This is a genomic window from Macrococcus capreoli (genome assembly GCF_025628935.1).
In the GTDB taxonomy this organism is placed as follows: Bacteria; Bacillota; Bacilli; order Staphylococcales; family Staphylococcaceae; genus Macrococcoides; species Macrococcoides capreoli.
In genome coordinates this window covers 1-55,362 of record NZ_JAOTIS010000015.1, presented here as the reverse complement: position 1 = coordinate 55,362, position 55,362 = coordinate 1, and the positions used below count along the sequence as shown (strand labels likewise).

Here is a 55,362-nt window from a genome sequence, read left to right as displayed (position 1 = left end):
CCAATGAGTACTAAAGTTAAAATCCATGAAATAATGATATAACTTGTATAACAAATCGCAAAGTTTAAATAGTTCTTACCCTGTTGATTAATATATGCTGATTCATCTTTTTTCATTATCCATATGATTAGGGGCCCAATGAAACCTGTTAATAAGTTTAAGATCCAAATTAGCATAGCCATATTTTTTTCTTCACTTGTTACGTTTGGAAAAGCATTAGGATTGTTTGAGTTGTTTAGGAAATTCATAATTTACCACCTTAATATAATTTTATTTTTTCTTACCATTTTCCTTGTTCTTTTAAAATACGTTCGCAAACTTCGAAGCATTCATCAACATGACTTTTACCTAGTTGATACATTGCACCATAACTAATAGATCCGGCGATAATTGCTCCGGCGAATGGGATATATTTCGCTACCTGTTTTGTAGTGACCTTAACACCCATCTTTTTCAAAACTTGTACCACTAACTCTTTTGTTAAGACTTTACCGATAAAGTTACTACCAATTGATGTAACAATAATGACGATTTTTTGTTTCTCATCTGCATCCAAATCCTCAATTTCTTCTGGTGTAAGTCCGAAACGACGATTAATTTTAGCTACTAGTTCCATAATTAACCCAATATCAGTTGCTACATCTACACCTGGAATAGGAACAGCCGCAACTGCACCACTAGTAGCTGAGCGTTGTTGAACAACTTTCATCGCTGCTTTTTTAGCTCTTAACAGTTCTTCTTTACTTTGAATTTTCATTTATATTCTCCTTTTTACTTTGAATGATAGATTGCGTGAAGTAGGTTTGATTAAGACGAAGTAGATGATTGAAAAAATCACTGGAAAATGGACTATGGATTAAACGAATATATGGACTAAATCGATAGAGTGCGTCAATCATTTCACCTTTTGTCACGTTAAATGTAGCCACCATTCTTTCATCAGTAGAGGACTCAATTATTGTCACATCAAACACATCTTTTAATTTATGCCAAACATCTTTTGTCATTTCGAATGTCGAAGTCATATCACGTTTTGAATTGGAAATATGAACTTCCTGAATTGAAGTGATGTGTGATACTGGCATCGATTTTTCTTCATCTTGATGCATGAATATCAAATGAAACTCTCTAAATCTATAAATTATCTTTAGAGGTATCACATTATTGATTAAACGATTATTTAAAATGATGTTAATGTCTTTGTTCTCCCTTATTGCGTCTAGTAACTGAATGACTAGATGGTATTCAGTTTTACTCTCAACAATATTAAAATCATTTAATAAGGTAGAAAGATAGGTAATATCATGACTATAGTTCTCACTGATGATAGATTTAAGAGTGTCGTATAATCTCTTATGCATAATAGGTGATAGTGAGTGCAATTGTAATAAAAGCATTCTTAAAGGTAAACTGTCTTTCAATTCATTATGTTTTGAGATAGTATAAGCATTTTTTGAATGATCATATATAATCTCCTGACGATAAAAATGTTCATTTGAATCACTTAAATATTCTCTTATATCTTCTATATCCCGCTGAATCGTTCGTGGATGTACATTAAATTCATGAGCGATTTGTTCTTTATTCACATACTGATTCTTTGTTAACCTACTAAATAGGATAAGTAGACGCTGAGCGCGGTTCATCTATCTTAATCTCACCACCTTTCATCCAATAAGTTCATTATAGAAAATAGCATGGACAAAATATGTCATATCATCAGAAAAATTTTCATTTATTTACATTTAATAATTGTTGTTTTTAGCGGCAATTTATTGTTTGAAACAATAAAAAATAATGGCATAGACAATATATGTCTACACCATTATTTTTCGTGATATTAAGTTGTATCGATTTAATAGAAAATATCTTTTCTATGGCCTACATGGAGATGAGTGATTACAAATATATGATCATCGAGTCTTAATGAAATAGGTGATGACATTTTGATGTCTCCTGTGTAGTTATTATTAACTACAACTTATCATTTACATTCTTTATATGCAATAATATAGATAACAGTAATAAAATATTAAACAAAAGAGGTTCTATAATGTATAAATATATATTGATGGATTTGGATAATACACTCCTTGACTTTAATGCGGGTGAGCGAGATGCTTTTAATAAAGTGCTTGAGAGTGAGCGTATGCACTATAGTGATGAATTAATACAGCGCTATCAACAGATTAATGGTAAGTTATGGCAGGATTTAGAAGCGGGCAACATAACGAGACAGCAATTGTTGGATACGCGATTCCAAAAATTCTTTGGTAGTATAGGACGAACGGTAGATGGTGTTGAGAAAGAGCGCATATTCAGAGCAACATTAAATGATAGTCACGTATTGATTGAAGGTGCTCTGGCATTGTTGCAGTATTTAAAATCAAAAGATATGATCATATGCTCAGCAACGAATGGTGTGTATCATACTCAAATACAACGTATGCAAGCATCTGGTATTTATGAATATTTTAATCATCATTTTATCTCTGAAGAGATTGGTTATGAAAAACCGGATATCAGATTTTTTGAGCATTGCTTTAATACGTTACAACTGGATAATCAACAAGAAGTATTAATGATTGGTGATACACTGACGTCAGATATTTTAGGCGCCAAAAATGCTGGCATCGATAGTTGTTATTTTGGATTTAAAGCATCTGATGCGACGTACACAGTTCGTACATTAAAAGAAATAGAGGATATTATTTGATTTAAGTAAGATATAATAAAAAACGAAATTCGATTAGGAATTTCGTTTTTTATTATGGTGAATATGACTATGATCGAAGTGTAATCGTTTCAAAATATTTAACGTCGTAAACGACGTTACTGGAATCGCGAGTGTTACAGCAATACCTGCGCATAGTAATGTCATTAATTCACTGGACAGCACTTTAGAGTTGATAATATCGCCAAAAGAATAATTTAATTTACTAAACCAGATTAATAACGTTAAATAACTTCCTAAATACGCGAAGAATAGTGTGTTGATTGTTGTACCTAATATATCTCGCGCAACATTCATACCCGACTTAAATAGTTGTTTATTCGATATTGTCGGCTGATTAATATATATTTCTTCCATTGAGGAACTCACAGAGATTGTTAAATCAATGATTGCACCTAATGTACTGACAAGAATAATGAATAAAGACAGATGCACAAAGTTAATACCGATATTCAAGTGATACGTTGCGATTTCATCGCCTTCTTCCATCGCAAATCCTTGTATACCGCTAAATATGACTGCACCATATACAATAATAAGTGACAGAATAAAAGTTATAGATGTAGCGATAATTGTTATGATACTCACACGTGTATATCCATTCATCACAAATATATTAAAGAGCGCCATAATAATACAGAATAATATAGCGAGCAATATAATATTGATTTTTAAGATGATTAGAATTACAAAGAGCCCTAGCAATAATATATTAACGAATAATCCAGAGAAAGCTTTAATGCCTTGTTTGCGTCCAACATATACCATCAAAAAGCATAAAATAATGGCGAGTAATGCTAATGTACTCATGACAACTTCTCCTTTGATAGCATGTAAGAGGCTATAAATATAGTGATTGGGATTGTCAGAATAATACCAATACCACTTGCTAAAAATCTTGTGATTTCAATTGACCAGTGTAACTGGAAAGATTGAACGATAGGCGAGTAATTGCGTAAATAAAGTACAATCATCGGAATAGCACCTGTTAAATAAGCAAATAATAATATATTACTCATCGGTGCTAAAATGTCATCGCTAATATTTCGACCGGCTTTTAGAAATGCACTAAATGAAGTTTGTGGATTGTTTTGTTTAATTTCATATAGCGCAGATGTTAGCGTAATTGTAATATCCATAATGGCACCTAATGTTCCGATGATAATAGACGCCATAAATATACTTTTTGGTGAAACCGTTAAAAATGTAATCGTTTCATAACGAATCCCATTTCCGTTCGTAATTGTAATAGCCATTTTAATTAGTAATGCTGTTGCTAATAAAGAAATAATCGTACTTATCGTCGCGATGAACGTCTTTTGGTTAATGCCACTAACGAGTAAAAGTGTCACGATAGATGAAATTATCACCATCATAAATGCTAATAAGAATAGGGGGATAGTAGGATAGTGTTGTTTTATCAGTAACATTCCAAGTGATATCAATAAGTTAATAATGAGACTGATGATGGAAGTAGCACCCTGCATACCACCGATTAGCGTTATGAGCGTAATAAAGATTAAGCCATATACTGCAATGATAGTATCCCTTTTCATACCGTCAATGGATTTTAAATCTTGAGATAAGAATACTTTGTCACCTTTATGATATTTTTCAGAATAGGCTTGGCTTTTGAAATACGGATGGTTGATTGTGATTATTTTATCTTTATTGTGATTATTTGTTATTTTCAAAGTTAGCTGTTGATTTAATTGTTTGTCATCCTTTGATGGTTGCACTTCTTCTTTGACTGAGGTTATTTTAGCAATCGTGTTGTGATAATAAGCGTCGTTCATTAATGTAAAAATGACAACACATAGCATCAATAATGGTAATATACTAAGGAGTATATATTTAATATTACGGCTCAATTTTATCCCTCTTTTTATCAGTATAATGCTCATCATACAATATGACGAATTGTGTTTACAAGTCATATTAATCATTATGAAATAAGGGGGTAAAATATATAAAAAGAATATAAAAAAATACAAAAAAAAACATAACAATTATGGAGGCATTTAATATGGAAAATAGAGTTCATCCTTCTTTACTCAATACATTTAAGAAGTTATCACCAATGACGTTAACAGAAGACAAGTTACCAATGATTAGAGCAGCGAGTAAGATGTTAATGAAACCTTATGTTGATGATATGATTACGCAGCAAGAATATTATGCGATGCATGACGACGGGACGCAAATTCGACTTAAAGTATATGCACCGGTAACACAACAAGAAACATTACCTGCTATATTATTCATTCACGGAGGTGGGTATGTATTTGGCTCAATAGAAGGTAATGATGCGAAATGCGCAGATTATGTGAAAGGTGTAAATAGTGTTGTCGTTTCTGTTGAGTATCGTCTTGCGCCTGAATATCCATATCCAGCAGCGATTGAAGATTGTTATTTAGCACTTAATTGGATTGTTGAGAATAAAGCGATGCTTAACATCGATGAAACGAGAATTGCTGTAACTGGCGGTAGTACGGGTGGAGGGCTTGCTGCAGCATTAACTTTATTAACGAGAGACCGACAAGGTCCGAAGATTAAATTTCAAATGCCATTATTTCCAATGTTGGATGATACATGCAGTTCGTATTCAAGCAATGCATTTACAGAAAAGCGTGTCTGGAGTAAAGAACATAATGCATTTGCATGGCAAATGTATTTGAAAGGTGTAGAAGGAGAACCATCTAAATATGCAGCGCCTATGCGTGAAACAGACTTTACGAACTTACCGCCGATGTATACGATGGTAGGCGCATTAGATCCGTTTAGAGATGAGACGATGGACTATGTCAAAGCATTAACAGAAGCGGATATTCCTGTTGAATTTCATTTATATCCAAGAGGGTTTCACGAGTTTGAATCACTTGTTCCAGATGCTGAGATGAGTCAACGTGCTGTCGCAGAGACGATAAGCGCATTACGTGAAGGATTAGATGTAGAATAAGGATGATATAGAAATATGTCCTGGGTAATAGAAAAACTCAACCTAAATCAAATCATGATTTATGGTTGAGTTTTTTGTTGTTCATAATCGCATTTCAGACTGCCTCTACTCAAACGGCGTCTTCAATGCAGAACCTCGTCAAACTTCACCCATTCCATCGAAATCAAAAAGCGATTTCTTGGAATGGGTTCCAGTTTGTTCGGTTCTAACCGCATTTCAGACTGCCTCTACTCAAACGGCGTCTTCAATGCAGAACCTCGTCAAACTTCACCCATTCCATCGAAATCAAAGAGCGATTTCTTGGAACGGGTTCCAGTTTGTTCGGTTCTAACCGCATTTCAGACTGCCTCTTTCTACGTCCCGCAATACGTTTGATATATTCTTTCACTTGGTGGAGCAGGGTTTAAGTATGGTGTATCGTGGTTATCTGAGAATGGATTATGAATTGCATCAATTAATTGATGGAGTTTAGTATAATCATTTGCCATTGATGCATCACTCAATGCTTCTTCCACGAGATGATTTCTTGGAATCACGGCTGGATTAACAGATTGCATTAAAGTATAAGCATCATGTTCGTTTGATGTTGATTGTATGAATGCAAGCCAGCGTTGATACCACTCCTGCACATCTTCATTATTGTATATACCTAATTGTGTGAATTGTTGTGTCGCAAGCTTTCGGAATGAGCTAGTAAAGTCAGTTTCATATTTCTCAAGTAAAGCAAGGAAATCAATAACAATTTGGAAGTCGTCCTGCGTAATCTGGTCAATACCAATCTTTTGTCCGAAAATATGCATATAATGTTGAATGTATTGATCCCTGTAAGTGTTAAGCGCTGTTTCTGCATATTGTATCGCAGTACTTTCATCATCATCAATTAATGGAATAAGCGTTTCTGCAAAGCGTGTTAAGTTCCATAAAGCAATAGAGGGTTGATTGTGATAAGCATATCTTCCGTATTGATCAATAGAACTAAATACTGTCGATGGGTTGTACGTATCCATAAACGCGCATGGTCCATAATCAATCGTTTCTCCACTGATGGTCATATTATCAGTATTCATGACACCGTGAATGAAGCCGACAGATTGCCACTGTGCGATAAGTTTAGCTTGTTTCTCTATAACTTTATTGAGTAAAGATAAGTATCGATTTTGGTCATCCTGGATTTCTGGATAGTGACGTTCAATTGCATAATCTGCTAATTGTTTAATATTATCTTTATCCTCTGTGCGTACTGCATACTCAAATGTGCCCACACGTAAGTTACTTTGTGCAATACGAACGAGCATTGCACCTGGTAAAGATGTTTCACGGTAAACATTATCACCTGTAAGAGATACTGCAAGACTTCTAGTTGTAGGGATACCTAGATGGTACATTGCTTCGCTGATAATGTATTCTCGTAACATGGGCCCAATTGCTGCACGACCATCTCCAGAACGCGAGAATATTGTTCTGCCTGAGCCTTTTAGCTGAATATCATATCGTTCATTGTGCTCTGTTACATGTTCACCAAGCACATGAGCGCGACCATCACCCAGCATTGTGAAATGACCGAATTGATGTCCAGCATACGCATGGGCTGACGGTTTGCTGCCGGGTAAGATTGCATTCCCTGTTAAGTATTCAGGATTATATTGAAGCGCTGTATCTATATTAAGTTCGTTAGCTAAATCTGAATTGAATATGGCAAGTTTAGGATCTATTGATTTTTCAGGATTACATAACTCATAAAAATCATCGGATAAATTATGGAATGAATTATTGAAATTAAAGTTAAACATGATTACCTCCTGTATATAGGTTAGTTTCATCATAACATTAGAGTAGGATGAAATAATCTTACTTTGCTTATCATCAAATGTTTAGTGTGTTGTTCAATAGGAGTTTCGATTTTACTACTGAGACAGCAATGAATTATAAACCAGTTTATTTTATTAATTTAATAAAATGTTGGAGTGAGTATAAATAACACTTCTACGATGCTGTTTGAAGTATTAATAAAGCGATGGCGTGTGTTTTTAGGTATTCTAACGACATCACCTGTATTCAAAGGATATACTTCGTCAGATAGTTGTACGTTAATTTCCCCACGCATTACGATGGCAAGTTCTTCTTTATCGTCATGTTCATAATATGATTCGGTTGTTTTAGAATGTGGTTTAATTTCCATCAATAGTACACGTATATTTGTTTTCATAAAGTCAGGGGTTAAAAGATCATAAACGATATGAACATTATCTTCGCGATAAATCTTTTGACGCTCATCTTTTCTTGAAATAAGTGAATTCGTATCAATATCGTTAATGAATAGTGTAAATAAAGGAACACCTAAAGCTTGTGCTAACAACTCGAGTACATTTAATGATGGATTACCCAATCCTCTTTCAATTTGACTAATAAGAGAGGTACTAACGCCTGAGTGATTTGCAAAATCACGGATTGTCATATTGTTTTGTTTGCGATATGCCATTATTGTTTTACCTAATTGTTTCATCGAAGCTCCTTTTATTATGTTTATTATATTGTGTTTTTTTATCACTGTGTATTAACATACTGAATTTTCCATTTGTAAATGTTCAATACGTTTTGTTTATTATAAAATAAAATCGTTATATATAGTAAACAAAAGAGGGGTGCTCATGAAATTTATTCATATCTTATTATTGATAGTTGGTGTATTGGCTCTATCTTCATCTGCAATATTTGTTAAAGTGGTAGATGCACCAGTTGAAGTAACAGCTTTCTATCGTATGTTTATCGCATTTATCATTATGTTGGTAATGATGATAAGGCGAGACTATCGTTCTGAATTGCGAAGTTTATCCAATAAAGCAAAAATAATTATGAGTGTAAGTGGTATTGTGTTAGCCGTACATTATTTATTGTGGTTTGAGTCGCTACAATATACTTCAGTAGCAAGTTCAACAGTTATTGTAACATTACAACCAATTTTTGCAGTCATAGGGGGATATTATATCTTTAGGGAGAGATACAGTATTCGGGCCTTGAGTGGTGTATTATTAGCAGTGATTGGATGTATCGTCATAGGTTACAACGATTTGAAACTTAGTGGTATCGCACTTTATGGTGATTTACTTGCATTCATAGCTGCGTTAGTTATCACAGTATATTTCTATGTGGGACAATACGTAAGAGTCAGTACGAGTTTAGTGGTATATTCTATATTAAGTTATGGAAGTAGTGCCCTTACTTTGTTGTTAATTAATATATTGCGTGGCAACAATATGCTATCATTTTCAGCAACGACTTGGATGGCGTTTATCGGACTCGCTGTATTTGCAACAATTATGGGTCAAAGTTTATTTAACTATTTAATTAAGTGGTTAAGTACTACAGTAATATCGATGAGTATATTAGGTGAAGTTGTAGGAACAGTTATTTTGAGTTATTTATTTCTCGGGGAATTTATTAGGTTGAGCCAGCTCATTGGTATTGGGATTATATTATTGGGCCAAGTTTTGTTTATTATCGCAACAAATCGAGATAATGAATCTAAATCCTAACATAATGATTATGATTTAGTAGACATAGGGACATAAATTTTTTTAACATCTTTGGTTTCATCTATTTTTATATTATTAATATGTCTTGGTAATTGAGAAATCACCCATTCACATTAAGCAGTGAATAGGTGATTATATTTTTATAATTATTTAATGGACTATATTCATTTAACAATTATTGTTGTACTTTTCTTGGATCATCATTTGGCACTGCATATAATATTGCGATTAATGCGATAACACCCATTGCTACGTTAACCCATAAAGCAATCATTGCACCAGTATAGACGCCCAAAGAAGCAACTGCAGCACCGTAAACTGCACCGCTAATAGCTACGCCAAATGCGCCTCCAAGTGAAGATGCCATTTTGTAAATTCCTGATGCAACACCAACTTTATCTTCAGGTGCGTTTGAGATGGCAGTATCAGTTGATGGTGTAGCGTATAACCCTAACCCAAGACCGAAACATAAGTAACCGATAACACAACTAATGATATAAATTGTTTCTGGTAAGAAGGTTAATGAAATCAACGCAACACCAATTATTACGATAAGTGTACCGAGTAACATCGGTTTTTTCGCACCCATTTTTTGAAGGATTTTCTCACCAACACGAATCATAAGTAATACCATAACTAAATATGTGATGGATAAGTAACCAGCTTGTAATGAAGTATAACCTAATCCTTGTTGTACAAATGTATTCGCTACGATTAATGTCCCAGCCACTCCGTTGAGTAAGAAGTTAGAGATGGTAGCACCGGTATATGGTTTGTTGCTAAATAAGTTAAAGTCAATTAATGGATTATTAACAACACGTTCTACTTTTAAGAATAAGACGAATGCGACTAATACGAGTGCAACTAATCCGAAGAATAATGGTGAAGTATAACCAATTGCTGCTCCTTTAGTAATCACTACATTTAAGCTCAGTAACATCACTACTAAAATGATTAATCCTTTCACATCAAATTTAGATGTATTTGTTACTTCTGATTTTGATTCTGGCGTTCCTTTAATTAATATCATTGCAAGAATCGCTACGATAATTGAGATGATAAAGATCCATCTCCAACCGAATGCTGTTGCCACTGCGCCACCAAATAATGAACAAACACCGCTTCCGCCCCAAGAACCGATTGACCAGTAACTTAACGCACGTTGTCGTTCTGCACCTTCATAGTATGCTTTCATAATTGCAAGTGTAGACGGCATAATACATGCAGCTGAGAATCCTTGAATGACACGTCCTAAAATTAATAACACTGGAAAGTTTGTTGCGATAATTAAAGCAGATCCTACAATACTTAATATAAGACCGATATTCGTCATTTTTACGCGTCCAATTTTGTCAGCTAATCCACCAGCACCAACTACGAACATACCAGAGAATAGTGCAGTAATTGATACAGCGATACTAATAGTACCCATATCTGCGTTAAAGCTTTTTTGTAATGGGGGTACAACGTTAACAAGTGATTGTGCAAACAACCAGAATGTAATAACACCAAGCACAATGCCGAGTATTAATTTATTGCCACCTTTATAGTTTTGAGTAGTTTCCATCTTATTGTTCTCCTTTCAAATAATCTAATACGACTGTTCCAACTGCTTTTGCCGAGATTAATAATGATTTTTCACTAATATTGAATTTTGGATGATGGTGTGGGTAAACTTCGCCATCTTCAGGCATTGCGCCTGTATAAATAAATGCGCTTGGTCTTTCTTTGGCATAATAAGCAAAGTCTTCTGATGGTGGTTGTGCTTCACACATTTCGACACCGAAACCTAAGTCTGCTTTCGTTAAAGTTTCTGCTACGTAATTTGTAAATTCAGGATCATTGTATAACGCTGGGTAATCATCGTTGTATTCTAACTCACAAGTGACACCGAACATTGTTTCTAATCCTGCAGTAATACGTTTAATTTCTTTCTCGATTGTTTGCTTTGTTGCGTCTGTTAGACCACGAACATCACCTTCGATGACAACACTATCTTTAATAACATTGAATTGTCCTTTGCCATCAAAAGATCCGATTGTCACAACCCCCGTTTCAAATGGGTTTAATCGTCTTGATACAACTGTTTGTACAGCAGTTACAAAAGTGCTTCCTGCAACAATTGCATCGTTGGCCATATGTGGTGAAGAACCATGGCCACCTTTACCGTGCACTGTTAATTTGAAGAATGCACGTCCTGTTTGAACAAATCCAGGTCTGTAATAAACTTTGCCAGTTTCCATCGTACTCATCACATGTACACCTAACACATTATCAACGCCTTCAAGTACGCCAGCCTCGATCATACCTTTAGCACCACCTGGAGGTACTTCTTCGGCAGGTTGATGAATGACGATAACTTTACCTGTAAAGCTATCTTTCATTTCTGCTAAAGTTTCAGCGAGGGCTAACATATAAGCTGTATGTGCATCATGTCCACAAGCATGCATCACACCTTTATTTTGGGAAGCGAAGGGTAATCCTGTTGCTTCTTCGATAGGTAACGCATCAAAGTCAGCACGAATGGCTAAAGTTTTACCTGGTTTTTGTGAATCGATAGTTACTTTTATACCGCGTTCACCGATGTTTGTTTCTACCTGTACGTCTTTGTCTTTGTAGAAATCTGCAATGTACTGTGCTGTTTTCTCTTCCTGGAATGATAATTCTGGATGTTGATGTAAGTAACGTCTGATCTCAATCATTTTCTCTTCTTTGTTTGTTAAAGCTTCGATTAATTGTTTATTCATGTTCTTCATCTACTTGTCTTTATTGTAGGTGATATGAATGAATATATATTTTCTATTTATGCTATTTTTGTTGTCAATTCAAGTTTTTTTTATTATAAAATAAGAATAGGACAAAAATAGATAAACTATTTTTGTCCTATTCGATATAGCGTTTCACATCAATTAAGTGTATCGCATTCGTTAACAGTTTAAGATTATATTCAAAATCTTTTTGGACTGTTTGATCACTGACACGTAATTCCGGATACGAAACGCGATTGATATATTCAATTGATTCTGCATCAATACCACTTTGTGTGTTGTATGACTGCCATACTTGATAAAGTGCCCCGTGTTCTTTATCAAGAGTGTAATGTTTAATACGATATGTCCCTGATAATAAGTCATTCACTTTAAGTGTGACTTCCTTATTATCAAGGAAAGGGAGTACTGTATTTAATGTAAGATACGGATTGAAATGTTCTACATCATATACAATGATCTGGAAGTGATGCGGTGCACCCACAACAATACAATTTTCGAAATGGTATAAAATATTGGGTAGTAATTTTTTAAAGAGATGACTCGTAAAGAATGCTGGACGTTTGCCGTTATATTGATGGAACAACTCGATGCTATTCATATATTCTTTCTCATTGATCGCATGATGCGTGTGTAAATCATAATTGAGCCAATAACCGATTGTACCAATCATTTTGTTTAGTTGAAGAAACTGTTCAAATATTATGCCACCTCTGAAGTATTCTCCATTTGTTAAATGTGTATCTCCGGTTAATGTATTCCAGTTCAAGAGTACTAAAGACTTCTGGATGCGATGGTGCGCTAAAAATGCTTGGACTTTCTTCGTCTTGTCTACAATATGATGTTTTGCATGCTCGAATACAGCATCATCTGTAGCTTCGTAATTGATAATATCATTTTGATTGGCATCAAATACTACTTGTTCAATATGTTCATCGTACTGAATCATGTCCATCGTATCTCCAGGCGCATCGACATTTAAATGGATCAATACTTTTATGTTGGGTATAAATATAGAAACACGTTGAATAATTTGCTTGTAGCGTTTCATATTTAAATATTTGACATATAGCTTAATGTTAATATCTTCATGCGCATCCATACGCATTGTGACATGCTTTAAGAAATCTGAAAGATGTTTAATATATGTTTCATCATCTTGAATAGGATTTATCGTAAGTATCAATCCTATATTGTGACGTGTTAAGAAATCAAGACAGGCATCGACTTTATTATATCGCTGTAAATTTGAGATACGTTCATCTGTAGAAACTTCTTCTGAAATTAAATTCGGACTTTCAATCACATCTTTGACCAGCACATGTGTTATTCCGATTTCTTTCTGACACGTTATTAATTGTTGCTGTACTTGTTCGGAGAGAAGGGCATCCATATCTCCAATTTGAATAATATGATTGAATTGATGAATCATATCATGATTATTGGAGAATGTAATATCGATATTTCTTCCGATTTCAGGTGTTTCAATGAATTGTCGCTCATCATTGATGACAAATGGAGATAAGCGAATGATTAATTCACGCTTAGAAATGTTATGAGTTGTTATACGTGTTACTGGCTGTTGATGTTGCTTTCGATATTCACTTGGAGAAATGCCTGTTTGTTTCTTAAATGTTCTAGACAGCAATGCTGCATTGGTGAATCCATTTTGGAGTGCAATGTCAATCATTGTATCATCCGTGTGAATTAAGTCTTGCATGACATGTTCTAAGCGGACGTCGTTAACGAATTGGTTGAAACCCATATTCATCTTTCTCGTAAATAATTTAGATAAGTAAGCAGGTGAAAGTTCAACGAAATCAGCCATGTCTTGTAACGTAATTGGTTGAGCGTAATGCCTTTCAATAAATCGGCATACACGTTCCAGGCGCACATCATGATCAGATGTAAAGCGCATATCTTGTTGTTTTTTCGGTACATACTTAATGAGTAACATTAATAGTGACATGATTTCTTGTTCGATAAATAATTTGTAGTACTGACTTTTTCTTAAATAAACAATTCCTATTTTCGCTAATGCATTTTTAATTATGGGTACGGTATTGTGATTCGGCTGTAAATCAAACGCAGCTGGATTATCGATAACGTTATCTAATAACTGTGGTGAAATATCAAACTGCATATAATTACCACTAATATGATTGATTAATAATGTATCGTCATGATTTAATAAAATGATGTCACCACTGTTGATATGATGATGTTGTTTATTAATACTACATTCTAAAGTGCCATTTAATACAAAAAGAAAAGAGAGACCTTTCGTCTTTGTTAAAGCATTGTCGGTATGTTGGTTAAATCGTATTTGATAATGTTTCATATCATCACTCATTCTTTTTTTAGATTATTATATCAATAAATAACATAAAAGACTCAAGACATAAAAAACGTTGTCTTGAGCCTTCATTTTTAGATTCATATTTTTACAATTTTGCCTGCCATTTATCTGTCCAGACATTCTCATTTGGTACACCTTTGAATTCACTTACTCCAGTAATTTTATCTACTAATGATTTAATCGTCGTTGGATTTGAATGATATGCGTTAATATACGCTTTTACCATCGTTGCATCGTGCAAGTGCGTTGTGAAGTTTAGTGATGCGAATACAGTTGGTACCTCATACACGAACCAAGGAATTTCATTACTCATTGCTGTAGACCACTGAATACGATAGTTGTTTTGAGCTGCATAGCCTACAATATTTGCAATAACAATTGCTGCATCTACGTCTTTACGATAATCTAATGTTTTCCCTTTAACACGTGTAGAGCCATCATTCAATGTCACTTCAAAGCCACGTGATTCTAACTCAGTAATGATATTTTGAGTTACTTTACTATCTGACTGATAAATGCCGTCTTTTTCACTGTTTTCAATCATATATAATCGAATACGTTTGTGCTTTTCTGGCGTGATTGGTAATTCATCTAACGTATTTTTAACGAGCGTAATACCTAAATCAGCCGCTTCTTTTTGCATCTCTAAATGTTCTTGTTGACCGATAATATCTAAAGCTGATTCTGGCATCAGAAGAGTACCTTCTGCTTGTCTTACGTGCAGATTAAGTTGTGCTTTTAATCCTAAAATACGTCTTACTGCATCATTTAAACGTTCTTCAGTAATCACGCCATTTTTATAACCGTTTAACATAAAATTGAAGTCTTCTTCAAGATCATTAAAGAATAAAAACATGTCACAACCTGCGGCAATCGCAAGGGGTACATAATCCTCACGGCGCATTGCTGCAGTCATTCCAAGCATATGAGAGGCATCTGTTACAACTAGACCATTAAAGTTAAGTTGATCTTTTAATAAATCAGTAATGAGTTCTTTCGATAAAGTTGCAGGCAGTATATCTTTATCTTTTAAATTAGGATTGATTTGCTTTTGATATTCAGGTAATGCAATATGACCGGCCATCATCATTTGAACGCCACGTTCAATATGATTCTCATATACTTTACGGAAACTATTATTCCATTCTTCTACACTTAACTCATTCACACCTAGCACTAAGTGTTGGTCGCGTTCTTCTGTGCCATCACCCGGGAAATGTTTAATACATGTAATCATATCGCGTTCTGCGTTAAAGCCATCGATATACGCATTAGTATATTTAATTACTGTTTCTGCGTTTGTACCATATGCACGTGTATTAACGATTGTGTTACGCCAATTCTTTAAGATATCTACACAAGGATCAAAGTTAATATGAACACCAAGTGCACTTGATTCACGTGCAGCGACTAATCCTGCATTATATGCAACGCGTGTATTTTGTGCTGCTTCACATTGCGCTGCACTTGCAATATACGTACCATCTTTACATGCACCATTACCACCAGAGTCACAGTTCGCCGCAACAAGGACAGGCACTTTACTATGTTGTTGTAATTCATTTAATAATTTTTGGACATCTTCTTTAGTCCCGCCTTCATAGCGCGCACCACCGATATGATATTGTTTAAGAATATCTTGATTAGTTAGATTGGTATTGTTGTAATCTTTACCGTTTAACATGAATAAGTTAAAGAATAATTGTCCAATTTTTTCTTCGTCTGTTAAATCAGCTAATGTTTGTTCTACCCACTGGATTTGATTATCGTTTAAATGATATGGTTTTGCTTTTAAGTCTACTAATGCCATGATTATTGTCCTCCATTTAAGTTTGATTTGAATTGGTCAAGTAAGTTTGTTTGATCTTCGTTATTTAAATCGTTATTCATAAATCGCTCGAAATATGTTGTTTGAAATGCATACCATGATTCACCTTCATGATTAGCAAGTATAGGGTAGAAGAAGATATCATTTTGATGTGCTGCTTCATAATCACCGAGTGCATCACCAAGCATGATGATGTGCTTTGTTTCATAATGTTTATTTAAAGTGTTTAAACAATGTACTTTTGTGCCAGCATCTTGAGCAAACATACCTGTTAAATAACGCGTTAAACCATTAATTTCCCATTCATGTTGTACAGCTGCAAGGTTAGCTGATGATACAATTGCTATGTCAGCAAATTTAGAGATATATGCTAGTGTTTCTTTAACGTTGCCAAAGATTGTTGCATCAGGTAAAGCTTTGATACGTGTATTCACTTCATTTGACCAGTTCAGAGCTTTTTGTAATCCGATTGCTTGTGGATACTTGTCAATTTCTCTTATTAAACTTTCATTTGAGAATTCATTTGTTGTGTCCGTCCATTGTTTAATTGCTTCATAACCTTCAATTGTTATGCCGGCTTTTGTAAGTTCAGTTAACATTTTTTCTAAACCTTTGAAGCGGTTGATTCCGCGTGTAATTTCATATAAATTAAATGCATTCCAACGTGAAAGAATATCTGATTCGTTTTGTTCTAATCCCCATTCTTTAACAATCATTGGACCGAATACTTCTATGTGCTTAATATTCATCGTATCAATTGCACAGCCATCAGAATCCACACAAACGAGATAGGGATGTTTAGGCTGATAGTCTTTAAGTTGAGTAATCATATTTACATATCCTTTCAATTTTAAATTCATGTACAATAGATGTGAGGTGAAATCAAATGAAGTACGATGCTGTTTCAATCATGCAGGAAAACGCTATTCATTTGGCAGGTATTCAGCTGAAGGAAATTAAACTGAATCAAATGAATAAGTTAAAGCGCAGTTTATCGACGCCGTTTACCAATACAAGATCAAAGCAGTACCAGGAAAATGTTGAAACATTTGTCCAGGAGATGCGTCCACAAGTGATTTATCATTATAAAAATCATTTTGATGTCCAATATTTAATGTTTAAACATAAATCTGAGCAATCCATCATCATCATCGGGCCTTTTCTTGAAAGTCGTCCAAGCGAAAAAATGTGTCATGAAATGTTGCTAGCATCAAATTTACATATTTCTAAGCTGTTAAGTCTAAAACAATATTTATTACAAATACCGCTTTGCCAGTATAAAAAAGCGTTAACTTTATGCAGATTAGCCACTAAGTTTATAACTGGCAAGAAGCAATTATTTGATATTGAAGCAATTGCGTTTAAATTTCATAGAGTTATTGAAGAAACTTCTCACCAAAAGTATCAATATGAATATGAATTATCTCTTGTAGAGCACCGATATAATATTGAAAATCAGTTATTGATCGCCATTGAAAAGGGAGACATTGAAATGGCTTATCAATTACTCGCTGAAATACAATTATTAGTTTCAGGACTCAAACGTGCAAAAAATGATATTAATAATGCACGCTATAAGACAAATATCTTAAATGTACTTTCGAGAAAAGCACTAGAAAAAGCAGGTGCTAATGTGCTCGTAATAGATGAAATTTCTGCAAGATACGCTAGAAAGATTGATGATACCATCGATGCATCGCAAATGGATGATATTGCAAAAGCGCTTGTCCTGGAATATACAGAACTTGCTAATCGCGCACATGCACTTGATCATTCGCCGATAGTAACGAAAGTCATCCAATACATTGAACTTAACCTTGATAAATCTTTAACATTGCAGGAGTTGGCAGATTACGCAAAAGTATCTAAGACTTATTTATCTAAAGTATTCAATACAGAAACGAAGCAATCTTTAACAGATTACATCAACCATATGCGTATTAAGAAGTCGATTGAACTTTTAGAGCGTACTGCAATGCCTTTATCAGATGTCTATTCATATGTAGGATTCAAAAGTCAGAGCTATTTTTCAAAGTGTTTTAAGACATACACAGGTCAGACGCCACTCCAATTTAAAAAACAAATTGGAAAAATGTAAGCCTTATCACACCTTGATTATAGACAAACAAAATTTTGTAAACAACGAAATATCAAAAATATTTGTTCGTTTTTTCACAAACTCAGCAATTATGTATAATATTTTTCAAAAAAGTTTAATATTTTTATAAAAACTAATGAAAATAAACCGTTTTTTTAATGAATATACTCATTTTATTTCACAAACTAAATAACCATTAAAAATATTAAGGTTAGCTATGAATGGCGTTGTTAAAGCGTTTTCATAACTAATCTTTTTTCTTTTTTATGGGATAAAAAAATCGTATTTCACAAACTTTTTAAAATAGAATTGAAGAATTCTTTGTAAATTTTATAATGAGGTTGAGTTGGGAGACAAAAAACAAAAAGGAGGAACACGAATGAAAAAGATGTCGATATTGAATCAACTTCATCAAAATTATCTTGTAGCGGTCATCAGAGGTAAAAGTGAACAAGATGCGATCGATATGATAGAACAAATCATTAAAGGTGGCATTTATAATATTGAAATTACTTTTACAACACCTAATGCCGCTTCAGTGATTCAATATTTCAATCAAAAAGAAGATCAGCGTTTATTAATTGGCGCTGGTACGGTAATGGATACAACAACAGCAAGTATCGCGATTCAAAGTGGTGCGAAATATATCGTTTCACCTCATTTTGATAAAGAGATTGCAACCATTTGTAACTTAAATGCGATTCCTTATTTACCTGGTTGTGGTTCTGTGACTGAAATTGTACAAGCATTAAAAACAGGAGCAGACGTTGTGAAATTATTCCCAGGTAACTTATTAGGTGCTTCATTTATTAAAGATGTGCACGGACCAATCCCTCAAGTAGAACTGATGCCATCAGGTGGTGTATCTATTGAGAATATGCATGAATGGTACAACAATGGCGCATTTGCTATTGGCATTGGTAGTGCATTACAAAAAGATGCAAAAGACGGAAAAGATGAAATCATTATTGAAAATACAAAACGATTTGTAGCACAATACGAAAAAATAAAAGGGTGATGATATGTTTTTAACCTTCGGAGAAATCATGATGCGCTTAACTGCACCTGATCATCAATTGTTAAGAGAAACCAATCAACTGAATATCAGTTTTGGAGGTGCTGAAGCCAATGTTGCCATCATGCTTTCAGGCTTTGGTTTACAGACATCCTTTATGACCGGTTTACCTAACAATGATTTCGGTGAGAAAGCCATTCGAAAATTAAAAAAATATGATGTCAATACATCAGAAATCATCCAAAAAGAAGGTCGAATTGGTAGTTACTTTGTTGAAGAAGGTTTTGAATACAGACCTTCAAAAGTGATATATGATCGAAATCATTCTGTATTTTCCACATTGACTATAGAAGATTTTGATTTAGAAAAAGCATTCCAAGGCGTTACATGGTTTCACTTTACAGGTATCAGTTGTGCGGTGAATGATCAACTTTATCAATTGATACAAAAAATACTTAAATATGCAAAAAATCGTGGCGTTACAGTGAGTTGTGACTTAAACTATCGTGCAAGTTTATGGGACTTTCATCATGCAAGAATGAAAATGTCAAAACTTTTGCCATATGTTGATGTTCTGTTTGGATATGAACCCGTAACGCTACTCAATGCATATGGTCAAGAAATAAAAGACAATTTATCAAGATTTGAATCACCAGAAACATTGCAACCGATTCTTAAAAAAATTCATGAAACGTATGATGTGAAGTACATTGCTTACACCCAAAGAAAAATTTTTAACAGTTCAAGTAACCGCTTACAAGGATTTATATCAGATGGCAATAAAATATTAGAAACAAAAAGTTACGATACAAAAATATTAGATCGAGTTGGCACTGGAGATGCATTCACAGCTGGTGTGATTTATCAGCTGATTTGTGAAAGTGACCTACAAGCTACCATTGATTTTGGTATCAATAATATGATTTACAAACATACTGTTCGAGGAGATTATCAATTTATTCATCCAGAGACAATTCGATCTATTTCAAACAACAATAAAGAAATTAATCGATGAGAAAGAGGTTTTCATTATGGCAAAAACCCTAGATGCAATTAAAGAAAGAAAAGAAAGTAGTTTTGATCATATTCAAGAACCGAAATTAAAGTTTATGGAGAAGTTATCTTATGGATTTGGTGACTTCGGAAATGGCTTAATGTTCGATTTAGGGATGATCTTCTTATTAAAGTTTTACACTGACGTTTTAGGCATTTCAGCAGCATACGGCGGTATCATCTTCTTAGTCGCAAAAATATTCGATGCCTTCGTAGATACAGGTGTTGGTACATTTGTCGACTCAAGAACGAAAATTGGTAAATTCGGTAAATTTAGACCATTTATTTTATACGGTACAGTACCACTTGCAATATTAACAACGATTTCATTCTTATCACCAGACTTTAGCGATACTGGTAAAGTCATTTGGGCATTTGCAACATATTTAATTTTTAACGTAGCGTATTCATTCGTTAATATTCCTTACGGTTCATTATCTGCATCAATGACATTTAACGCAGATGACCGTACACAATTATCAGTATTCCGTAACTTCGGATCACAGTCAGCACTTTTTGTTACAGGTATATTGTTAATTCCTTTAGTGAAACATTTTGATAATCCTGCAATTGGGTTCCCAGTTGTTGTTGGTGCACTTTCAGCAACAGGTGTCATCTTCCACTTATTATGTGTACGTGGTGTTAAAGAGCGTCACGTCGTCGTCAGACAAAAAGTTGAAGGTGAACATGGCGTTGGTAAGAAAGCATTTATCAACTTAGTGAAAAATGGACCATTCGCAGTACTTGCAACATACACATTATTAACGATTACAGCAATGTTTTTAAAACAATCAACACAATTGTATTACTTCCAATACTTATTAGGTAAAGAAACATTGGTTGGTATCGTAAGTTTAGTGAACTTTGCAGTATTAATTCCAGCATTATTTTTAACAACAAAATTAAGTAAAGTATTCGGTAAGAAAACAACAGCGTTAATCGGTTTAGGTGGTTTCGTTACATTTGAAGTATTGAACTACTTATTCTCAGGTGACAACGTGACATTATTCTTAATCTTAAACGGCTGTTCAGCATTCTTCTTAGTGATTCCAAACACAGTAACTTGGGCATTTATCGCTGACGTTGTTGAATACGGTCAATGGAAATCAGGTGTGAGAACTGAAGGTATTATTTACTCAAGTTACAGCTTTACTCGTAAAGTATCACAAGCGTTAGCTGGATTTATTCCAGGTGTGATGTTAACAATGATCGGATACAAACCGAACGTTGCTCAAGCAGAAGGTACATTACAAGGTTTAAAAACACTGTATTTCTTATTACCAGCAGGTTTAAGCTTAGTCGCATTAGTATTGTTCTTATGCTTATACCGTTTAACAGATAAACGTCATAAACAAATTGTAAGCGAACTTGCACTTCGAGACGAATTACATTAAGGAGGGAATTACATGAGCTTTATTCATAAAGATTTCATGTTACAAAATGAAACAGCAAAGCATTTATATCATGATTATGCAAAAGACATGCCGATTTATGATTACCACTGTCATTTAGATCCAAAGTTAATCCGAGATAATCATCACTTTGATAACATTACAGAACTTTGGTTAGGTGGCGACCATTACAAATGGCGTGCAATGCGTGCACAAGGTATTGATGAACAATTTATCACAGGAAACGCAGCACCGCTTGAAAAGTTTATCAAATGGGCTGAAACATTAGAGAATGCAATCGGTAATCCACTTTACCATTGGTCACAATTAGAATTAAAAATGTACTTCGGCATCGATGAATTACTTACTAAAGAAAATGCGGAAGCCATTTATCATCAAGCAAATCAATATTTAAAAGACAATCATGTGACAACACAATCGTTGATTCAACAATCTAACGTTAAATTAATTTGTACAACAGATGGCCCGTTAGATCATTTAGAAGAACATGATGCAATTAAAGCACAAGCATTATCAGCAGCAGTATTGCCAGCATTTCGTCCAGATGATGCATTTAATATTCAAGAATCATCATTCAAAGTATTTGTTGAAAGTTTAGAAGCAATCACACACCAAATTACAACGGCTGATGCATTCATTGAAGCATTACACAAAAGAATTGACTACTTCCATAGTAAAGGTTCAAAGCTTGCTGACCATGGCATTGGTGAATTGAACTATCAGACTTATTCAGAAGAAGCGATTCAAGCAATTTTCAAAAAAGCACTAAACAACGAAAGTATCTCACATCAAGAAATGGGTCAATTCCAAACTTACTTATTGTTTAATTTAGGAACAAAATATCATGAACTTGACTGGACAATGCAAATTCACTTCGGTGCGATTCGTAACAACAATACACGTCAATTCAAAGCTTTAGGAAGAGATACAGGATATGATTCAATCAACGATCAAAGCAATGTTGCTTATCATTTAAATAACATCTTAAATATGTTAGCAACTGAAGATAAATTACCTAAGACAATATTGTATAACTTAAATCCAATTTATAACGATATCGTCACAACAACGATCGCCAACTTCCAAGCACCTGGTGTGAAAAGTAAAGTTCAGCACGGTGCTGGATGGTGGTTCAACGATACAAAACGCGGCATGTTAAATCAAATGGCATCTTTATCAGATCAAGGAATGCTCATGCATTTTGTCGGTATGTTAACAGATTCAAGAAGTTTCTTATCTTACTCAAGACATGACTATTTCAGACGCATTTTATGTACACATATCGGACAACTCGTTGAATTAGGTGAAGTCCCAAATGACGATGCTTTATTAGAAAGAATGATTAAAAATATAAGTTATAACAATGCGTATAACTACTTTAAATTAATTTAGGAGGAACTCGTTATGAAAATGACATTTAGATGGTACGGGAAAGATGACCCGATCTCATTAGAATACATTCGCCAGATTCCTGGTATGAAAGGTATCGTATCAGCAATTTATGATATTCCAGTTGGAGAAGTTTGGCCATTAGAAAAAATTAACGACTTAAAATCAACAATCGAAGCAGCAGGTTTAGAACTTTCAGTCATTGAATCTGTACCTGTGCATGAAGATATTAAATTAGGTAAACCAACAAGAGACAAATACATCGAGAACTACTGTGAAACATTACGTAACTTAGGTAAAGCAGGGATTAAAGTTGTATGTTATAACTTTATGCCAATTTTTGACTGGACACGTTCAAAATTAGACTATGAATTACCAGATGGTTCAACAGCATTAATTTACGATGAAAATGATATTGCGAAAATGGACCCATTAAGTGGTGAATTAGCATTACCAGGTTGGGATTCAAGTTATACAAAAGAAGATTTACAATCTTTATTCGATGATTACAAACAAGTAGACGAAGAAAAATTATGGGAAAACCTTGAATACTTCATTAAAAAAATTATTCCAGTTGCAGCCGATGAAGATGTTCTGATGGCGATCCATCCGGATGATCCACCTTGGAACATCTTTGGTTTACCACGTATCATTACAAATAAAGAAAACTTAGAACGCTTTATTAACCTATATGATTCAAAATACAACGGTTTAACAATGTGTTCAGGATCATTAGGTGCAGATAGAAACAATAATTTCCCGGAAATGCTTGAATACTTCGGTAAAAAAGGCAGAGTTAACTTCGTACATGCACGTAATGTGAAGTTAGTGGGCGATAAATCATTCCAAGAATCAGCACACTTATCAGAAGCGGGCTCAATCGATATGTATGAAGTTGTAAAAGCAATGCATAGCTTTGGTTACGAGGGACCAATTCGTCCGGACCACGGCCGCATGATTTGGGGTGAAACAGGTAAACCTGGTTACGGCTTATATGATCGTGCATTAGGTGCAACTTATTTAAACGGTTTATACGAAGCAGTGAAGAAAAGTAACGGAGGGGAAAAATAATGTTACCATTTCAAGTGGACTTAAAAGGTAAAACAGCTGTTGTTACTGGTGGTGCAGGTGTGATTGGTTCATATATGTCACGTGCATTAGCTGAATGCGGTGCAAATGTTGTCATTTTAGGCATAAGTGCAGAACCAGCAGAAAAGTTAGCAGAAGAAATTAAAGCAGCAGGCGGAGAGGCATTATCAGTTGTCGCAAGTGTTACAGATAAAGCGCAATTAGAAGCAGCTAGAAAAGAAATCAATGAAAAATATGACAAAGTAGACATTTTAATCAATGGTGCAGGTGGGAATCACCCATCTGCAACAACAGATGATGAATATTACACAGCTGAAAGCACGAAATCAAAAATGAAATCATTCTTTGACCTTGATGAAAAAGGTGTAGGCTTTGTGTTCGACTTAAACTTCTTAGGTACATTCTTACCGTCACAAGTATTTGGTCAAGATATGGTTGGTTTAGAAGATGCAACAATCATTAATATCTCATCAATGAACGCATTTACACCGCTAACTAAAATTCCAGCATACAGTGGTGCGAAATCAGCAGTAAGTAACTTCACTGAATGGTTAAGCGTGTATTTAGCAAACACAAATGTACGTGTAAATGCCATTGCACCTGGATTCTTATTAACAGATCAAAACAGAGCATTACTTAAAAATGAAGATGGAACAAATACACCACGTACTGAAAAAATCTTAGCAGCAACACCTATGAATCGTTTCGGTGAACCAGAAGAATTAATCGGTGCTTTATTATTCTTAGTATCTAAACAAGCATCAAGCTTTGTGAACGGGGTTGTATTACCTGTAGACGGTGGATTCCACGCATATTCAGGAGTATAAGAATAGGAGGTATAAGTGTGTTATATCCAATTCAAACGACAACAAGAAATATTGTAGATTTAAACGGTATTTGGTCATTTCAATTAGAAAAAGAAGCAGTGATTGATCCATCTCAACCGTTAAGCACAAATCAAGTGATGGCTGTACCTGCCTCTTATAATGATCAGGGTGTTATTTCAGAAATCAGAAATCATGTGGGTACAGTTTGGTATGAAAGAGATTTTATTGTATCTAAGTTACTTAAAGATGAGCGTAAAGTATTAAGATTTGGTTCTGCGACACATGAAGCTATTGTATATATTGATGGAAAAGAAGTGGTTCGACATAAAGGTGGATTCCTGCCGTTCGAGGTTGATATTACTGAGTTACAAGTAGGTAAACACCGCCTTACTGTGGCAGTGAATAATATATTAGATCATACAACACTACCGGTTGGCAATTATGAAGAAATATCTGAGAATGGTTTGACGAAAAAGAAAAATAGTCCGAACTTTGACTTCTTTAATTATGCAGGGCTTCATCGTCCGGTTAAAATCTATACAACACCAAAAACATATATAGAAGATATCACTATTGTTCCTAATATTAATGGACAAGATGGTATTGTAAATTATGAAATAATATCGAATAATGATTCACATGAAACAAAAGTTGAAGTGATTGATGAAGATAATAATATTGTAGCAAGTTCAACTGGTTTAGTTGGACAAATAACTGTTCCTCAAGCACATCTATGGGAACCTTTAGAAGGTTATATGTATCAGTTAAGAGTAACATTACTGAATGAAGAAGAGATTGTTGATGAATATTTAGAACCGTTTGGTATTCGAACGGTTGAAGTAAAAGACGGTCAGTTTCTGATTAATAATAAACCATTTTATTTTAAAGGATTCGGAAAACATGAAGACACTTATCTTCATGGCAGAGGATTTAATGAAGTAGCGAATGTAATGGACTTCAATTTAATGAACTGGATAGGGGCTAACTCATTTAGAACTGCACATTATCCGTATTCTGAAGAAATGATGCGCTTAGCAGATAGACAAGGGATTGTTGTTATCGATGAAACAACAGCTGTCGGCGTTCATTTGAATTTCTTAGTATCTTTAGGCGGCGCATCAACGGGTAATACGTGGGAAAGAATTCAAACACATGCCGCACATGAACAAGTCATTCGTGAACTGATTGCGCGTGATAAGAACCATCCATCTGTAGTTATGTGGTCAGTAGCAAATGAACCAGCTTCGAATGAAAAAGGTGCCCGTGAATATTTTGAACCATTTGTTAATTTAGCTAAAGAGCTTGATCCACAACGTCGTCCAGTAACGATTGTAACGATACTTATGGCACAACCAGAAGTATGTGAAGTTCAAGACTTAGTTGATGTACTTTGTCTGAATCGCTACTACGGATGGTATACACAGTCAGGTGATTTAGAAGCGGCGAAAGTTGCATTGAAACATGAAATGGACGAATGGACGAAGCGTCAGCCAGGTAAACCAATCATGTTTACTGAATATGGAGCAGACACAATTCCAGGTTACCATGCGATCGACGATATTATGTTTACTGAAGAATATCAAGTGAATTATTATAAGGCAAATCATGAAATTGTAGATCAATATCCTCATTTTGTTGGTGAACAGGCGTGGAACTTTGCTGATTTTGAAACAGGTAATGGATACATTCGTGTACAAGGTAATAAAAAAGGTATCTTCACGCGTGATAGAAAACCGAAAGCAGTAGCACATTATTTTAGAGAACGTTGGCAAAAGATTCCTAACTTCAACTATAAAAATAAATAATGAAAATAATCCCCGCGAAAATCGAGGGGATTATTTTCATTATTTTCTATTTTTCTTAGAACGGATAACCATAAGAAGTCCTAATAATAAAATGATTCCACCAGCAATGATAAGTGGTTTATTTTGTTTCTCGCCTGAATCAGGTAAAGCAGGTGAATGATTTGTTTTATTTAAGCTGTTGTTATTTACTGTTGTCGGTTTAGTTACAGGCACATCATTGAAACGATCAGTAAAAGTATCTGCGAATCCACTACTTAAGTCCAAATCTGAAGTATCATTGTGATTAGCAATTTCATTGTTGATACGCTCTAATAAATCACCTTTTTCTTTTAAATCATGCTTTATAATTTCTAATGCGCGTGTATTCAATGCATTATCTGAAATTTGATTAATCTCGTGCAAGTGTTGTAGATGTTCAATCAGTGATTTATTTTTATCAGAAAGTGTCGAAAGATTAAACCCACTATCTATTAAATCTAATAATTTAAATCGATTTTCATGCACGTTAATATAATCTTCAAGCTGAGCAGTCACTAATTGAATGAGTTTTTGCTCGAATTGTAAATGATCAATTACTTTTTCTTCAAATTGTTGAAACAATACATCGGCAGCATGTTTGTATTTTTCATTAAACCAGCGCTTGTTAATATCGATGTTAGGCAAATGTTCAGTATGGATTGATACCCTATCTTTTTGGTTAATAATATCATTTAAATGTTGTTGTTTTTCTTTTAATTTACCATCAAGTTCATGCTTTACAGTTGATTTTGCAGATTTGTATTCTTCGATGTCTTTTTTTATTGTCTCAGCTGTTTGATGAACATGGTTGTGATGTTCTTTTAATGTATTATGAACATCATTGACATCCTTTGTTACTGTGTCATGTTGTTCTTTTAATTTGTTATGAACGTTGGTAACATCATGCTTAAGAGTATTGACATGTTGTTCTATTTGTTGATGATTTAAATCTACGGCTTCTTTTGCAACTTCAATTTTATTTTCAACATCATTAACATGTTGTTTAATGTTTGATTGATGCGTATCAATCACATTATTTATTTTGTCATGTTGCGATTCTAATTTTTGAGATAATTCTCCCGCATGCACTACAGGTATAGATACAAAAAAAGAGATAAAAACGCTGGTAACAGGGATGGTCCAAGGCATAATACGTTTCGTCATAGTAGCCTCCTATTATATTTTAATATAGTAATATTAGCATCATTATTGTATCATAAATCTCTCTTTTATTGCTTTATAAAATGTATTTATTTTGTTTTTGCACCTTTTTATAAAGAGGTTGTTTTTATACCAGTATAGTTTATATGCGGTTGTTTATAGAAATCCACACGTGAATCAAATTCAAGTTGTGTAGAAGTAATGATAACTTCTTCGTTTTGTAATTCTTCAGCAATTGCGTCTAACTGCTCTTTTACTTCTGACCATGTACCGATAATTTATGATTCCATATATTGAACGGCCATACGAATGAGATTTTCTGGTAATTCAACTTCACGCATAATTTCTATTCAAAGGTAGGTATGATGTATCCAGAATTTAAATTGGGCGCATTAAAACATCAACATTTTCTAACACGAAAATTGATTATATCGCAGTTGAAAATTTAGCGAGACTTACGCGTGAATAATTGCGTAAGTCTTTTTTAATTAAATTTTATTGTCTTTGTAAGCGTTTTAAAAAATATGCTTGTTATATGATAATTTTTTGACTATTATAAATATTAGGTGTTTAAAAAGGGTATAAAAATATAAAATAAAGTAGCGGAGTGAGAGTTCGTGGGAAACGATAAAAAATTAAGTTTATTTGCACTCGTTGCAATGGTAGTAGGATCAATGATTGGTGGCGGTGCATTCAACTTAATCAGTGATATGGGTGCGCATTCTGGCGGACTTTCAATAATTATTGGATGGATTATTACCGGAATTGGTATGATTACATTAGGTTTAAGTCTTCAAAACTTAACAAGAGTAAGACCAGATTTACACGGTGGAATTTATAGTTATGCTAAAGCTGGATTTGGAGATTATATGGGTTTCAATGCTGCTTGGGGATACTGGTTTAGCACGTTACTTGGTAACGTTGCATACGGTACATTATTAATGACTGCGCTTGGTACATTTATACCGATGTTTAAAGGTGGTCATAATGTTCCGAGTATTATTCTTGCATCAATTTTATTGTGGAGTGTATTTGTATTAATTTCGAGAGGTGTTAAGAATGCGGCATTTGTAAATATGGTCGTTACAATTGCAAAGCTCATTCCAATCTTCGTCTTTATCATTACAATGATTGTCGTCTTCAACTTTGATACATTTATGACAGGCTTTTATGGTATGACAGGGAATGCTCAGAAGTCATTTAATTTCTTCGATACGATGACGCAAGTTAAAAGCACAATGATGGTAACAGTATGGGCGTTCTTAGGTGTAGAAGGTGCGGTTGTATTCTCAAGTCGTGCAAAGAAGAGAAGCGATGTTGGGAAAGCAACGATTATTGGTTTAGTGAGTGTATTAATTATATATATTTTGATTACTTTATTAGCTCAAGGGGTTATTATTCAAAATAAAATTGCTGACTTAAGCAATCCATCGATGGCAGCAGTTATGGCACATATCGTAGGACCTTGGGGGGCACATTTCATCAATATTGGTTTAATGATTTCAGTTATTGGTGCATGGTTAGGATGGTCTTTATTATCAGCGGAAGTGCCGAACTTAGCAGCGAAAGATGATATCTTCCCAGAATGGTTTGGGCGAGATAATCGAAATAATGCACCAGTGAATGCAATGCTTGTAACGTTCTTAATTATTCAGGCATTCTTTATCACGCTGTTATTCACAGATAAAGCATATAAGTTTGCATTCAGTTTAGCTTCATCGGCTGTATTATTACCGTATGCCTTTAGTGCATTTTATCAGTTAAAGTATAGTGTGCAGCATCAATTATCAATTACTCAGAAGGTTATTGGTGCAATTGCTTCGGTTTATAGTGTCTGGTTAATATTTGCGGCGGGGATGGAATATTTATTATTAACGATGATGTTATTCTTCCCAGGGATTTTTGTGTATCGTCGTGTACAACAAACACATAATAGAAGTGTGACAGGTGTTGATAAAGCTGTCTTTGTAGTGTTAGGAATCTTCACATTAATTGGCGCCTACTTTATTGTAACGGGTAATATTGAAAGTTTTTAAATTTTACACACTTAAATTATAAAACTATGTATTAATAAAGTATTAATGAAATGAACAAGAATCAGGATAGCCATGTGCTATCCTGTTTTTTATGTTGCGAATATGAAATATATCGTCACAAATATGAATGATTGTCACTAAAAAGCGTCGAACTTTGTCATACTTATATAATAATCTATTATATAGTGAGGGATTCTTATGTCGAGAGAAGTATTGAGACTAGAGAATGTTAATAAATACAAAGGGAAAGCGCATATTATTAAAGATTTAAGCTTTTCAGTGAACGCTGGAGAAGTATTTGGATTTCTAGGGCCAAATGGTGCCGGCAAGACATCGACTATACGTATGATCGTCGGACTTAATAAAGTGTCGAGTGGCTCGATATACATAAATGGACATGATATTAAGAAAGATTTCAAGAAAGTGATAAAGGAAGTCGGTGCGATTGTTGAAAACCCAGAACTCTATCCATTTCTTTCAGGGTACGACAATTTAGTTCACTTCGCTAAGATGAATGATAACGTTTCGAAAGAACGCATAGATGAGGTTGTAGCACTTGTTGGTTTGACAGATGCGATTCATATGAAAGTAAGACAATATTCTCTTGGGATGCGTCAAAGACTAGGTATTGCAGTTTCAATATTACATCGACCTTCTGTGTTAATTCTCGATGAACCTACAAATGGACTGGATCCTGCAGGGATTAAGGAAATTAGGCATTATATTAGAAATTTAGCAGAAAAAGAAGGCGTGGCAGTCATCGTTTCATCTCATTTACTTGGAGAAATTGAAATGATGTGCGACCGTATTTGTGTGATTAAAGATGGACAACTTGTAACGATACAAGATGTTAACGATGCCACTTCGGTAGAACAATATCAATTCATATTGAAAGCGACACCGTTAGACAAAGCACAGCAATTATTAATACAACTAGATTATGTAGAACATACTTCAATCGTCGATGACGCACTACATATTAAATTACCTGAAGTGAAAGTGCCTGAAATGATTCATGCGCTATCACAAGCACAAATTGCAATGTATGCTTTTTATAGAGAGAAAGTAAATCTGGAAGCGCGTTTCTTTGAAATGATTGGTGGTGACAGTAATGCTTAAATTATATCGTTTAGTAGGTAATGAACTTAAGAAAATATTCGCTAAAAAAATGATCTGGTCCATCGTTCTTGTGGTGCTCGTTTCGGTTGTAGGTGTGGCAATGTTAACGCAATCAAGTAAAGTGATTGATACGAAGACAACGTACACAAAAGATTGGGAAAAGCAGCTCGTTGAACAGAACAAAAAGCTCGCTGCAGATAAAAAGGCGAACCCCGTTCACGTGAAACATAGAATTGAAAAGAACAATTACTATTTAAAACATCATTTGAAACCCAATCATTATCAGGCAGGAGATTTCTTGATTGATAATGCCTTTCTGACAGCATTGATCAGTCTAATTACGATTGTTGTTGCAGGTGGTAGTATTGCGAATGAGTTTACATATGGGACGATTAAGCAACTGTTGATTCGACCAGTTTCCCGTACAGTGATACTCATATCTAAATATATCGCGATGATACTGTTTAGTGGTATTATGATGGTGATATTGCTGGCAATTACTTATATTGTTGGCTTAATCTTCTTTGGAAGCACAAGTATTAATCCAGAATTAGTGTTTGAACGACCGGATCACTTTGCAAAGAACACGTTATGGAATGAAACATTTCTTATTTATGGATTAAAGTTAATCCATGTTATTTCACTCGGAACATTTGGTTTCATGGTATCTAGTATATTAAGAAATAACGGTTTAGCAATAGGGTTGAGTATGTTTATTATGTTCCTGGGTTCTACCGTATCAGCGTTTATTACACAATATGAATGGTCGAAATATTTATTATTCACTAACTCTGATTTATCACGTTATTTTCATTTTATAGGACCATTTAGAGATGATATGACGTTTTCATTCTCTGCAACAGTAACAGCAGTTTATATAGTAATATTTTTAATATTAGCTTGGGTAGCGTTTGTGAAAAGAGATGTGAATTAAATGGGAGAGAGGCTATTTTCAATGCGCTTAGGTCCGAACAAATTGGAAGCAATCTCAAGAAATCGCTCTTTGATTTCGAAAGGAAAGGTGAAATTTGACGAGGACCTGCATTGAAAATGCCGTTTAAGGCTGTCGAACTTGCGTTCAGCCCTTGTTTAATGCTATTCCCCATAAAAAAGAGCAAGACTACTGTCTCACTCCCTTGTCGGTAATTTATTAATCTTTCGTGATGATATATAGCACGTCTCGCCATTGTTAAAGTGGACGAGACGATTTTTTTTATCAATCGAAGTAATATGTTCTATATTGATAATATACGATTGATGGCATCTAAAGAAACGCGCATCAAGATCATCATATTCTTTTAAGTTCCCGTAGAACTCCAATCGTCGATTCTTTAAATGTAAAATAATGCGGTGTGGATTGGGTGAAGATTCAAAGAAAATAATATCATCATAATTAATGAATAGTTGCTGACTTCCAGATTTAATTTCCAGCTTTTCTATTTTATCACGTTCAATAATTGCACTTAAACGTCTTTGACATACATCAATACATTCTCTAATACTATGATCCAGCATTGCTAAATCATCTTTAATAATAAAATCCAGTGCCGAAACTTTATATTTAAATGTAAGATATGTGAGTTCACTATGGCTCGTAATAAATATGATATGACCGAGTGCGTCTTTTTCACGAATTTTTTGTGCCAACTGCACACCATTAATATCTGAAGATAAATCAATATCTAAAAAATAAATACCTATATCGTTCGATGCATTCACTTTATCCAGCAATTCATATGGATCAGTCGTTGCAAGTGCTAATGTCATATCCAATTGTTCAATCATGATGTAATTAGAAATAACCTGCTTTACATGATTGAGTTGTTCTATTGAATCTTCACATATATAAATATTCATTTTACGGCTCCTCATAGCTAAATAATATCTCAATTTTCTGGATGAAAGTATGCGCTTGAATAGAGGTATCCAAAAATACATTTGAATATTTTTTTGAAATTTCGTTTAAATTAGAAAGACCTAATCCTCTTTCACCGCTCTTAGATGAATAATTCTCTTGATACAGTTCAGCGATAGAAGGCATCGACTGATTGCACGTATTCGAAATGACGAAGATTAAGCTTTCTTTCGTCTTCATTAATGCAGCTTGAATTTCACTATTCTCTACTTCCTCAGACGCTTCAATCGCATTATCCCAAACAATCCCCATCATTCTACAATAATCAATAATATCCATTTGAATATCATCTTCATTAATTTCATCTGCAATATCAATCTTTAAAGTAATTTTACCTTCTTGTGTAGCTATAATCTTAGTGGTTAACAAACCTTTTAAAGGTACGATATTCACTTTATCCATACCAAACAGTTGATATTGCTGATAATCAATGTTCTCTTTTAACGGAACGATGTACTGATCGAAATAATTTCTTAAACCTTCCATATCATCTTCATAAATGTATCCAGACATTGTTGTTAATATATTAACATAATCATGCTTAAACTTGCGCATCGCAGTATTGGTTTGTTCAAGTTCTTTCGTGTACTCAAAATAATCGCGATTCTCTTTATTTTTTATATTAAGTAAGAGCTTTTGATAAAATGCACGTGCGAGTAAAATAATCATGATAAAACTGATCACAAAATATGCAATATAAATTGATACAAAAGTAATATAATCCGATTTATTAAGCGCGTGATCAGGTCGTGTAATATATATCAAAAAGATAGATATTGCGAGATAACTGACAAGGAGATTAATGAATTTCTTATCTGTATAAAGGATTTGAAAGTCTTTAATATAGTCATATAACTTTCTGACGAGCCAAGGCAACAGCATCATTAAACATAGAAAGGTAATAAAATATAAGATGTAATCATCATGATAAAAAAACTTTTCACCAAAAAGAAAGATAGTGACCAATGCCGCGACATGGTCACTAATTACTGCGATAAATATCGTAACAAGTACAACTAATCCGTTAAATATCCATGATTGATGGCGGTGGAAAAACATGTAGTAAACGATAAAATATATAATCGCTAATGATTTAAAAATGAAAAATAATATGATTGCCGGTATGAAAAATAATAAGATGAGTTGAATCACATCTTGTTTCTTATATTTAAAATTACCAATCATTGCAGCAGCAATACTAAAACATATACATTGAAAAGCAATAAAAAATATGGATTCTAATGGCGTAAAATCAGTCATTAGTGAGGCATTCTTTTATCTTCAAATAGTCTGCTGTCTAACTCATCTTCGTTGAAATAAAAATAACAACTTCTTACAATACTCTTGTCTCCAATAAAAATAATAAAGTTAATAATGGCCTGAATGAAATTATGCATCATATTTCCTCCTCATATAAGTAATTAATAACGTGATGCTTTGTGTAATTATACCATAATGTATCAGCATACTGTATGGTGCATCAATCAGTAATGCAGTACTTAATAACACTAACGTGATGATTGCAGTTTTAATATGAAGGGCAGTCATCATATAGTGGTGAATAGGCTGCGCCTTTGTTGGTTGTGGTCCCAACACTATAATTAAAATTGCTGCAATCATACCAGGTATGGTGAAGTTGATGGAAGCTACCATATGTAATAAACAATACGGTATGATTACGAAAGTCACTAAGCTTTGCAACATACATAAATAGAAATTTTTTATATGTGCTCCAAAGCTGAAATAGCGAATCATAAAATAACAACAGTGGACAACAAAAACTTGTAATAATATGTTCAGACAAAAGCTTGTAAAATAAATCGTAAATGAAATAAATAGATTTTTACGAATCACTTGTAAACCACGTTTAAATTTTAAACGATCGATTTCAGACAAAGGATTGTAAGGTTTTCGCGATAACATTTATTCCATCTCCTCATATAAGTATTTTAAGATTTTATTGCGTATTAAATAATAAATCATTCGAATTTGTATGATTTTTCTTCCTAAGTGCCATCAAATATTTTACAAATAACGCATTTGAGAATAAATTTCAGTATATTATGCAGTATAAAACTATAATATTTCATCGTTTTTTATAATATAAGTAAGTTAACGATACGAAGGAGGAACAGAAAATGATTCTTGAAATTATCCAAGGTATTATTAAAGTTATCACGTTTATCATTGACACAGTTGCAAAATTCTCTTAATTAAAAATGATTATTTTGAAAGGAGGAATTTAATATGTTAGCGGATATCATCGATACAATTGTTAAATTCGTTACTTTAATCGCTGAAACAATCACTAAATTTGCAGGTTAATTTATAACCTACTTTTAAAACTAACTCACTTTCTAACGCACTATTTTTATCTAACTTTCTTTATACTTTTATCTCATAGGCTAACGTTCTCGCGTTAAGCCATAAAATAACATAAGAACATCCCCTTAAATTTTCTTTATGATTTAAGGGGATGTTTTTTTGTAGGAATTGCATATTACTTTTGAAGTATTTGAATAGCTTTTACGATTCTATCTATATAGCTAACTAATTAACTTATTTAATCTAAATCGCGCGTATTAAGTCTTAAGTTCTTAATGTTTAATCGACCTAAGTAAGCAACATAAAGTAAACATCCTGCGACTAGTCCAACCATCGCAACAATGATAATCGCTTCATTAATTGGAATGCTACCTTCAAAATCGAATATGGATTCTCTTAATGCTTTAATGACATAAGTCATAGGTGAGAACCAATGTAAACTTTGGAAGAAGTGATTTGTTAATTGTATTGGAAATGTGCCTTCACTTGAACCAAGTTGTAATATTAATAAGATAATGGCTAGAAACTTTCCGATGTTACCAAATGCGGCAACTAAGAATGAAACAAGGAGAACAGCAGTAATCGACCATACGACTAACGTTAAAGTGAAAAATCCAAAGTCTGCAATTTTAATATCAATAATGTATTGCGTGAACAATGAGAGTAACAACCCTTGAAGTAAACCATGTGTAATCATTAAACCTAGTTTGTTAAGCCACCAGTTTGCAGCACTTCTAGATTCTCCAACCCTTTTATCAACTGGGTAAATCGTAACGAATGCAATGGCACCGACATACAGACTTAAACTTAGAACATATGGTGCAAAGCTTTGTCCATAGTTCTTAACTTCTGTAACATTATGTTGAACAGTGTGTACAGGATCACTAATGGTAATCGCATTATCTTCATCGAAAGACAAATTGTCTGTTTGTTTAAGTGACTTATCAATTGCTTGCGTAATGGTATTGGTATTTGTTGCAAGTTCATTTAAACCAGCTGTAATTTGATTGGATCCTGCAATCAATTGAGAAAATTGACTGTTTTGTAACGGTGGCATCATTGATTGTGTTTGAATTAGTCCCCCATCAACTTGTTTTGATCCATTTGCTAATTTAACTTCAGCCTGCTGCATTTTTTTTAGATTAACAGATAGCTCTTCTGAATGGCTACGCATATTTTTTATATTTCCGAATATTTTCTTCATATACAACTCGCGTAGCGATAATGAAATATTTTCTTTAACAGCCTGAATACTTTTATCCCCGATACTTTGACCAGAATAACTATATCCAGGGTTAGTTTTCACATGCATTTCCATTTGTCTTGGTTCTGGGTTAAGCATTGTTGCAGCATCATCTGAGAAGTCTTGAGGGAATTCTATCACCGCAAAATAGGTCCCTTTCTCAATACCACTTTTAGCTTTCTTTGAATCAACGAATTCCCATTTGAAATCATCATTTTTCTTAAGTTTTTCGGTAACACGATCGCCTAGGTTTTCATCTTTACCTTGAATTTTGGCCCCTTTATCATTGTTGACAATAGCGATAGGGAGATCTTTTGTTTGTCCATAAGGATCCCACATTGAATAAATAAAGACTGCACTATAAATTATGGGTAAAAATAATATAACAATAAGTGAAGCGAATAATACTGGGTGTCTAAGTAATGCTTTAAAGTCTTTGAACAAATTAATTTCCTCCTTTTTGTTATATTAAAAAAGTAAAATGGCATTTTGATAAGTCTTTATTATGTGTAACTCTATTTTTACATTTTACTAGTATAGTATAGGTAAAATTACATTACAAGTTTTTAATATTCAAAATGCATTAACTTTATGGTTTAATCATATGCAATGTTAAATGGAAATAGCAAATATAATAAGTATTTAAATGATATAAATATGAATTAAAGCTTACAAATGCATAAAACGGGTATGGTGAAAAGCAAAACGTTAGATGAGGACTAATAAAAATTAATAAACAGGGGTGCTGTCATGCATAATGGGAAGTTATATTGGCCGGAAACGTATTTGAAGAAAACGTATAAAGATGAAATAGATATGCATTATGATGTTGTGGTTATCGGCGGTGGAATGAGTGGGGCGTTAACTGCATATCGTGTAGCAGAAGCGGGTTATCATACATTGCTAGTCGATAAAGCTGAAATTGGTGGTGCAAGTAGTGCAGCGAATACAGGTTTAATGCAATATATGAGTGATAAATTATTACATGAATGTGTTAAAGATTTCGGAGCTCTTGAAGCTTATCATTTCTATAAAGCAAGTAAAGAAGGTCTAGAAGATATCGAGCAGTTATCTCATAAACTTGATGCACGTGTCAACTTTATAAAACGTGATAGTTTATTTATAGCATCTACAAAGCGTGATAAGAAGACGATTAAAGATGAATATGAAGCATTAAGATATTTTGATTTCCCTGTTGATTATGTTAAGCAAGAACAATTGAAAGAAGATTATGGAATTGATAAGTATAATGCATTAATCACACATGAAGATGCTGAAATTAATCCGTATGTATTTGTAAATGAAATTGTAAAATATGCACATGATCATTTCCATCTTGATGTGCTGGAGCATACTGAACTTATAAAATATAAAGCTGGAAATAAAAATGTTGGATGCCAATTTAACAATCAAACAGTTACAACAGATAAACTGGTTATGACAACAGGTTATGCCAAAAATAAAATAACAAGACGTTATATTAATCGTGAAGAGTTTGTCGCAAGTTATGCTGTTGTGACAGAACCGATTCATGAGAACCAATTCTGGAAAGATAAAGCGATGATTTGGGAATCAGCAAGGCCTTACCTTTATATTCGACATGTCCCGGGAAATAGAGTTTTGATTGGGGGGTTAGATGAGAAGACAGATAAAATCCCCGATGAAAAACATATACAAAAACAAGGCAAACGTTTGATTAAAGCATTTAATAAGCTTTATCCAGAACTTGAACTAACTATTGAATATGCATATGGAGCAAGATTTGGGGAAACGAAAGATGGTAAACCATTTATTGGAAGGTTAGAGGGAGATGCAGAAATATACGGGCTATATGGCTATGGTGGGAACGGTACTGTTTACTCTTCTTTTGGCAGCAAGTTACTTTTGGATATGATAGAGGGTAAATACAATCCATTGTCTGAACTATTTAAGGTGAAGCGATAATTTATGCATATAATATGGTATTAGGGCATTTGTTTATGAATTTAATATTATTTAAATTTATAAATATTGGGTATTTATAAAGTACTACGCTTTTAGGAGGAATATTTATGATTACAAATCCATTAACAAAGCATTTTAATGATAAGTTTGAGAAACAGCCTCAAGAGTACCCTGGTATTCAAAGTAAGATGAAGCCTGTTCCAGACTGTGGCGAAGAGAGCTACAAAGGTGCAGAGAAATTAGTAGGTAAGAAAGCGCTTGTCACAGGTGGAGACTCTGGTATTGGCCGTGCTGCAGCAATTGCTTATGGTAAAGAAGGTGCCGATGTAGCCATTAACTATCATCCTGAAGAGCAATCTGATGCTGAAGAGGTAAAGCAGATTATTGAATCAGTAGGTCAGAAATGTATCTTAATCCCTGGAGATTTGCGTGATAAGCAGTTCGCAAAAGATGTAGTTATAAAAGCTTGTGAGGCTTTAGGTGGTTTAGATATATTAGTGCTAAATGCAGGAATGCAACAATTTGAATATGATATTGAAAATTTGGATGAAGCGCAATTACGTGACACATTTGAAGTGAATGTATTCTCTAATGTATTCTCAATTCAGCAAGCTTTGAAATATTTACAGCCGGGCTCAAGCATTATCATTACAAGTTCAATTCAAGGTGTGAAACCAAGTCAGCAACTTGTTGATTATGCGATGACAAAAAGTTGTAATATCTCTATGACAAAGTCTTTGGCGGCACAACTAGGACCAAAAGGTATTCGAGTAAACAGTGTTGCACCTGGTCCAATATGGACACCTTTACAAATCAGTGGTGGTCAGTCTCAAGAGAAAATTCCCGAATTCGGTCAAAAAGAACCGTTACAACGTGCAGGTCAACCGGTTGAGCTTGCTGATGTGTATGTATTACTTGCAAGTGATAATGCAAGTTATATTACCGGTCAAGTTTACGGTGTAACTGGTGGATCACCAATTAACTAATTACTGATAGATAAATATGAATAAGTTAAATGGCATCATATTTTTAGACAAATAGTTTAAGCCTCTAACAATGCTAGAGGCTTTTAATATCTTAAGTAACTTAGTAATTACAAATCACACCACGTACTTTATGTTTACCCGCGGGTAAGCGCTTCTTCCCTTGTATCCCGAAGTATTCTTCAAGTGTTACATTATTCTGCTTGATACGCGTTGCATGTGTACGACCTACATATCGAATATGCCATGGCTCATACATAAAACCTGTAATTTTCTCTTTTCCTTTTAAGTATCGAATAATAAATCCATATTTGTGTGCATTATTTTGTAAATATTTGGATGCGCGCGTATATTCAAAAGCAGTCGTTAATGTTCCATAGTTTGTACCATCTTTAATATCCATTGCTAATCCTAATTGATGTTCGCTTGTCCCAGGTTTAGCAGATATACGATTTGCATAAGCAGTGCCATATTGATAGACATAATTATTGTATAAATATTTTTGCGTAGTGTAAGATCTATAACCGTATGCACCAGGTTGACCTACGACATCTAAAATAATACCTTGGCGTTTCGCATCAGCTTTCATCTTTTTATACATACTAATCATTGTTTTGTCTGCTCCGGGATTATGACGCTTTGACATAAAGTATTGTTTATTGGCAATAGGGACAGCATTAATTCTTGAAACGGACTTATGGCTAATAGAAATATAACAACTTTTATTCACTTTAGCGGCATGGGTGTCATGTACAGGCATTAACGATGTTAAAGTAATAAGGCTAGCAACAGTGATTTTAGTTGAAATTTTCATGATAAGCTCCTTTTTATTATTTTCACTCACATTATAATAAGATTTGTTAAATTTGGCTACTAGGTTATGAGGGATAATAATAAGAAGACACCACTTAAAGTTGAACAGTGAGATGCAGCTTTAAGTGGTGTTTTAAGTTGGTTTGAACGTGTTATATGCTTAAATTATTGTTCATAATCAAATGCAGTTTGAATGATCCCTTTTAATTCGCTGATTAATGGTTCTTTAGGGTTTGCTGTTGTACATTGATCTTCATATGCAAGTTCAGCCATTTTATCAATTGTTGAAGCAAGTACTTCTTCTGTTACACCTTGTGCTTTTAAGTTCATATCAATACCAACAGATTGACCTAATTCATATACAGCTGTTGCTAATGCTTCTACAAGCGCTTCTGTTGTTTCTCCTTTTAAACCTAAGAATCTCGCAATGTCTGCATAATCCGTATGTGCTCTAAAGAATTCATATTTAGGGAACAATGCATGTTTTTGTGGATCTTTCGCATTGTATCGAATGACGTGTGGTAATAAAATGGCATTTGTACGACCATGTGGGATGCCATATTCTCCACCAATTTTATGTGCGATAGAGTGTGTAATGCCTAAGAATGCATTCGCAAATGCCATACCCGCCATTGTAGAAGCGTTATGCATTTTTTCTCTTGATAATTTATCGCCTTTTTCTACAGATTGTTTTAAATATTCAAATGTTAATTTGATCGCTTGTAAACTTAATCCACGTGTATAATCTGATGCCATTATAGACACGTAAGATTCGATCGCATGTGTTAATACGTCCATACCAGTATCTGCAGTTACGCTTTTTGGAACACTCATTACAAATTGTGGGTCAATGATTGCAACATCAGGTGTTAATGCATAATCTGCTAATGGATATTTTACATGTGTCTCACTGTCTGTAATAACAGCAAATGGTGTCACTTCTGAACCAGTGCCTGAAGTTGTTGGAATACAGATGAATTTAGCATTTTCAGGTTTTCCAATTTTGTAGGCACGTTTACGAATGTCTAAGAATTTTTGTTTTGCGCCAAAGAATGATGTTTCAGGGTGTTCAAAGAACATCCACATTGCTTTAGCAGCATCCATTGCAGAACCACCGCCGAGCGCAATAATTGTATCTGGTTTAAAGTCCATAATGATTTCTAAACCTTTATAAACTGTATTTGTAGATGGGTTTGGCTCAACATCACTAAAGATTTTCACTTGAGGTTGAATACTTCTTCTTTGTAACACTTCCTGTACTAATTTTGCGTAACCAAATTCCACCATACCAGGGTCGCATACAAGCATCACACGTTCAACTTTCTCCATTTCGGCAAGGTAAAGTAAAGAATTTTGTTCGAAATAAATTTTAGGTGGTAACTTGAACCATTGCATGTTGTTACGGCGATTGGCAATCGTTTTAATATTGATTAAATCTTGAGAAGATACGTTATGAGAAACAGAGTTCTTACCGTGAGAACCACAACCTAAAGTTAAAGATGGAATTAACTCATTATACATATCTCCGATGCCTCCTGCAGCAGATGGTGTATTTACTAAAATACGGCAAGCTTTCATGCGTAAACCGAATGCTTTTTGTAATTGTTCATCTTCTGTATGGATAACGGCTGTATGTCCTAGACCACCGAGGTTTAACATGCCGTCACATAATTTTAATGCTTGCTCAGTTGAAGCGGCTTTAACCATTGCGAGCACAGGTGATAATTTTTCACGAGATAGTGGGTAAGCTTCTCCTACACCATCTAACTCTGCAATGATAATTTTTGTTCCGTCAGGTACTTTTATACCAGCGAGTTCAGCAATTTTCATCGCAGAAGCACCAACAATTTCTGGTCGCACTGCGTATTTATCTTCGTTCATTACAGCTTTTTCAAGTAAAGGTAATTCTTTTTTTGAAACGAAATAACATTGGTGTGCCGCAAATTCAGCTTTTACTGCTTCGTAGATATCTTTATCTACAATTACTGCTTGTTCAGATGCACAAATCATACCGTTATCGAAAGCTTTTGAAGCAATTACATCGTTTACAGCACGCTTAATATGTGCTGATTTCTCGATATAAGATGGGACGTTACCTGGACCAACACCAAGTGCCGGTTTACCAGTTGAATACGCTGATTTCACCATACCTGCACCACCTGTTGCAAGAACTAAGGCAATTTTTTCGTGGTTCATTAATTGTTTCGTTGCTTCTACTGAAGGTGTTTCAATCCATTGAATTGCATGAACTGGAGCACCTGCTTTAATCGCTGCATTTAATACCACTTGAGCAGCAGCTTTTGAAGATTCTTGTGCGCTTGGATGGAATGCGAAGATGATTGGGTTACCTGTTTTAATCGCAATCATCGCTTTGAATATTGTTGTTGAAGTTGGGTTTGTTGTAGGTGTTACACCACACAATACACCGACAGGTTCGGCCACGTATGTTAATCCTTTTTGTTTATCTTCGCCGATCACACCAACTGTTTTGTTATCTTTAATTGAGTTCCAGATATATTCAGAAGCATATAAGTTTTTAATTGCTTTATCTTCATATACACCGCGACCCGTTTCTTCAAAGGCAAGTTTTGCTAAATGCATATGATGTTCTACTGCTGCCATACTCATTTCGTGAACAATATGATCGATTTCTTCTTGCGATTTCGTTGCTAATACACTTAAAGCAACTTGTCCATTTTCGGCTAAAGTATCGATCATTTGTTTTACTGTGATTTCATGAGCCATCGCTTTTTGTTCAGTTTCTTTTTTCTCTAATACTGCTACCATTGTTGTTTCCTCCTAAAATAATTAATATTATATTTTTGAATTGTGAATCATTTCACAAATAATATAATACAGATTATATAACAGGTAAAGTGTATGCATAAAAAAAGATGGGCAATAAAAATAAAATATGTCTGAAGTTCATCATGGAAAACAGGGGTATTTGTGTAAGCGTATGCAAGCAACTGTAAAATAATATGTTTTAAAATAAGACACATAGATAAATGTGAACGAATTAAAAAATTATCATAAAATAAAGTAAAAAATTTCATTGATAGTTGAAATGATGACGTTTACATTTCGTTTCATTTTATAAAATAGAAGAATAAAAAATCAAAAAAAACAAGTTTGTGATTTAAATCACAAACTTGTTTCATCTGTATAGTTACATAAAAGAGAGGTATTTAAGATTAGTCGCCAATCACGGATAGTTCAATATCAATTGAATTTTTTAGTGCCTTTGAATAAGGACAGTAATTATGTGCTTTTTCAACAAACGCTTCTGCTATGGATTGTTCTAGTCCTTCAATACGCACTTCTAATTCTGCTGCTAATTTAACTCCGCCATCAGTTTTGTCGCTTAATAACATAGCAGTGCCTCTTACCTCTGGATGTATATCATTGTGACCTGATTGCTTAAGTATCAGCATTAATGCACTATTGAAACAAGCGGCATAACCAGCTGCGAATAATTGTTCAGGGTTAGATTCTGTTGTACCTTTACCACCTAATTCTTTTGGTGCTTCGATGTCTAAATAGAATGTGTTATCTTCGCTAAATACTTTACCGTTACGTCCGCCTTTACTAATGACAGTTGTTTCGTATAATACTTTTTCCATGATAAAAACTCCTTTTAAATTGAAATTGATTTTTATTAATCGTGCGCGATTGATATTTATCATATTAAACTTTATAATGGTTTAAGTCAACAATAAGGGGTTATTGATTTTGAATAAATCGTGAACGATTGGAGTAATTCATGGATACTAAAGGAAGTAACTTATCAAAGCAATTATGTTTTTCGTATTATAATGTCAACAGACTGTTTAATCAGTTTTACAAGTCATCATTAAAAGATTTCAATGTAACATATACGCAATATCTGGCATTAGTAAGCTTGTGGGACAAGCCAAGTCAAACATTACATGAACTAGGAAAAGAATTAGATTTGGCGAGTAACACGTTAACACCATTACTAAAACGTTTAGAAGAGAAAGGTTATGTTGTAAGGCTGCGACCTGAAAAGGATAAACGTCAGTTAATTGTACAATTAACGGAAGACGGTAGAGTGTTACAACAAAGGATAGAAAGTCATTTAGCGAAATGCTTTTCCTCTATAGAAGGGTTAACACCAGAGAAATCAATGGAACTGATTGAAGAGAATAATAGAATAATAGATCAGTTACAGAAGGTGTCATTTAAATAGTGTTTGTTAAAGTGAGGATATCCTAACGGTGATATAATATGAATGATAAATAATAATTGAGGTGTATCAAATGTTAAAAGAACAATTAGACGAAATATTTGCTGGTAATGTTGCTTTAGATGAAGAGGTCGTGAGCACTAAATTTTATGCAATTATTAAACGATTATCACCCGATGAGGCATATGCATTAATCGATGAAGCAATTGCTTATTTAATCACATTGAAAGAAAGTGAAGCGATTGCATATATGTTAGAATTCATCTCAAGTTTATATGGTATTGCTGGTACGAATGAATTAACGCCGCTACATGAAGTGAAAGCAACAGTAATTGATCGACAAGTTGAATTGTACGGTAATCAGTTTGCGCATAATGTACTTAATAATTTAAAGAGAGAACTTGGAACAGCTTAATAATAGAAATTAGAGAAGGTAACCGTAAAAGGCTATCTTCTTTTATTTTTTGAATTTATTTGTTGACATTAGTTAGGTACCGAACTATAATTTGATATATCGATAAGGTACCTAACTAATTATGGAGGAATAAATATTATGGAAATAAGAGAAATGCTTATTAATAAAATTAACCAGATTGCCGTCGCCACAAGAATTATTGGAAACAAAGGAACAAATCATCCAGCTGGGCAGCAACGCGTATTAGAAGTATTGCATAAAGAAGATGGTTTAATACAAAGTTATTTAGCAGAAGTATTGGATTTAAGACCAAGTTCTCTCGCAGAGCTTGTAAAGAAACTTGAAATGAAAAATGCCGTAACACGTATTGAAGATGCACAAGATAAACGTATTAAACGTGTTTATTTAACACCCTCAGGAAGAGCGCATATTGAACAGTTATTACAGCACAATGGAAGGCAGGACAATTTATTTGAAGGATTGACAGAAAGTGAATTGCAATCTTTAAACACGTTGTTAGATAAAGTAATGGCAAGTTGGAATGATGAATTAAGACAACAAACGAATCGTTTTATGAATCCAGGTAAACGAATGGAGAAAATGGAACAATTTAAACAAGCAATATTCGAACAAACTGGAAAAGACATGAATGAATTGACATTTAAAGAGTTACGTTCATTAAGAAGAGACATGTTTAGAAGAGGAGCACATAATGGAACAGACAAATAAACAGGAACAAACACAGAATAGTAATTTTAAAACGAAAGATTTCGTTAAATTCGTAACTACAATGAACCCAAAGAAAAAAGTATTTGCAATAGGGATGCTGTTTACATTATTAACAAGCGGTGCAGCCCTTGTCGTACCACAACTAACAAAAAATTTAGTCGATGGCAGCAGATTAACACAAATGAACATGTCATTATTATTTGTACTTGTATTAGCTTTCGTAGCGCAATTAGCATTTGGTGCATTAGGGAGTTATTTATTACGCTTTAGCGGGGAGCATACTGTTAAACAATTACGTGAAAAGCTATGGGATCACTTGCTCACATTACCAGTAAAATATTATGACGATCACAAATCCGGAGAAACGAGTTCAAGATTAGTTAATGATACTACGGTCATTAAAGAATTGATGACGTCCCACTTTCCTAACTTTATTGCCGGGGGAATACAACTTATTGGTTCGATGATTATCTTATTTATTATGGACTGGAAAATGGCAGGTTTAATGTTTCTTGCTGTCCCTGTAATTGGATTAATTATGGTGCCGATTGGAAGAATGATGTCGAAGATAGGTCGTGAATTACAAACGGCAACTGCAGCATTTAATGCGGATGCGAGTGAGAAATTATCAGAAATCCGTTTAATAAAATCGAGTAACGGCGAGCAGTTCGAACAACAATCAGGTCGTAATTTAATTATGAATGTCTTTAAATTAGGGATTAAAGATGCGAAAGTCGAAGCGGTATTACAACCGATTATGATGACTGCAATGATTGGCTTATTCGTTATTGTATTAGGATATGGTGCAGTTCGCGTACAGGACGGTAGTTTAACAAGCGGCCAGTTTGTCGCATTCTTATTATATTTATTTAATATTATGATGCCGGTTGGAAGTTTCGCGATATTCTTCTCGCAATTACAAAAGGCTATGGGTGCAACAGAACGCGTTGTTCAATTGATGGATATGCCTTCAGAACAATTAACACAAGGTTTAACTCAAGACGTTTCAGGTAAAACTATTCAATTTGATAAAGTTTCATTCCAATATGAAGCTGATCGTCCGATACTTAAAGATATTTCATTCGAAGCAAAAGAAAATACAGTTGTCGCATTTGTTGGCCCAAGTGGTGGTGGTAAATCAACAATCTTCTCTTTGCTTGAAAGATTTTACGATCCAAAGACGGGTCAAATTAACATTGGTGATACAAATATTGCTGATATGCAATTACATTCGTGGAGAAGTCAAATTGGATTTGTTTCGCAAGATAGTGCGGTATTTGCAGGGACAATTCGTGATAATCTACAGTATGGTTTAGACCGTATTTTATCAGATGATGAATTATGGCAAGGTTTATCTTTAGCGTATGCAGCTTCGTTTGTAAGAGATTTTCCAGAGCAACTGGATACTGAAATTGGAGAAAGAGGTGTGAAGCTTTCAGGTGGTCAGAAACAAAGAATAGCGATTGCACGTGCGTTCTTACGTGACCCACAAATCTTAATGTTAGATGAAGCGACTGCATCACTAGATTCACAGTCAGAAGAACAAGTCCAACGTGCATTAAATCAATTGATGGAAGGACGTACAACACTAGTTATTGCGCACCGTTTATCAACAATAGTGGATGCAGATCAAATTCACTTTGTTGAACAAGGTACAATTACTGGTTCTGGCACACATCAGGAGTTGATTGAGTCACATGTATTGTACCGTGATTATGTGAAAGAACAGATAGTGAATTAAGGACTATGATGAAGTGTCAATCCTCTTTATAATAAAATTAATATAACTCGGGGAGCAGTGAAGAGATGAAAGTCCTATTAATTGAAGATAATGAAACATTAGGTGGATTTCTAAAGGATATTTTAACTTTAAAAAAATATTATGTTGAGTGGTTAAAAGATGGTATCGATGTTGACTTCTATTGTCAAACGGGTGGTTATGATATTTTATTACTAGATTGGATGTTACCATCCACCACTGGTATTGAAGTTATTAAAAAGTTACGTGCACAAAATATTCAGCTTCCTGTCATTATGCTGACTGCAAAATCTGAAGTATCTGATAAAGTTGAAGGATTAACTACAGGGGCGGATGATTATTTAACAAAACCATTCGATATGGACGAGCTAGAGGCGAGGATGATATCAGTAGTAAAACGATATCAAGCGCTAGGAAATAATACTAAATCAATTGGCAATATAACTTTAGATATAATAAAACATGAATTTTTAATTGAAGAATCTATAATAAATTTAACACAAAAAGAATACCAATTATTAGAATTATTATTTTTAAATCAAATTGTTTCACGCGAAATGATTCTAGAAAAAATTTGGAGCATAGATCAAATAGTAGGAGATAATAATATTGACGCACTTATACGATTATTAAAGAAGAAGTTGGTAGCGGTTCATGCCAATGTAAAAGTAAAAAACATCCGTGGAGTGGGATATAAGTTGGAAGTGATGCAATGAAGTCATATCAATTTAGGGATGCTTTCATACGATACACACTCTTGCTCACTGCTATTATGTTTGTTTTATATGGTAGTTTAATATTTATCTATAATAATCAAGTAAATACTGAGATTAAAGAAACTTCTGAACAAAATTTAAAAGATTTGAAGGTAGATATACAATCAAAAGAAAGCATTAATAAAGGTAGATATTATATTATCCAATCAAAAGGTCATATTGAAAATCATTCAAAATTATCATACGCCACAATTTCAAAAATATTAGAAAGAATGAAAAATAGTAAATCCTACAAATATGAAGGAACTTCTGGTATTTTTTATATCATTAAAGATAGAATGGATCAGAAAACGATATATAGCATTACTGATGTATCCGATTATGAGGAAACAAAAGATTTATTATATAATTTAATGTTATTTCTAATGTTGTTTACACTATTATTTATAGTCGGAGCTGCTTATTATCTTGCAATTAAACCGATAAGAGCGTATGAAGAAATGTTACGATCACATCAAACATTTCTTCAAAACACTACACATGAAATGAAGACGCCAATCGCTTCAGTATCACTTGGTATAGATTATATTAAGGCGCTAGAACCAAATCTTACAGATAAGAGCTTACAATCGATATCTAAAATGAAACAGGAAATTCAGTATATACAATCATTAATCTCTAAAACTTTAAATATCTCTTCCAAAATAGATAGAGTTGCAGTTAATATTATTCCGATATTAGATTATACGATCGAACAATTCGAAAACTTATTTCAAATGAAAATTGAGAGAAATTATGATGCATCAATTATCTACACTGTTAATGAAGATGACATTAAACAAATTATGACTATTCTGTTAGATAACGCTATTAAACACAACTGCCAGTTAGTAGACATTAGAGTGAAAGCTATGATTAAAGAACAACATTTAATTCTGGAAGTTATTGATAACGGTATAGGTATTCAACAAGATCAAATCCCGTTTATATTTGATCGTTATTACCGAGGGAATACCGGAATAGAAGGTTCAGGTTTAGGTTTAGATATACTAAAATTAATTATAAAACAATATAATGGGACAATTGAAGTACAGTCAGAACAATATAAACAAACCAAATTCATTCTAACTTTGTAGACTGATATTGTTTTTTTCAGTTTCGTTTCAGTTTCTATTGTTATATTTATTTCGACGAATAAACAATGGAGATGAAAACAATGGATACAAAAACGAAAAAAATGATGAATAAAGTTCCTCAGATTACAGTATTTTTTTGGGTTATTAAAATTTTATGTACGACAGTTGGAGAAACATTTGCAGACTTTATAAATTTTAATATCGGTTTAGGTTTAACTGTTACAACTTTGATTATGGGTATCGCTTTAATAATAGCCTTAATATTTCAATTTAAGACGAACCGCTATCGTCCTTTAATTTATTGGATAACAGTTGTATTACTAAGTGTATTCGGAACGTTAGTGACAGATAATTTAACCGATAATCTAAGTGTTCCATTAGAAGTTAGTACAATTGTATTTTTAATATTATTAGGATTAACATTTTTATTATGGTATATCAGTGAGAAAACATTATCAATTCATTCAGTCTTTACATTAAAAAGAGAAATATTTTATTGGTTAACAATTCTTTTCACTTTTGCATTAGGAACTGCAGTTGGAGATTTATATTCTGAACAATTAGGCTTGGGATATTTATATACAGGTATCGGTGTTACGTTAATTATCGCAGCCATTTATATAGCATATAAATATTTTAAATTAAATAGTATATTAGCATTTTGGATGGCATACATTTTGACTCGTCCACTAGGTGCATCGCTAGGGGATTTATTATCTCAACCGAAGACAAACGGCGGTTTAGGCTTTGGTACGACAATAACAAGTATTATTTTCTTAGTAGCCATTTTGGGTATCATCATCTATTTAGCTACTTCAAAAATTGATAGAGTAGAGTCAACAAATATAGCAACGATAACTATTAATTCTCAGCAACAAAAACGTGTTTTATTTCAGACCATAATTGTACTTGCTGTATCGTTAGCATTAGGTGTTGGTGGTTACACTGTGAGAATGCACAGTATTCATCAAGCCAATCATAAAGTAAGTTTCAAATCTGAAATGAAGCAATTTGCAACGATAGAATTGGCTATAAATGATGCTGCGAAAAAACAAGATTTTAAACTTGTAAATAAAAAAGCAGATCAATTAGAGCGTGATTGGGATAAACAAGAACCGAAACTCAGATCTTTAGATAGTAAGCAATGGACACAAGTGGATGTTACAATCGATGGTGTATTATCAGCAGCGAGAGATAGCCAGTCAAGTACAGCAAAAATTGCAAATGCAGTGAAGCAATCTCAAGATGTAATCCATTCGCTTAATTAAAAATTATATGGAGGAGATTGTTTCATGACAGATTATCGTTATTCAAAAAGGTATATCATTATAATTTCAGTATTTTTCTTAAGTATATTTTTATTTATATCCTTAGGGTTAGAATTAAAGATAAAATGGGTACATCAAATGGATTTATCAACATTTAATTGGTGGATGACGCATTTTGGAGAACCACAAATGAATTTTTCAGGTGGATTTATAACGAGTTATTTTACGATTTTTGCAAAATATTTTGATGTATTGTCTGTAGTTGTTATGACATTAGTAACTGCAGTTTACTTTATTCGTAAACATTATTACATCTTCAGTATATGGTTAATTACCGTAGTAGCCTCAGGTGGAATATTAGGAATCTTTTTAAAAAAGTTGTTTAATAGACCGAGACCGTATGATCATCTTTTACAGGATACAGGATTTTCATTTCCCAGTGGACATTCGCTTTCAAGTACCTTGTTTGCTTTGATAGTATTAATTATCTTAATTCCAAGGTTGCAGAAGTTATCTCAACAATTTTTTGCAAATGTTTTAGTACTTATATGTTGGTGGAGTATTTTAATAAGCAGACTGTACTTTCATGCACACTTTTTAACAGATGTTATCGGTGGTGTTGCTTTCAGTGTGTTCTGGATAATGTTCTGTATGGTGATGTATGAGAAAATATTTGAACCGGTTGGAAATAAAATGATAAAAAATAATAAAAAGTTAAATTTAATGAAATAAAAAATTGTTACTGATGAACCTGCACACATTATTGTTTCATATATTACTTGTTAAACAAGGAGATTATGCATTACATTTGCTAATATTGGAGTATTACAACAATGGTAGACAGGAATCACCTGAGACGATTGCACAAATGATTGCGATGATTACTTTGAATGATCCAATGAAAGCAATGCAGAATATGAATGGAAAGGAGAGCTGATTTTTAAAGAAACAATAGCCCCTAGTTGATTTATTCAACTTGAGGCTATTGTTTTATCTAAATTAAAGGAACTAATAAATGACTATCATATTGTCCACCTGTGTAAATTGTATGTTTGCCACTATTAATTGTTTCTGCATGTTCGTATCTTGTTTTAAGGCCGAATGAACTGTTACCTTTAACAATCTCACTAGCTTTCACAACGACTTGAATGCTTTCGCCAGCTTTAAAGAATGTACCAGATGGTAATAATTCAATTTCAACAGCTACAATTTCACTAGGTGAAAGTTTAAGTTGACGTTCGTGTTTATGCCATGGTTGTAATGGTGTTGATTTAGTTTCGTCTAGTTCACGATGTGATACACGTAACCAACCTGTCGCAACTTGACCATTTTCAATATGGTTGAAGTCAGGGAAGTACAATTCGTTACCATTTTTATCTAATTTCTTAATGCCAGCAAATAAATCCATATCTTCATTATCTGCGGATACCCATAATTTTAACTTCATATTACCAGTAAGTTCAGTATCTTGTTCAAATACTTTTGTGAATCGTACTTCATCGTTTTCAGATGATGTATCATATGAAATACTTTCCTGTTCATCACTAAGAGTATCTGTCATTTTTAATGTTTTCGCATCTAAATAATAAGGTGTTGCTTTTGTATCTGGTAATGGCCAGCTAGTGGCAGTTTTACGTGTACCTTTATAGAATTTATCTCTTAATTCATATGTAACAGTTGGTGTTTCTTCCCAATCGTTATCTATATCTTTTAAGAAGTGGTCAAAGAATGCTTTTTGCATTTCTAATGCTTCACGCGTGTAGTATGTTTCCCACTCTTTACGACCATGAATGTATAACCATTTTTGTTTTGACCCTGCTTGTTTAAATCCTTCGAAACTACCACGATTATGAAGACCTTGTGTTGACCAACTTGCACAAGCAAGAATAGGAACCTGGATGTCTTTTAAGTTAGCTTGCTTACCTCTCCAATAATCATCAAGCAATGTATGATTATTTTGAAGTTCAACTAAATTTTCTATTTGTTTATTGTCTGGCCATCTTGTAACTAATCCTTGATACCAGAATCTAAAGAAACCAGTGTCAGGAATGCCACCGTGAAACGCTACCTCGCGATACATGTCGTTTAAACCTTCCCATGGTATCATCGCTTTTAAATGTTTTGGTTGTAATGAAGCAACCCACCATTGTGTTACAGCTAAATAAGAAACGCCATTCGTTCCTACCTTGCCATTACTCCATTCTTGTGTACCTGCCCACTCAATTACTTGTGCATAATCTCTCGCTTCATCTAATCCCCAAGGTTTTAATGCACCTAAAGATTTTGAACTACCACGTAAACCTACTTTCACGATAACATAATCGTTTGGTACCCAGAAACCTGGATCAGGAGATTCCTCAGGAGTGAAACTTGATGTTGGAATTGGTCCAAGTGTTGGCCACATTGGCCCCATATTAGTAATTTTTGGTTTGTTATCTTTACCGTAAGTATCTGCTGACATAACAACTGGGAATTTGCCAGGTTTGTTTGGTCGGAAGACATTTACGTATAGAATTTCACCATCCTGCATTGTTACTTCTACGTCTTTTTCCATAATCATTTCTTGGTATCCATATTGTACGCTATCTACTACAATATGATTAATCCCTGTTTTTAGTGTGTCTTTGTCTGTTACTGTTAATTTTGGATTGCCCATTAATGTGTTGTTCATAATAATCATTTCCTTTCGTGTTTTGAATATACACCTATACTAGCCCCGTTTAGAGATAGCTACAATCATCAATACACTTAAGGTTGGCGGTTTTCCAACACATTAACTAAAATTGTGGTATAAATAACTAAAAGTGATTTAAATAGAGGTGTATTATAAATGAAACAAGATCGAAGAGTAAGTAAATCACAAAAGGTAATAAAAGAAGCATTTATTGCTTTATTGGATAAGCAAAGTTTTGAATCGATTACTGTGCAAGGTATATCGGATTTAGCTGATGTGAATCGAAGTACGTTTTATGCACATTATTTAGATAAATTTGATTTACTGGATAAACTAGAAGATGAGTATATTGATAAGATTCGAAATGAAATAGAAGATGTAGATCGTTCTAACGCATATACTGTTTATGATGTGATGAAATCGTTAATCAATCATATCGATGAAGACATGACGTTTTACAAAATGATGTTTATGCTTGATAAAGATAGTGGTATTGAGAGAAAACTCTATTTATTATTGAATGAACATTTAAATAAATTTATGAAGCGCAAAGAAACTATCGGTGGTATACCTTTTGATTACTTTATGAGCTATATTACAGGAGCAGGTATTGCTTTGATTAAATATTGGATATTAGATACTAATAAGATATCAAGTGAAGATTTAATCGAACACTTTTATAAAATTGTGACACAAGGTCCTGCACAGATTATTGCCGAGGAAATAGAGTGATAAAAACGGACGAAAATGTGTGTAATAGGAAATAAGGAGATAATAATGACGACTTTTAATAATTTAGAATGGACAAGAGCTCCTAAAGTTTACGAGATAACAGATGAATGTATACAAATTACGACAGTGCCTAACACAGATCTATGGCAACGCACTTATTATGGCTTCCAAAATGACAATGCACCCGTACTTCAAATGACAACGGATGAAGAATACTTTTCATTTACAGTAAAAACATCCTTTGATACGAAACGTCGCTTTGATCAGTGCGGTATTGTTATATATCTGAATAGCGATAATTGGTTGAAAGCTTCTATTGAGTATGAGAATGAGTCATTTCAACGATTAGGTAGCGTGGTTACGAATGATGGTTATTCAGACTGGGCATCGTTTGATATTGATAGTGCTATCAAATCTATGTGGTATCGCTTGAGCCGTCGCGAAAGTGATTACTGTATCGAGTATTCAGAAGATGGCGTTACTTATAAACAAATGAGAATTGCGCATCTTAACCATGGAGAAGGTACTATTAAGTTTGGTATCTATGCATGTTCTCCTGAAGATTCTTCATTTGAAGCGGTATTTACTGAAATGAATATCGGGCCTTGTCAGTGGGAAGCCCATAAATAAATAAAGCGCCTTATCACTATAATTATTATCAGGGATAGGGCGCTTATTGTGTATTTAGTTGTACGCTTCTACAAAAGCTTCAATAGAGTCATAGTTTTTACGTTCTTCAACTGTGCTAGGATCAAGGTGTGCGAAGAAATGATCTTCTACTGAGAAGTAAGTGCCATCTTCAGAACCTGTACCAGATACAGTATATGCTAAGTTTTTCTCAGTAAAGTAAGTTTTTAATTCATTAAATAAATTTTCACGGTCTTCAATGTATTGCTTTAATTCGTGATTTTCGAAGTGATAGTTATCTACTAAAGTTACACCATCAGCAAGTCCCGGTTTTGTCATATCCGGAATCTCTTCCCAGTCGATTTCAATATCACCTAAAAATGTAAGGTTTGTTAATGGGTATGTTACATCTCCTACAGTATGTTCATAGTACGGTGGGAAATCTTTGTACTGTATTTCATAATCATAGTCATCAATCTTTGTAATGAAAGGTAAAGCTTCTACCCATTGAATTAACTTTTCTTCACTGTCGAATATACCGATGTTTTTAATGTGATGTTCACTTGTAAATTTTAATAAGAACATGTATGTTCACTCCTTAAGGATATTATGCTTACGCCATCATGATATAGCTTAATTACTAATACTTCAAATAATAACATATTGTTATTAC

At 33.8% G+C, this 55,362-nt stretch carries 50 protein-coding genes; 27 read left to right on the top strand and 23 right to left on the bottom strand.

Annotation, left to right across the window (positions count from 1 at the left end; translation table 11 throughout):
* The 3 genes from OCL94_RS11080 to OCL94_RS11070 all read right to left on the bottom strand — a co-directional run.
* Positions 1-248 (bottom strand): DUF4870 domain-containing protein (locus OCL94_RS11080; protein ID WP_262996987.1); only part of this gene is annotated, 248 nt, incomplete at its 3' end.
* Positions 249-280: 32 nt separating this feature from the next.
* Positions 281-757, bottom strand: a complete 477-nt coding sequence (locus OCL94_RS11075) for a hypothetical protein (protein WP_262996986.1) — start codon at positions 755-757, stop codon at positions 281-283.
* A complete protein-coding gene (locus OCL94_RS11070) occupies positions 741-1,646 on the bottom strand; it encodes an HTH domain-containing protein (protein WP_262996985.1) in 906 nt (301 codons plus the stop codon). Before OCL94_RS11070 ends, OCL94_RS11075 begins: the two co-directional genes overlap by 17 nt.
* Positions 1,647-2,053: 407 nt before the next feature.
* On the opposite strand from OCL94_RS11070, the gene OCL94_RS11065 reads away from it, so the two are divergent.
* Positions 2,054-2,716: a YjjG family noncanonical pyrimidine nucleotidase gene (locus OCL94_RS11065; protein WP_262996984.1), complete on the top strand. Its 663-nt coding sequence runs from the start codon at positions 2,054-2,056 to the stop codon at positions 2,714-2,716.
* Positions 2,717-2,749: 33 nt separating this feature from the next.
* On the opposite strand, the gene OCL94_RS11060 is transcribed toward OCL94_RS11065, so the two are convergent.
* Together OCL94_RS11060 and OCL94_RS11055 are read right to left on the bottom strand one after the other, a co-directional pair.
* The gene (locus OCL94_RS11060) at positions 2,750-3,544 is read right to left on the bottom strand and encodes a YibE/F family protein (protein WP_262996983.1); all 795 of its coding nucleotides are present in this window, start codon (positions 3,542-3,544) and stop codon (positions 2,750-2,752) included.
* A complete protein-coding gene (locus tag OCL94_RS11055; RefSeq protein WP_262996982.1) occupies positions 3,541-4,605 on the bottom strand; it encodes a YibE/F family protein in 1,065 nt (354 codons plus the stop codon). The genes OCL94_RS11060 and OCL94_RS11055 overlap by 4 nt, the downstream gene beginning before the upstream one ends.
* A gap of 155 nt (positions 4,606-4,760) precedes the next feature.
* On the opposite strand from OCL94_RS11055, the gene OCL94_RS11050 reads away from it, so the two are divergent.
* Positions 4,761-5,693, top strand: a complete 933-nt coding sequence (locus tag OCL94_RS11050) for an alpha/beta hydrolase (protein WP_262996981.1) — start codon at positions 4,761-4,763, stop codon at positions 5,691-5,693.
* 353 nt (positions 5,694-6,046) lie between these two features.
* Here the strand turns inward: OCL94_RS11050 and OCL94_RS11045 are convergent, their stop codons facing one another.
* Positions 6,047-7,483 (bottom strand): protein adenylyltransferase SelO, encoded by a 1,437-nt coding sequence (locus tag OCL94_RS11045; protein ID WP_262996980.1) that lies wholly within the window; start codon positions 7,481-7,483, stop codon positions 6,047-6,049.
* 158 nt (positions 7,484-7,641) lie between these two features.
* Complete coding sequence (locus OCL94_RS11040) at positions 7,642-8,196, bottom strand: XRE family transcriptional regulator (RefSeq protein WP_262996979.1); 555 nt, start codon at positions 8,194-8,196, stop codon at positions 7,642-7,644.
* A gap of 145 nt (positions 8,197-8,341) precedes the next feature.
* On the opposite strand from OCL94_RS11040, the gene OCL94_RS11035 reads away from it, so the two are divergent.
* Positions 8,342-9,226, top strand: coding sequence for a DMT family transporter (locus OCL94_RS11035; protein WP_262996978.1), 885 nt, complete (start codon positions 8,342-8,344; stop codon positions 9,224-9,226).
* A gap of 175 nt (positions 9,227-9,401) precedes the next feature.
* Here the strand turns inward: OCL94_RS11035 and OCL94_RS11030 are convergent, their stop codons facing one another.
* The 5 genes from OCL94_RS11030 to OCL94_RS11010 all read right to left on the bottom strand — a co-directional run bounded on the left by OCL94_RS11030 (position 9,402) and on the right by OCL94_RS11010 (position 17,011).
* Entirely contained in the window at positions 9,402-10,793 is a 1,392-nt protein-coding gene (locus OCL94_RS11030) for an MFS transporter (protein ID WP_262996977.1), read from the bottom strand.
* Between the two features lies 1 nt (position 10,794).
* A complete protein-coding gene (locus OCL94_RS11025; RefSeq protein WP_262996976.1) occupies positions 10,795-11,973 on the bottom strand; it encodes a M20 family metallopeptidase in 1,179 nt (392 codons plus the stop codon).
* Between the two features lie 136 nt (positions 11,974-12,109).
* On the bottom strand, positions 12,110-14,335 hold the full coding sequence (gene aryK, locus OCL94_RS11020) for a transcriptional regulator AryK (RefSeq protein ID WP_262996975.1): 2,226 nt from the start codon (positions 14,333-14,335) through the stop codon (positions 12,110-12,112).
* A gap of 103 nt (positions 14,336-14,438) precedes the next feature.
* Positions 14,439-16,163, bottom strand: coding sequence for a glycoside hydrolase family 3 protein (locus OCL94_RS11015; RefSeq protein ID WP_262996974.1), 1,725 nt, complete (start codon positions 16,161-16,163; stop codon positions 14,439-14,441).
* A 2-nt stretch (positions 16,164-16,165) separates the two neighbouring features.
* Positions 16,166-17,011 carry an HAD hydrolase-like protein gene (locus tag OCL94_RS11010; protein WP_262996973.1) on the bottom strand — a complete coding sequence of 282 codons (846 nt, stop codon included), beginning with the start codon at positions 17,009-17,011 and terminating at the stop codon, positions 16,166-16,168.
* Positions 17,012-17,067: 56 nt separating this feature from the next.
* Here OCL94_RS11010 and OCL94_RS11005 point away from each other — a divergent pair, with 56 nt between their 5' ends.
* The 8 genes from OCL94_RS11005 (at position 17,068) to uidA (ending at position 26,869) form a co-directional block, all read left to right on the top strand.
* Positions 17,068-18,279 carry an AraC family transcriptional regulator gene (locus tag OCL94_RS11005; RefSeq protein WP_262996972.1) on the top strand — a complete coding sequence of 404 codons (1,212 nt, stop codon included), beginning with the start codon at positions 17,068-17,070 and terminating at the stop codon, positions 18,277-18,279.
* A gap of 379 nt (positions 18,280-18,658) precedes the next feature.
* Positions 18,659-19,297 (top strand): bifunctional 2-keto-4-hydroxyglutarate aldolase/2-keto-3-deoxy-6-phosphogluconate aldolase, encoded by a 639-nt coding sequence (locus OCL94_RS11000; RefSeq protein WP_262996971.1) that lies wholly within the window; start codon positions 18,659-18,661, stop codon positions 19,295-19,297.
* A gap of 4 nt (positions 19,298-19,301) precedes the next feature.
* Entirely contained in the window at positions 19,302-20,309 is a 1,008-nt protein-coding gene (locus OCL94_RS10995; RefSeq protein WP_262996970.1) for a sugar kinase, read from the top strand.
* Positions 20,310-20,325: 16 nt separating this feature from the next.
* Positions 20,326-21,741, top strand: coding sequence for a glycoside-pentoside-hexuronide (GPH):cation symporter (locus tag OCL94_RS10990; protein ID WP_262996969.1), 1,416 nt, complete (start codon positions 20,326-20,328; stop codon positions 21,739-21,741).
* A 12-nt stretch (positions 21,742-21,753) separates the two neighbouring features.
* The gene (gene uxaC / locus OCL94_RS10985; protein WP_262996968.1) at positions 21,754-23,151 is read left to right on the top strand and encodes a glucuronate isomerase; all 1,398 of its coding nucleotides are present in this window, start codon (positions 21,754-21,756) and stop codon (positions 23,149-23,151) included.
* A gap of 12 nt (positions 23,152-23,163) precedes the next feature.
* Positions 23,164-24,219: a mannonate dehydratase gene (gene uxuA, locus OCL94_RS10980; RefSeq protein ID WP_262996967.1), complete on the top strand. Its 1,056-nt coding sequence runs from the start codon at positions 23,164-23,166 to the stop codon at positions 24,217-24,219.
* Positions 24,216-25,064 carry an SDR family oxidoreductase gene (locus OCL94_RS10975; RefSeq protein WP_262996989.1) on the top strand — a complete coding sequence of 283 codons (849 nt, stop codon included), beginning with the start codon at positions 24,216-24,218 and terminating at the stop codon, positions 25,062-25,064. The genes uxuA and OCL94_RS10975 overlap by 4 nt, the downstream gene beginning before the upstream one ends.
* A gap of 17 nt (positions 25,065-25,081) precedes the next feature.
* The gene (gene uidA, locus OCL94_RS10970) at positions 25,082-26,869 is read left to right on the top strand and encodes a beta-glucuronidase (RefSeq protein WP_262996966.1); all 1,788 of its coding nucleotides are present in this window, start codon (positions 25,082-25,084) and stop codon (positions 26,867-26,869) included.
* A 39-nt stretch (positions 26,870-26,908) separates the two neighbouring features.
* Here uidA and OCL94_RS10965 read toward each other — a convergent pair whose 3' ends face one another.
* Positions 26,909-28,051: an LPXTG cell wall anchor domain-containing protein gene (locus OCL94_RS10965; RefSeq protein WP_262996965.1), complete on the bottom strand. Its 1,143-nt coding sequence runs from the start codon at positions 28,049-28,051 to the stop codon at positions 26,909-26,911.
* 614 nt (positions 28,052-28,665) lie between these two features.
* Here OCL94_RS10965 and arcD point away from each other — a divergent pair.
* The 3 genes from arcD (at position 28,666) to OCL94_RS10950 (ending at position 32,137) form a co-directional block, all read left to right on the top strand.
* Positions 28,666-30,084 (top strand): arginine-ornithine antiporter, encoded by a 1,419-nt coding sequence (arcD, locus tag OCL94_RS10960; RefSeq protein WP_262996964.1) that lies wholly within the window; start codon positions 28,666-28,668, stop codon positions 30,082-30,084.
* A gap of 198 nt (positions 30,085-30,282) precedes the next feature.
* Positions 30,283-31,203, top strand: a complete 921-nt coding sequence (locus OCL94_RS10955) for an ABC transporter ATP-binding protein (RefSeq protein WP_262996963.1) — start codon at positions 30,283-30,285, stop codon at positions 31,201-31,203.
* Positions 31,196-32,137 (top strand): ABC transporter permease, encoded by a 942-nt coding sequence (locus OCL94_RS10950; protein ID WP_262996962.1) that lies wholly within the window; start codon positions 31,196-31,198, stop codon positions 32,135-32,137. Before OCL94_RS10955 ends, OCL94_RS10950 begins: the two co-directional genes overlap by 8 nt.
* Positions 32,138-32,331: 194 nt before the next feature.
* Here the strand turns inward: OCL94_RS10950 and OCL94_RS10945 are convergent, their stop codons facing one another.
* The 5 genes from OCL94_RS10945 to OCL94_RS10925 form a co-directional block, all read right to left on the bottom strand.
* A complete protein-coding gene (locus OCL94_RS10945) occupies positions 32,332-33,060 on the bottom strand; it encodes a LytR/AlgR family response regulator transcription factor (RefSeq protein ID WP_262996961.1) in 729 nt (242 codons plus the stop codon).
* A 1-nt stretch (position 33,061) separates the two neighbouring features.
* Positions 33,062-34,378, bottom strand: a complete 1,317-nt coding sequence (locus OCL94_RS10940) for a sensor histidine kinase (RefSeq protein WP_262996960.1) — start codon at positions 34,376-34,378, stop codon at positions 33,062-33,064.
* The gene (locus OCL94_RS10935) at positions 34,378-34,518 is read right to left on the bottom strand and encodes a hypothetical protein (protein WP_262996959.1); all 141 of its coding nucleotides are present in this window, start codon (positions 34,516-34,518) and stop codon (positions 34,378-34,380) included. Before OCL94_RS10935 ends, OCL94_RS10940 begins: the two co-directional genes overlap by 1 nt.
* On the bottom strand, positions 34,508-35,041 hold the full coding sequence (locus OCL94_RS10930) for an accessory gene regulator B family protein (protein ID WP_262996958.1): 534 nt from the start codon (positions 35,039-35,041) through the stop codon (positions 34,508-34,510). Before OCL94_RS10930 ends, OCL94_RS10935 begins: the two co-directional genes overlap by 11 nt.
* Positions 35,042-35,681: 640 nt before the next feature.
* Positions 35,682-37,130 carry a YhgE/Pip family protein gene (locus OCL94_RS10925; protein ID WP_262996957.1) on the bottom strand — a complete coding sequence of 483 codons (1,449 nt, stop codon included), beginning with the start codon at positions 37,128-37,130 and terminating at the stop codon, positions 35,682-35,684.
* A 306-nt stretch (positions 37,131-37,436) separates the two neighbouring features.
* Here OCL94_RS10925 and OCL94_RS10920 point away from each other — a divergent pair, with 306 nt between their 5' ends.
* Positions 37,437-38,630, top strand: a complete 1,194-nt coding sequence (locus tag OCL94_RS10920) for an NAD(P)/FAD-dependent oxidoreductase (RefSeq protein ID WP_262996956.1) — start codon at positions 37,437-37,439, stop codon at positions 38,628-38,630.
* A gap of 107 nt (positions 38,631-38,737) precedes the next feature.
* The gene (locus tag OCL94_RS10915) at positions 38,738-39,616 is read left to right on the top strand and encodes an SDR family oxidoreductase (RefSeq protein ID WP_262996955.1); all 879 of its coding nucleotides are present in this window, start codon (positions 38,738-38,740) and stop codon (positions 39,614-39,616) included.
* 100 nt (positions 39,617-39,716) lie between these two features.
* On the opposite strand, the gene OCL94_RS10910 is transcribed toward OCL94_RS10915, so the two are convergent.
* The 3 genes from OCL94_RS10910 to OCL94_RS10900 all read right to left on the bottom strand — a co-directional run bounded on the left by OCL94_RS10910 (position 39,717) and on the right by OCL94_RS10900 (position 44,049).
* Positions 39,717-40,427, bottom strand: coding sequence for a M15 family metallopeptidase (locus tag OCL94_RS10910; RefSeq protein ID WP_262996954.1), 711 nt, complete (start codon positions 40,425-40,427; stop codon positions 39,717-39,719).
* A gap of 164 nt (positions 40,428-40,591) precedes the next feature.
* A complete protein-coding gene (adhE, locus tag OCL94_RS10905) occupies positions 40,592-43,213 on the bottom strand; it encodes a bifunctional acetaldehyde-CoA/alcohol dehydrogenase (RefSeq protein WP_317618561.1) in 2,622 nt (873 codons plus the stop codon).
* Between the two features lie 407 nt (positions 43,214-43,620).
* Positions 43,621-44,049, bottom strand: coding sequence for an organic hydroperoxide resistance protein (locus tag OCL94_RS10900; protein ID WP_262996953.1), 429 nt, complete (start codon positions 44,047-44,049; stop codon positions 43,621-43,623).
* Between the two features lie 140 nt (positions 44,050-44,189).
* On the opposite strand from OCL94_RS10900, the gene OCL94_RS10895 reads away from it, so the two are divergent.
* From OCL94_RS10895 to OCL94_RS10855, 9 genes are all read left to right on the top strand, one after another.
* Positions 44,190-44,636 (top strand): MarR family winged helix-turn-helix transcriptional regulator, encoded by a 447-nt coding sequence (locus OCL94_RS10895; protein ID WP_262996952.1) that lies wholly within the window; start codon positions 44,190-44,192, stop codon positions 44,634-44,636.
* 70 nt (positions 44,637-44,706) lie between these two features.
* Entirely contained in the window at positions 44,707-45,048 is a 342-nt protein-coding gene (locus tag OCL94_RS10890) for a hypothetical protein (protein ID WP_262996951.1), read from the top strand.
* A 138-nt stretch (positions 45,049-45,186) separates the two neighbouring features.
* Complete coding sequence (locus OCL94_RS10885) at positions 45,187-45,777, top strand: MarR family winged helix-turn-helix transcriptional regulator (protein ID WP_262996950.1); 591 nt, start codon at positions 45,187-45,189, stop codon at positions 45,775-45,777.
* On the top strand, positions 45,761-47,518 hold the full coding sequence (locus OCL94_RS10880) for an ABC transporter ATP-binding protein (RefSeq protein ID WP_262996949.1): 1,758 nt from the start codon (positions 45,761-45,763) through the stop codon (positions 47,516-47,518). The genes OCL94_RS10885 and OCL94_RS10880 overlap by 17 nt, the downstream gene beginning before the upstream one ends.
* Positions 47,519-47,583: 65 nt before the next feature.
* Entirely contained in the window at positions 47,584-48,252 is a 669-nt protein-coding gene (locus OCL94_RS10875) for a response regulator transcription factor (RefSeq protein ID WP_262996948.1), read from the top strand.
* Positions 48,249-49,388 carry a sensor histidine kinase gene (locus OCL94_RS10870; protein ID WP_262996947.1) on the top strand — a complete coding sequence of 380 codons (1,140 nt, stop codon included), beginning with the start codon at positions 48,249-48,251 and terminating at the stop codon, positions 49,386-49,388. The genes OCL94_RS10875 and OCL94_RS10870 overlap by 4 nt, the downstream gene beginning before the upstream one ends.
* Positions 49,389-49,468: 80 nt before the next feature.
* Positions 49,469-50,656 carry a COG4705 family protein gene (locus OCL94_RS10865; RefSeq protein ID WP_262996946.1) on the top strand — a complete coding sequence of 396 codons (1,188 nt, stop codon included), beginning with the start codon at positions 49,469-49,471 and terminating at the stop codon, positions 50,654-50,656.
* 24 nt (positions 50,657-50,680) lie between these two features.
* Complete coding sequence (locus OCL94_RS10860; RefSeq protein ID WP_262996945.1) at positions 50,681-51,388, top strand: phosphatase PAP2 family protein; 708 nt, start codon at positions 50,681-50,683, stop codon at positions 51,386-51,388.
* A gap of 13 nt (positions 51,389-51,401) precedes the next feature.
* Positions 51,402-51,593 carry a hypothetical protein gene (locus tag OCL94_RS10855; RefSeq protein WP_262996944.1) on the top strand — a complete coding sequence of 64 codons (192 nt, stop codon included), beginning with the start codon at positions 51,402-51,404 and terminating at the stop codon, positions 51,591-51,593.
* Between the two features lie 57 nt (positions 51,594-51,650).
* On the opposite strand, the gene OCL94_RS10850 is transcribed toward OCL94_RS10855, so the two are convergent.
* Entirely contained in the window at positions 51,651-53,327 is a 1,677-nt protein-coding gene (locus OCL94_RS10850; RefSeq protein WP_262996943.1) for a CocE/NonD family hydrolase, read from the bottom strand.
* 159 nt (positions 53,328-53,486) lie between these two features.
* Between OCL94_RS10850 and OCL94_RS10845 the strand changes: the two genes are divergently transcribed.
* A complete protein-coding gene (locus OCL94_RS10845) occupies positions 53,487-54,062 on the top strand; it encodes a TetR/AcrR family transcriptional regulator (RefSeq protein WP_262996942.1) in 576 nt (191 codons plus the stop codon).
* Between the two features lie 45 nt (positions 54,063-54,107).
* Positions 54,108-54,692: a DUF1349 domain-containing protein gene (locus OCL94_RS10840; protein ID WP_262996941.1), complete on the top strand. Its 585-nt coding sequence runs from the start codon at positions 54,108-54,110 to the stop codon at positions 54,690-54,692.
* 54 nt (positions 54,693-54,746) lie between these two features.
* Here the strand turns inward: OCL94_RS10840 and OCL94_RS10835 are convergent, their stop codons facing one another.
* The gene (locus tag OCL94_RS10835) at positions 54,747-55,274 is read right to left on the bottom strand and encodes a hypothetical protein (protein WP_262996940.1); all 528 of its coding nucleotides are present in this window, start codon (positions 55,272-55,274) and stop codon (positions 54,747-54,749) included.
* Between the last annotated feature and the right edge of the window lie 88 nt (positions 55,275-55,362).

Excerpts from the sequence above, each read along its gene's own strand:
- OCL94_RS11075 (WP_262996986.1), bottom strand. The coding sequence starts at position 757 with ATGAAAATTCAAAGTAAAGAAGAACTGTTAAGAGCTAAAAAAGCAGCG.
- OCL94_RS11070 (WP_262996985.1), bottom strand. The coding sequence starts at position 1,646 with ATGAACCGCGCTCAGCGTCTACTTATCCTATTTAGTAGGTTAACAAAG.
- OCL94_RS11065 (WP_262996984.1), top strand. The coding sequence starts at position 2,054 with ATGTATAAATATATATTGATGGATTTGGATAATACACTCCTTGACTTT.
- OCL94_RS11060 (WP_262996983.1), bottom strand. The coding sequence starts at position 3,544 with ATGAGTACATTAGCATTACTCGCCATTATTTTATGCTTTTTGATGGTA.
- OCL94_RS11050 (WP_262996981.1), top strand. The coding sequence starts at position 4,761 with ATGGAAAATAGAGTTCATCCTTCTTTACTCAATACATTTAAGAAGTTA.
- OCL94_RS11045 (WP_262996980.1), bottom strand. The coding sequence starts at position 7,483 with ATGTTTAACTTTAATTTCAATAATTCATTCCATAATTTATCCGATGAT.
- OCL94_RS11040 (WP_262996979.1), bottom strand. The coding sequence starts at position 8,196 with ATGAAACAATTAGGTAAAACAATAATGGCATATCGCAAACAAAACAAT.
- OCL94_RS11035 (WP_262996978.1), top strand. The coding sequence starts at position 8,342 with ATGAAATTTATTCATATCTTATTATTGATAGTTGGTGTATTGGCTCTA.
- OCL94_RS11030 (WP_262996977.1), bottom strand. The coding sequence starts at position 10,793 with ATGGAAACTACTCAAAACTATAAAGGTGGCAATAAATTAATACTCGGC.
- OCL94_RS11025 (WP_262996976.1), bottom strand. The coding sequence starts at position 11,973 with ATGAATAAACAATTAATCGAAGCTTTAACAAACAAAGAAGAGAAAATG.
- aryK (WP_262996975.1), bottom strand. The coding sequence starts at position 14,335 with ATGAAACATTATCAAATACGATTTAACCAACATACCGACAATGCTTTA.
- OCL94_RS11015 (WP_262996974.1), bottom strand. The coding sequence starts at position 16,163 with ATGGCATTAGTAGACTTAAAAGCAAAACCATATCATTTAAACGATAAT.
- OCL94_RS11010 (WP_262996973.1), bottom strand. The coding sequence starts at position 17,011 with ATGATTACTCAACTTAAAGACTATCAGCCTAAACATCCCTATCTCGTT.
- OCL94_RS11005 (WP_262996972.1), top strand. The coding sequence starts at position 17,068 with ATGAAGTACGATGCTGTTTCAATCATGCAGGAAAACGCTATTCATTTG.
- OCL94_RS11000 (WP_262996971.1), top strand. The coding sequence starts at position 18,659 with ATGAAAAAGATGTCGATATTGAATCAACTTCATCAAAATTATCTTGTA.
- OCL94_RS10995 (WP_262996970.1), top strand. The coding sequence starts at position 19,302 with ATGTTTTTAACCTTCGGAGAAATCATGATGCGCTTAACTGCACCTGAT.
- OCL94_RS10990 (WP_262996969.1), top strand. The coding sequence starts at position 20,326 with ATGGCAAAAACCCTAGATGCAATTAAAGAAAGAAAAGAAAGTAGTTTT.
- uxaC (WP_262996968.1), top strand. The coding sequence starts at position 21,754 with ATGAGCTTTATTCATAAAGATTTCATGTTACAAAATGAAACAGCAAAG.
- uxuA (WP_262996967.1), top strand. The coding sequence starts at position 23,164 with ATGAAAATGACATTTAGATGGTACGGGAAAGATGACCCGATCTCATTA.
- OCL94_RS10965 (WP_262996965.1), bottom strand. The coding sequence starts at position 28,051 with ATGACGAAACGTATTATGCCTTGGACCATCCCTGTTACCAGCGTTTTT.
- OCL94_RS10955 (WP_262996963.1), top strand. The coding sequence starts at position 30,283 with ATGTCGAGAGAAGTATTGAGACTAGAGAATGTTAATAAATACAAAGGG.
- OCL94_RS10950 (WP_262996962.1), top strand. The coding sequence starts at position 31,196 with ATGCTTAAATTATATCGTTTAGTAGGTAATGAACTTAAGAAAATATTC.
- OCL94_RS10945 (WP_262996961.1), bottom strand. The coding sequence starts at position 33,060 with ATGAATATTTATATATGTGAAGATTCAATAGAACAACTCAATCATGTA.
- OCL94_RS10940 (WP_262996960.1), bottom strand. The coding sequence starts at position 34,378 with ATGACTGATTTTACGCCATTAGAATCCATATTTTTTATTGCTTTTCAA.
- OCL94_RS10935 (WP_262996959.1), bottom strand. The coding sequence starts at position 34,518 with ATGATGCATAATTTCATTCAGGCCATTATTAACTTTATTATTTTTATT.
- OCL94_RS10930 (WP_262996958.1), bottom strand. The coding sequence starts at position 35,041 with ATGTTATCGCGAAAACCTTACAATCCTTTGTCTGAAATCGATCGTTTA.
- OCL94_RS10920 (WP_262996956.1), top strand. The coding sequence starts at position 37,437 with ATGCATAATGGGAAGTTATATTGGCCGGAAACGTATTTGAAGAAAACG.
- OCL94_RS10915 (WP_262996955.1), top strand. The coding sequence starts at position 38,738 with ATGATTACAAATCCATTAACAAAGCATTTTAATGATAAGTTTGAGAAA.
- OCL94_RS10910 (WP_262996954.1), bottom strand. The coding sequence starts at position 40,427 with ATGAAAATTTCAACTAAAATCACTGTTGCTAGCCTTATTACTTTAACA.
- adhE (WP_317618561.1), bottom strand. The coding sequence starts at position 43,213 with ATGGTAGCAGTATTAGAGAAAAAAGAAACTGAACAAAAAGCGATGGCT.
- OCL94_RS10900 (WP_262996953.1), bottom strand. The coding sequence starts at position 44,049 with ATGGAAAAAGTATTATACGAAACAACTGTCATTAGTAAAGGCGGACGT.
- OCL94_RS10895 (WP_262996952.1), top strand. The coding sequence starts at position 44,190 with ATGGATACTAAAGGAAGTAACTTATCAAAGCAATTATGTTTTTCGTAT.
- OCL94_RS10890 (WP_262996951.1), top strand. The coding sequence starts at position 44,707 with ATGTTAAAAGAACAATTAGACGAAATATTTGCTGGTAATGTTGCTTTA.
- OCL94_RS10885 (WP_262996950.1), top strand. The coding sequence starts at position 45,187 with ATGGAAATAAGAGAAATGCTTATTAATAAAATTAACCAGATTGCCGTC.
- OCL94_RS10880 (WP_262996949.1), top strand. The coding sequence starts at position 45,761 with ATGGAACAGACAAATAAACAGGAACAAACACAGAATAGTAATTTTAAA.
- OCL94_RS10875 (WP_262996948.1), top strand. The coding sequence starts at position 47,584 with ATGAAAGTCCTATTAATTGAAGATAATGAAACATTAGGTGGATTTCTA.
- OCL94_RS10870 (WP_262996947.1), top strand. The coding sequence starts at position 48,249 with ATGAAGTCATATCAATTTAGGGATGCTTTCATACGATACACACTCTTG.
- OCL94_RS10865 (WP_262996946.1), top strand. The coding sequence starts at position 49,469 with ATGGATACAAAAACGAAAAAAATGATGAATAAAGTTCCTCAGATTACA.
- OCL94_RS10860 (WP_262996945.1), top strand. The coding sequence starts at position 50,681 with ATGACAGATTATCGTTATTCAAAAAGGTATATCATTATAATTTCAGTA.
- OCL94_RS10855 (WP_262996944.1), top strand. The coding sequence starts at position 51,402 with ATGAACCTGCACACATTATTGTTTCATATATTACTTGTTAAACAAGGA.
- OCL94_RS10850 (WP_262996943.1), bottom strand. The coding sequence starts at position 53,327 with ATGAACAACACATTAATGGGCAATCCAAAATTAACAGTAACAGACAAA.
- OCL94_RS10845 (WP_262996942.1), top strand. The coding sequence starts at position 53,487 with ATGAAACAAGATCGAAGAGTAAGTAAATCACAAAAGGTAATAAAAGAA.
- OCL94_RS10840 (WP_262996941.1), top strand. The coding sequence starts at position 54,108 with ATGACGACTTTTAATAATTTAGAATGGACAAGAGCTCCTAAAGTTTAC.
- OCL94_RS10835 (WP_262996940.1), bottom strand. The coding sequence starts at position 55,274 with ATGTTCTTATTAAAATTTACAAGTGAACATCACATTAAAAACATCGGT.